Origin of the sequence: Paenibacillus sp. cl130, assembly GCF_900116035.1 — a bacterium.
GTDB lineage: Bacteria > Bacillota > Bacilli > Paenibacillales > Paenibacillaceae > Paenibacillus > Paenibacillus polymyxa_B.
The window spans coordinates 288,358-346,028 of the sequence record NZ_FOYG01000007.1; the positions used below are offsets into that span (position 1 = coordinate 288,358).

48 protein-coding genes (2 of these 48 only partly in view) are annotated in these 57,671 nt (G+C 47.1%); 9 read left to right on the forward strand and 39 right to left on the reverse strand.

Going from position 1 to position 57,671, the window contains the following annotated elements; translation table 11 throughout:
- A protein-coding gene (gene gcvPB / locus BM358_RS19810) for an aminomethyl-transferring glycine dehydrogenase subunit GcvPB (protein WP_028542453.1) crosses the window boundary here: on the forward strand, positions 1 to 1,446 show its 3' portion. The gene continues 51 nt to the left of window position 1, outside the view; the window shows 1,446 of its 1,497 coding nt (coding positions 52-1,497); the start codon falls outside the window, past its left edge; its stop codon occupies positions 1,444 to 1,446.
- A gap of 119 nt (positions 1,447 to 1,565) precedes the next feature.
- Here gcvPB and ptsP read toward each other — a convergent pair whose 3' ends face one another.
- From ptsP to BM358_RS19860, 10 genes are all read right to left on the reverse strand, one after another.
- Positions 1,566 to 3,278, reverse strand: a complete 1,713-nt coding sequence (gene ptsP / locus BM358_RS19815) for a phosphoenolpyruvate--protein phosphotransferase (RefSeq protein ID WP_023989880.1) — start codon at positions 3,276 to 3,278, stop codon at positions 1,566 to 1,568.
- Entirely contained in the window at positions 3,271 to 3,546 is a 276-nt protein-coding gene (locus BM358_RS19820; protein WP_013372579.1) for an HPr family phosphocarrier protein, read from the reverse strand. The genes ptsP and BM358_RS19820 overlap by 8 nt, the downstream gene beginning before the upstream one ends.
- Positions 3,547 to 3,656: 110 nt before the next feature.
- Entirely contained in the window at positions 3,657 to 5,702 is a 2,046-nt protein-coding gene (gene ptsG / locus BM358_RS19825) for a glucose-specific PTS transporter subunit IIBC (protein WP_023989881.1), read from the reverse strand.
- Positions 5,703 to 5,954: 252 nt separating this feature from the next.
- Positions 5,955 to 6,815, reverse strand: coding sequence for a glucose PTS transporter transcription antiterminator GlcT (gene glcT, locus BM358_RS19830; protein WP_023989882.1), 861 nt, complete (start codon positions 6,813 to 6,815; stop codon positions 5,955 to 5,957).
- A 190-nt stretch (positions 6,816 to 7,005) separates the two neighbouring features.
- Positions 7,006 to 8,541 carry a flotillin family protein gene (locus tag BM358_RS19835; protein WP_028542452.1) on the reverse strand — a complete coding sequence of 512 codons (1,536 nt, stop codon included), beginning with the start codon at positions 8,539 to 8,541 and terminating at the stop codon, positions 7,006 to 7,008.
- Positions 8,542 to 8,589: 48 nt separating this feature from the next.
- On the reverse strand, positions 8,590 to 9,108 hold the full coding sequence (locus BM358_RS19840) for an NfeD family membrane protein (RefSeq protein WP_023989884.1): 519 nt from the start codon (positions 9,106 to 9,108) through the stop codon (positions 8,590 to 8,592).
- 174 nt (positions 9,109 to 9,282) lie between these two features.
- Positions 9,283 to 10,446: an iron-containing alcohol dehydrogenase gene (locus BM358_RS19845; protein WP_028542451.1), complete on the reverse strand. Its 1,164-nt coding sequence runs from the start codon at positions 10,444 to 10,446 to the stop codon at positions 9,283 to 9,285.
- Between the two features lie 184 nt (positions 10,447 to 10,630).
- Positions 10,631 to 12,274, reverse strand: coding sequence for a UDP-glucose--hexose-1-phosphate uridylyltransferase (locus tag BM358_RS19850; RefSeq protein WP_028542450.1), 1,644 nt, complete (start codon positions 12,272 to 12,274; stop codon positions 10,631 to 10,633).
- 17 nt (positions 12,275 to 12,291) lie between these two features.
- Positions 12,292 to 13,281 carry a UDP-glucose 4-epimerase GalE gene (gene galE / locus BM358_RS19855; RefSeq protein ID WP_028542449.1) on the reverse strand — a complete coding sequence of 330 codons (990 nt, stop codon included), beginning with the start codon at positions 13,279 to 13,281 and terminating at the stop codon, positions 12,292 to 12,294.
- A 1-nt stretch (position 13,282) separates the two neighbouring features.
- Positions 13,283 to 14,461, reverse strand: a complete 1,179-nt coding sequence (locus BM358_RS19860) for a galactokinase (protein ID WP_028542448.1) — start codon at positions 14,459 to 14,461, stop codon at positions 13,283 to 13,285.
- A gap of 220 nt (positions 14,462 to 14,681) precedes the next feature.
- On the opposite strand from BM358_RS19860, the gene BM358_RS19865 reads away from it, so the two are divergent.
- Positions 14,682 to 15,548 carry an AraC family transcriptional regulator gene (locus BM358_RS19865; protein ID WP_028542447.1) on the forward strand — a complete coding sequence of 289 codons (867 nt, stop codon included), beginning with the start codon at positions 14,682 to 14,684 and terminating at the stop codon, positions 15,546 to 15,548.
- Between the two features lie 127 nt (positions 15,549 to 15,675).
- Here BM358_RS19865 and mgrA read toward each other — a convergent pair whose 3' ends face one another.
- The 4 genes from mgrA to BM358_RS19885 all read right to left on the reverse strand — a co-directional run bounded on the left by mgrA (position 15,676) and on the right by BM358_RS19885 (position 19,087).
- A complete protein-coding gene (mgrA, locus tag BM358_RS19870) occupies positions 15,676 to 16,674 on the reverse strand; it encodes an L-glyceraldehyde 3-phosphate reductase (RefSeq protein WP_028542446.1) in 999 nt (332 codons plus the stop codon).
- Between the two features lie 84 nt (positions 16,675 to 16,758).
- Positions 16,759 to 17,499 (reverse strand): NAD-dependent protein deacylase, encoded by a 741-nt coding sequence (locus BM358_RS19875; protein WP_028542445.1) that lies wholly within the window; start codon positions 17,497 to 17,499, stop codon positions 16,759 to 16,761.
- The gene (locus BM358_RS19880) at positions 17,496 to 18,266 is read right to left on the reverse strand and encodes an HAD family hydrolase (RefSeq protein WP_028542444.1); all 771 of its coding nucleotides are present in this window, start codon (positions 18,264 to 18,266) and stop codon (positions 17,496 to 17,498) included. Before BM358_RS19880 ends, BM358_RS19875 begins: the two co-directional genes overlap by 4 nt.
- Positions 18,267 to 18,280: 14 nt before the next feature.
- Positions 18,281 to 19,087 carry an alpha/beta fold hydrolase gene (locus BM358_RS19885; RefSeq protein ID WP_028542443.1) on the reverse strand — a complete coding sequence of 269 codons (807 nt, stop codon included), beginning with the start codon at positions 19,085 to 19,087 and terminating at the stop codon, positions 18,281 to 18,283.
- 312 nt (positions 19,088 to 19,399) lie between these two features.
- Here BM358_RS19885 and BM358_RS19890 point away from each other — a divergent pair, with 312 nt between their 5' ends.
- The 3 genes from BM358_RS19890 (at position 19,400) to ilvD (ending at position 22,891) form a co-directional block, all read left to right on the forward strand.
- Positions 19,400 to 20,434: an acyltransferase family protein gene (locus BM358_RS19890; RefSeq protein ID WP_023989893.1), complete on the forward strand. Its 1,035-nt coding sequence runs from the start codon at positions 19,400 to 19,402 to the stop codon at positions 20,432 to 20,434.
- 176 nt (positions 20,435 to 20,610) lie between these two features.
- On the forward strand, positions 20,611 to 20,859 hold the full coding sequence (locus BM358_RS19895) for a KGG domain-containing protein (RefSeq protein ID WP_023989894.1): 249 nt from the start codon (positions 20,611 to 20,613) through the stop codon (positions 20,857 to 20,859).
- Between the two features lie 343 nt (positions 20,860 to 21,202).
- Complete coding sequence (gene ilvD / locus BM358_RS19900) at positions 21,203 to 22,891, forward strand: dihydroxy-acid dehydratase (protein ID WP_023989895.1); 1,689 nt, start codon at positions 21,203 to 21,205, stop codon at positions 22,889 to 22,891.
- 99 nt (positions 22,892 to 22,990) lie between these two features.
- Here the strand turns inward: ilvD and BM358_RS19905 are convergent, their stop codons facing one another.
- Positions 22,991 to 24,376, reverse strand: coding sequence for a polysaccharide deacetylase family protein (locus BM358_RS19905; RefSeq protein WP_028542442.1), 1,386 nt, complete (start codon positions 24,374 to 24,376; stop codon positions 22,991 to 22,993).
- A gap of 179 nt (positions 24,377 to 24,555) precedes the next feature.
- On the opposite strand from BM358_RS19905, the gene BM358_RS19910 reads away from it, so the two are divergent.
- Positions 24,556 to 25,710 (forward strand): AI-2E family transporter, encoded by a 1,155-nt coding sequence (locus tag BM358_RS19910; protein WP_023989897.1) that lies wholly within the window; start codon positions 24,556 to 24,558, stop codon positions 25,708 to 25,710.
- Here the strand turns inward: BM358_RS19910 and BM358_RS19915 are convergent.
- The 12 genes from BM358_RS19915 to BM358_RS19965 form a co-directional block, all read right to left on the reverse strand.
- Positions 25,698 to 27,473: a peptidoglycan D,D-transpeptidase FtsI family protein gene (locus BM358_RS19915; protein WP_076265322.1), complete on the reverse strand. Its 1,776-nt coding sequence runs from the start codon at positions 27,471 to 27,473 to the stop codon at positions 25,698 to 25,700. The genes BM358_RS19910 and BM358_RS19915 overlap by 13 nt on opposite strands.
- An 85-nt stretch (positions 27,474 to 27,558) precedes the next feature.
- Positions 27,559 to 27,681 (reverse strand): hypothetical protein, encoded by a 123-nt coding sequence (locus BM358_RS26980; protein ID WP_023989899.1) that lies wholly within the window; start codon positions 27,679 to 27,681, stop codon positions 27,559 to 27,561.
- A gap of 102 nt (positions 27,682 to 27,783) precedes the next feature.
- A complete protein-coding gene (locus BM358_RS19920) occupies positions 27,784 to 30,033 on the reverse strand; it encodes a methyl-accepting chemotaxis protein (RefSeq protein ID WP_023989900.1) in 2,250 nt (749 codons plus the stop codon).
- Positions 30,034 to 30,257: 224 nt separating this feature from the next.
- Complete coding sequence (locus BM358_RS19925; protein WP_013311519.1) at positions 30,258 to 31,589, reverse strand: peptidase U32 family protein; 1,332 nt, start codon at positions 31,587 to 31,589, stop codon at positions 30,258 to 30,260.
- A 32-nt stretch (positions 31,590 to 31,621) separates the two neighbouring features.
- On the reverse strand, positions 31,622 to 32,551 hold the full coding sequence (locus BM358_RS19930) for a peptidase U32 family protein (protein ID WP_023989901.1): 930 nt from the start codon (positions 32,549 to 32,551) through the stop codon (positions 31,622 to 31,624).
- Positions 32,552 to 32,562: 11 nt separating this feature from the next.
- A complete protein-coding gene (mltG, locus tag BM358_RS19935) occupies positions 32,563 to 33,591 on the reverse strand; it encodes an endolytic transglycosylase MltG (protein WP_028542440.1) in 1,029 nt (342 codons plus the stop codon).
- A 94-nt stretch (positions 33,592 to 33,685) separates the two neighbouring features.
- Positions 33,686 to 33,991 (reverse strand): DUF1292 domain-containing protein, encoded by a 306-nt coding sequence (locus tag BM358_RS19940; RefSeq protein WP_028542439.1) that lies wholly within the window; start codon positions 33,989 to 33,991, stop codon positions 33,686 to 33,688.
- Entirely contained in the window at positions 33,988 to 34,290 is a 303-nt protein-coding gene (locus BM358_RS19945) for a DUF1292 domain-containing protein (RefSeq protein WP_023989904.1), read from the reverse strand. The genes BM358_RS19940 and BM358_RS19945 overlap by 4 nt, the downstream gene beginning before the upstream one ends.
- A 13-nt stretch (positions 34,291 to 34,303) precedes the next feature.
- On the reverse strand, positions 34,304 to 34,720 hold the full coding sequence (gene ruvX / locus BM358_RS19950) for a Holliday junction resolvase RuvX (RefSeq protein WP_014282932.1): 417 nt from the start codon (positions 34,718 to 34,720) through the stop codon (positions 34,304 to 34,306).
- A gap of 9 nt (positions 34,721 to 34,729) precedes the next feature.
- Positions 34,730 to 34,990 (reverse strand): IreB family regulatory phosphoprotein, encoded by a 261-nt coding sequence (locus BM358_RS19955; protein ID WP_007431624.1) that lies wholly within the window; start codon positions 34,988 to 34,990, stop codon positions 34,730 to 34,732.
- Between the two features lie 136 nt (positions 34,991 to 35,126).
- Positions 35,127 to 37,760, reverse strand: coding sequence for an alanine--tRNA ligase (gene alaS, locus BM358_RS19960; RefSeq protein ID WP_028542438.1), 2,634 nt, complete (start codon positions 37,758 to 37,760; stop codon positions 35,127 to 35,129).
- A 351-nt stretch (positions 37,761 to 38,111) separates the two neighbouring features.
- Positions 38,112 to 39,179, reverse strand: a complete 1,068-nt coding sequence (locus BM358_RS19965) for an AI-2E family transporter (RefSeq protein WP_028542437.1) — start codon at positions 39,177 to 39,179, stop codon at positions 38,112 to 38,114.
- Positions 39,180 to 39,390: 211 nt separating this feature from the next.
- Here BM358_RS19965 and BM358_RS19970 point away from each other — a divergent pair, with 211 nt between their 5' ends.
- Entirely contained in the window at positions 39,391 to 41,364 is a 1,974-nt protein-coding gene (locus BM358_RS19970; protein ID WP_023989908.1) for a methyl-accepting chemotaxis protein, read from the forward strand.
- 162 nt (positions 41,365 to 41,526) lie between these two features.
- Here the strand turns inward: BM358_RS19970 and BM358_RS19975 are convergent, their stop codons facing one another.
- The 4 genes from BM358_RS19975 to cymR form a co-directional block, all read right to left on the reverse strand.
- Positions 41,527 to 41,739 carry a hypothetical protein gene (locus BM358_RS19975; RefSeq protein WP_013311529.1) on the reverse strand — a complete coding sequence of 71 codons (213 nt, stop codon included), beginning with the start codon at positions 41,737 to 41,739 and terminating at the stop codon, positions 41,527 to 41,529.
- A 10-nt stretch (positions 41,740 to 41,749) separates the two neighbouring features.
- Complete coding sequence (locus BM358_RS19980; protein ID WP_013311530.1) at positions 41,750 to 42,271, reverse strand: PRC-barrel domain-containing protein; 522 nt, start codon at positions 42,269 to 42,271, stop codon at positions 41,750 to 41,752.
- Positions 42,272 to 42,406: 135 nt separating this feature from the next.
- Positions 42,407 to 43,558, reverse strand: coding sequence for a cysteine desulfurase family protein (locus BM358_RS19985; protein WP_028542436.1), 1,152 nt, complete (start codon positions 43,556 to 43,558; stop codon positions 42,407 to 42,409).
- 11 nt (positions 43,559 to 43,569) lie between these two features.
- A complete protein-coding gene (cymR, locus tag BM358_RS19990) occupies positions 43,570 to 43,989 on the reverse strand; it encodes a cysteine metabolism transcriptional regulator CymR (protein ID WP_013311532.1) in 420 nt (139 codons plus the stop codon).
- Between the two features lie 304 nt (positions 43,990 to 44,293).
- Between cymR and mnmA the strand changes: the two genes are divergently transcribed.
- Positions 44,294 to 45,415: a tRNA 2-thiouridine(34) synthase MnmA gene (gene mnmA / locus BM358_RS19995; protein ID WP_023989910.1), complete on the forward strand. Its 1,122-nt coding sequence runs from the start codon at positions 44,294 to 44,296 to the stop codon at positions 45,413 to 45,415.
- A gap of 402 nt (positions 45,416 to 45,817) precedes the next feature.
- Positions 45,818 to 46,648: a PPK2 family polyphosphate kinase gene (locus BM358_RS20000; protein WP_028542435.1), complete on the forward strand. Its 831-nt coding sequence runs from the start codon at positions 45,818 to 45,820 to the stop codon at positions 46,646 to 46,648.
- A 115-nt stretch (positions 46,649 to 46,763) separates the two neighbouring features.
- Here the strand turns inward: BM358_RS20000 and crcB (BM358_RS20005) are convergent, their stop codons facing one another.
- From crcB (BM358_RS20005) to aspS, 8 genes are all read right to left on the reverse strand, one after another.
- A complete protein-coding gene (gene crcB, locus BM358_RS20005; protein ID WP_028542434.1) occupies positions 46,764 to 47,120 on the reverse strand; it encodes a fluoride efflux transporter CrcB in 357 nt (118 codons plus the stop codon).
- The gene (crcB, locus tag BM358_RS20010; protein ID WP_023989914.1) at positions 47,117 to 47,518 is read right to left on the reverse strand and encodes a fluoride efflux transporter CrcB; all 402 of its coding nucleotides are present in this window, start codon (positions 47,516 to 47,518) and stop codon (positions 47,117 to 47,119) included. The genes crcB (BM358_RS20005) and crcB (BM358_RS20010) overlap by 4 nt, the downstream gene beginning before the upstream one ends.
- Positions 47,519 to 47,603: 85 nt before the next feature.
- The gene (locus BM358_RS20015; RefSeq protein ID WP_023989915.1) at positions 47,604 to 48,914 is read right to left on the reverse strand and encodes a replication-associated recombination protein A; all 1,311 of its coding nucleotides are present in this window, start codon (positions 48,912 to 48,914) and stop codon (positions 47,604 to 47,606) included.
- Positions 48,915 to 49,274: 360 nt separating this feature from the next.
- Positions 49,275 to 51,419 carry a HelD family protein gene (locus BM358_RS20020; protein ID WP_028542433.1) on the reverse strand — a complete coding sequence of 715 codons (2,145 nt, stop codon included), beginning with the start codon at positions 51,417 to 51,419 and terminating at the stop codon, positions 49,275 to 49,277.
- 238 nt (positions 51,420 to 51,657) lie between these two features.
- Positions 51,658 to 53,475, reverse strand: a complete 1,818-nt coding sequence (locus BM358_RS20025; RefSeq protein WP_028542432.1) for an ABC transporter ATP-binding protein — start codon at positions 53,473 to 53,475, stop codon at positions 51,658 to 51,660.
- A 97-nt stretch (positions 53,476 to 53,572) separates the two neighbouring features.
- Positions 53,573 to 54,871: an NCS2 family permease gene (locus BM358_RS20030; RefSeq protein WP_028542431.1), complete on the reverse strand. Its 1,299-nt coding sequence runs from the start codon at positions 54,869 to 54,871 to the stop codon at positions 53,573 to 53,575.
- A 174-nt stretch (positions 54,872 to 55,045) separates the two neighbouring features.
- On the reverse strand, positions 55,046 to 55,795 hold the full coding sequence (locus BM358_RS20035) for a tRNA threonylcarbamoyladenosine dehydratase (RefSeq protein ID WP_013311554.1): 750 nt from the start codon (positions 55,793 to 55,795) through the stop codon (positions 55,046 to 55,048).
- A 142-nt stretch (positions 55,796 to 55,937) separates the two neighbouring features.
- Positions 55,938 to 57,671 carry the 3' portion of an aspartate--tRNA ligase gene (gene aspS, locus BM358_RS20040; protein WP_023989919.1) on the reverse strand. The gene runs 45 nt beyond the window's last position, so 1,734 of the gene's 1,779 nt are visible here — the last part of the coding sequence; the start codon falls outside the window, past its right edge; the stop codon is at positions 55,938 to 55,940.

The following is a 57,671-nucleotide window of genomic DNA, read 5'->3' on the forward strand; positions in this document are numbered from 1 at the left end:
CAAGCGCTCATCTTTGAATTGAGCCGTCCGGGTCGCATCGCCTATTCCCTTCCCGAGTGCGACGTTCCCCGTCGCCCGGTGGCAGAGCTTTTGCCAGATTATGCGCTGCGCAGCGAACCTGCGGCATTACCCGAGGTATACGAAGTAGACGTTATTCGGCATTATACTTCCTTGTCCCGGCGCAATTTCGGCGTGGACAACGGATTTTATCCGCTCGGCTCCTGTACGATGAAATACAATCCAAAAGTGAATGAGGATGTCGCCCGATATACAGGCTTCGCCAAAATCCATCCATATCAGCCCGAGGAGAGCATCCAGGGTGCCATGGAGCTGCTGCATACGCTCCAAAATGATTTGGCTGCGTTAACTGGCATGGATGCCGTCACGCTTCAGCCCGCCGCGGGCGCCCATGGCGAATGGACCGGGCTGATGATGATTCGCTCATACCACGAAGCACGTGGTGAGCGACGTACCAAGGTGCTCGTGCCGGATTCCTCGCACGGAACGAACCCCGCCAGCGCAACCGTCGCGGGCTTCGAAACAGTCACCCTTCCCTCCACCCCTGAGGGGCTGGTGGATCTGGATGCGTTACGTCAAGCCGTAGGCAACGACACCGCGGCGCTCATGCTGACCAATCCGAACACGCTTGGGCTGTTCGAGAAGCAAATCACTGACATTGCTGCCATCGTGCATGAAGCGGGTGGTCTGGTTTACTATGACGGGGCAAACTCCAACGCCATCATGGGGATTACCCGTCCCGGAGATATGGGCTTCGATGTAGTGCATCTCAATTTGCACAAAACGATGAGTACCCCGCACGGCGGCGGTGGCCCCGGCGCTGGGCCTGTCGGCGTAAAGCAACGGCTCATCCCTTATTTGCCCAAGCCGCTTGTCGTACGGGATCCGCAGGGGGTGTACCACTGGGACCGGGAACAGGGAGATTCTATTGGACGGGTTAAAGCCTTTTACGGCAACTTCGGTATTCTCGTTCGTGCCTATGCCTATATCCGTAGCTACGGTCCTGACGGCTTAAAGCGTGTATCGGAATGCGCTGTGCTCAATGCCAATTACATGATGCATCGGCTCGCTCCACATTTTGACCTGCCCTACCCTGGACATTGCAAACACGAATTTGTCATGTCAGGGCGAGGCTTGAAAAAATTTGGAGTGCGTACGCTTGATGTAGCCAAACGGCTGCTTGATTTCGGCTACCATCCGCCTACAATTTACTTCCCTCTGAATGTAGAGGAGTGCATCATGATCGAGCCCACGGAGACGGAAAGTAAGGAGACACTTGATGCTTTTGTTGACACTATGATTCATATTGCGCGGGAAGCAGAAGAGAACCCTGAGCTGGTGCTCAATGCACCATATACTACTCCAGTCACACGATTGGACGAAACTACCGCAGCTCGCAAACCTGTACTGAATTGCTCATGCAGTTAAAAACAAATTCTACTTAAAGCATGCAAATAAGCCGGTATCTATTAGATACCGGCTGCTGTATGTACACAGCAATTTTTTTGTTGGAAAAAGATATAACCTTTGAAATGTAATACCCTTCCTTAACCTTCGATGCTTTGAACCAATTCAACAACCTGTTCTGCTGTTTGCATGTCCAGAGCTTTTGTAGCCAGTTTTTCCATGTCCGCACGGGACAACTTGGAGATTTGACTACGTGCTGGCAGAATGGAAGTTGCACTCATACTGAACTCATCAAGTCCCAGACCCAGCAGCAACGGAATTGCTGTTGTATCTCCTGCCATTTCGCCACACATACCAACCCAACGCCCTTCACGGTGAGCGGCATCAATAACCATTTTCACCAGACGCAGAATGGATGGATTGTATGGTTGATACAGGTAAGAAACCCGCTCGTTCATGCGATCCGCTGCCATTGTGTATTGAATCAGATCATTTGTACCGATACTGAAGAAATCCACTTCTTTTGCGAATTGGTCAGCCAATACCGCTGTAGAAGGAATTTCTACCATGATGCCCAGCTGAATTTCTTCAGATACGGATACACCCTCGGTTACCAACTTTTCCTTTTCTTCCAACAAAACAGCTTTAGCTTCACGGAATTCGTTCAGCGTAGCAATCATTGGGAACATGATGCGCAGGTTACCATGCACACTCGCACGCAACAAAGCACGCAATTGAGTGCGGAAAATATCCTGGCGATCCAGACACAGACGAATAGCACGGAATCCAAGGAACGGATTCATTTCTTTTGGCAGGTCCAGATAAGGAAGTTCTTTGTCGCCACCGATATCCAAAGTACGGACTACAACCGGTTTACCTTCCATTCTTTCCAGAACGGTTTTGTACGCCGTATACTGTACTTCTTCGGATGGAAGCTTATCGCGTCCCATGTACAAGAACTCCGTACGGTACAAGCCAACGCCTTCACCACCGTTGTCCAGAACACCAGCTACATCATTAGGCGTACCAATATTGGCTGCCAGTTCGACATGGACACCATCGACAGAAACCGTAGCTTCGCCGCGCAGCTTGCGCCACTCTTCGCGTTGCTTGTCGTATGCCACCTGTTTAGCACGGTATTCCGCAACAATCTCTTCGGTAGGGTTCACGAATACGTGACCATCCAAACCATCAACGATAATCAAATCACCGCTTTTAGCTTGAGACAATATATTTTTCGTTCCCACAACTGCAGGAATTTCAAGTGAGCGAGCCATAATAGCCGAATGCGAAGTACGTCCGCCGATGTTCGTTGCAAAACCTTTAACAAATTCACGATTCAGCTGAGCTGTGTCGGAAGGTGTCAAATCTTCTGCAAGCACAATCGTTTCTTCGGCAATTTCTGCAGGACTAACAAAATGAACACCAAGCAGGTGATTCAGGATCCGCTTGGTTACATCACGCATGTCCGATGCGCGTTCTTGCAAATAGGCACTTTTCATGTTTTCAAACATGGAAATGAACTGTGTAGCTACTTCATTCAAAGCATAGTCAGCATTAAGCTGCTCGTCTCTGATTTTAGCTTTAACCGGATCGATCAATTCAGGATCATTCAGGATGAGCAGGTGAGATGCAAAAATTTCTGCTTTTTTCTCTCCCAGCTCCTGAAGCGTTTTCTCCTTAATCGATTCCAATTCGGTTTGAGATTGTGCCAAAGCCGCATCCAATCTCGCGATTTCAGCTTCAACATCACCAACCGCGCGTCTCTCTACAGCGTAATTCGGATGCTCCAAGATAAACGCCCGGGCAATGGCTATGCCTGCCGAAGCGGCAATCCCGGAAATTTTAAGCATGAACTTCGCCCAGCCCTTCGTTAACGATTACATTTTCAAGAGCTTTCAGTGCTTCGGCAGCTTCAGCGCCTTCGCAGATAATGTTAATAGTATCGCCTTGTTCCAGACCCAGGGACAATACACCCAGAATGGATTTCAAAGTTACTTTTTTACCGTTAGCTTCGGCAAAAGATTCAGCACCGCTGAATTTGTTAGCTGTATTTACCAGCGCAGTTGCAGGACGTGCATGGATACCGTCTTCATCCGTAATTCTAAAAGTTGTTTGCATAATTTGTTCCTCCCACTTTCCTAAAGATAATATTTGTTTACACGCAGTATACCAGATCATTGATCAGACGGCCTAAGCCGCCTAATCAACTAATCCGAAACACATAGAGTTTATTTTATCGTAATTATACCATCTTCGCCAGCCTTCAATACTCCAGTTTTGTTTAAAGTTACCGAAGAACCTTCTGGAAGGTTAGTAAAAATGACAGGTGAGATGATGGATTTAGCGTTTGCCTTCACGTATTCCAGGTCTACTTTCATAATAGGCTGGCCAGCTGACACAAGATCGCCTTCGTTCACCAAAACGTCAAATCCTTGGCCTTTAAGCTTCACAGTATTCACCCCGATATGAACAAGCACTTCTTTACCGCCATCGGATTGAATACCAATCGCATGCTTGCTTGGGAATACATTGAATACTTTACCATAAACAGGGGACACAATCGTTCCATCATTTGGCACGACCGCAAAACCGTCACCTGTCATACGTTCTGCAAATACCGGATCGGGAACCGTCGAGATATCAACCAATTCGCCGTTAACAGGCATTACAATATCTTCTACAATAATGGTTTGTTGTTCTTCTCCAGCTTCCTTCTCCTCTTGTGGAGCAGGTTGCGCCGGAGCTGGTGCAGGTGTACGTCCAGCCATGATATCAGCCATTTGAGATTTAATGGTGTCGGAACGTGTACCGAAAATTGCCTGTACGTTGTTACCGACTTCAAGGACACCCGATGCGCCAAGTTGTTTCAGACGAGCTTTGTCAACGTTCGATTTCTCATTAACCTCGATCCGAAGACGTGTGATACAAGCATCCAGATGCTTGATATTCGATGAACCACCGAAAGCTGCCAAAATGTTGTGCGGGAGCTCATCACTACTACCGACTGCTGCGCCATCCACATTATCTGTAGCTTCTTCACGTCCTGGTGTTTTCAAGTTGAACTTCCGTATGATGAACCGGAATCCGAAGTAGTAAATAACTGCCAAAATCAGACCGACGATAATTACATACCACCAAGGCGTACGGGTTGGAATAATCCCGAAAATCAGGAAGTCAATAAATCCGCCTGAGAAGGTCATACCGATTTTGACATGTAAAATTTGCATGGTCATAAATGACAGACCTGCGAATATACAGTGTACTGCAAACAGCAGTGGAGCTACGAACAGGAAGGAAAATTCCAGTGGCTCCGTAATACCTGTCAAGAACGAAGTCAATGCTGCTGAACCCATAATACCTGCTACATATTTTTTGTGTTCTGGTCTTGCTTCATGGTACATTGCAAGCGCTGCTGCCGGCAAACCGAACATCATGAATGGGAATTTACCCACTTGGAACGTACTTGCTGTCAACGCCACTCCGTCGCGAAGCTGGCTGAAGAAGATCTGCTGGTCACCGTGAACGGTTTGACCTGCCTTGTTAACATATTCACCAAACTCAAACCAGAACGGTGAATACCAGATGTGATGCAAACCAAATGGAATCAGCGCGCGTTCGATAACACCGAACAGGAACGCCGACAAAGTCGGGTTGGAATACACCATAAAGTGAGATACTGCATTAAGTCCTTGTTGAACTGGAGGCCAGATCAGAACCAGCGCAAGTCCGACAATCAGTGAGGATACCGCCGTTGCAATCGGAACGAAACGCTTACCCGCGAAAAAGCCCAGATACGAAGGAAGTTCAATTTTGAAAAAGCGGTTGTACATGGCCGCGGCCAGTATACCGATGATTATCCCGCCGAACACCCCGGTTTGAAGCGTTGGAATCCCTAACACGTTTGCATAACCCGGTATTTTTTGAGCAATCAGACCAGGTGTGACACCCACGGCTGTACCCAGAGTAATGTTCATAACGAGGTAACCGATGATGGCAGCCAAACCTGCTACACCCTCACCGCCCGCCAGACCGACGGCTACGCCGACTGCGAACAACAGTGCCAGATTATCAAAAACGATTTGTCCGGCATTCATCATGATCGTCGCTACCGATTGAACCCAGCCCGCATTTAATGCCGGAATGTACTGGAGAAAATCAGGATTGACCAGCATGTTACCGATACCCAATAAAAGCCCCGCAGCTGGCAAAATCGCTACAGGAAGCATTAATGCTTTACCGACACGCTGTAAAACGCCGAAAAGCTTTTTAAACATACCTTCCACATCCTTCTCTGAAATTTAGAACAGAGGCAAAACAACAAAAAAGGCATGAGCCGATTTAAGTATGTTTGAAAACAACCTTGGGATATAGCTTGCCCCAGTAGGCTGTAAACAATCATAACTTAAAACAACTCATGCCTGATCGAATCAGTAACACGTTTAATGTTCAGTTGTTGTCTTCCTCATTGCAAAATTGATTATAGCACCCCTCTAAATGCGAGGCAATACTTTTTTATTCCGGTTTTATCACTTTTGTTGCTCCCCCTGCTCTTTGCGTTGGGACAACCGCTGCAGATGCATTGTCAAATAACTAACCTCAGCTGGATACACAGATTTACGGAGTCTTTTCTCCATAATTTTCGTGAGCTTCCAGGCCAGCATATACATTTCCGGGTACTCCTCATTCAAAAGCTTGTCCAATCGATAAATCTCCTGCACAATTTCTCCCCGGCGCACACGTTCAATCGCAAACCTCAGATGAGTCAGCAGTCGAGAATAATCAAGAGATTGGAGAGGAATACGATAATCCAGTGTGGTCTCGACAACCTGAACCATATCAGCAATCAGACGAGAATCCTTCCTCACCTCGGAGATATGCTGGTTTGTCATGGCGCTATAAATATGCAGGGCCACGAATCCGATTTCATCTTCTCCCAGATCTACATCCATCTTATCCCTGATTAGAGCAACAGCCTGCTCAGCCATCTTGTATTCCTGAGGATATATTTCCCTAGTCTCATACAAAAACGGATTATGAATCGTAATTCCCTGTTTATGACGGTTGATGGAAAAAGCGATATGGTCAGTTAAAGCAATCAGTATGTGCTCATTTAGAGGCTTCTTAGCTTGAAGCTGAACAAGATGAAGCACCTCACCGATGACCTCAATGAGCTTTTCATCCAGCTCAGGAAGCAACCGTTTGTATTGCTCCTGTTCTTCATGGCTTTTTAATATAAATAATTTTTCAACTGAATCCAACGGCATAAGATCACCGGGTCTGCGATTGAAACCGATTCCTTTTCCAATCACAACAACCTCATCATGCTCGGGATGCATCCCTATAATCACATTGTTATTCAGCGCTTTGGCCACTTTTAGGCTGCTCACATCCGCACCTCTTTTATCAGAACCTTGATCCTAAGAATTATAGCATGAAGCTCAGAGGAATCCACGTTAAAGTACCAAATATTCGGCTAAAGGTCAATAAAAAGAAAACGCTTTTCATCACATTGCCGGGAAATGCTGTGATGGAAAGCGGTCTTTTGGTTAGGGGTAGATGCTCCCCAAAGACTTACCGTTATTCTTTATCTGTTAGTGCTGCCTCCACCGAGGCTGGAAGATGCTGCTTATTCCCTTCACCGGAGGACGGCACGGAATGAAGGCCTTTTTTCCCAGTCGTCAGCCCCTTGATTAACTGCTCCACATCAATGCCTGATACACTCTTCAGCATCTCAGGTGCCGTAGCCATCAGTTCGGTGACATAATTGCTGACACGCGCTGCTCCTTCTCCTTTTCCCGTATCAACTACGGTGAGTTTATCAATGGACGCAATCGGTTCGGCAATACGTCCAGCCAGATCAGGCAACATTTTTACGATAATATCGAGCACGGCGGCCTCTCCAAACTTCTGGAACGCCTCCGCCAGTTTTTCCTTGGCCTCCGCTTCTGCAAGTCCACGCAAACGGATGACATCTGCGTCTGCCGTACCTTTGGCGCGTTCGGCATCCGCTTCTGCTTGCCCGTTGAGACGTTTTTGTTCAGCTGACGCTTTAGCCTGTGTCTCAATCGAGTATTGCAGCGATTCAGCCTCACGCATTTTACGCGATTTATCTGCTTCCGCCGCTTGCTCGACCGCATACCGATCGGCTTCTGCCTTCTTTTTCACTTCCGCATCATATTGCTTTTCACGTACCTGTATTTCCTTGGATTGAAGATCAATTTCCCGTTCTTTGCGCACCAGCTCGACCTTCATCTGCTCCTCGACAGCAGTCTGCTTGGCACGGGCCTCCTGGATGTGATAAGCCTGATCGGCTTCTGCCTTCGCTGTATCCTGTTCTTTCTTAAACGAAGCCACTTTCAGTTCCTTCTCCTTGGCTGCCTCCGCAATGTTGGTATCCCGCAGCAGTTCGGCCTTCTGGCCTTCCTGTTCCGCACGCGCCTTCTGAATCCGGGCATCCCGCACAGCCTCGGCTTCTGCAATCTCAGCATCCCGTTTCACAGCGGCAATTCTCGGCTTACCAAGCGCATCCAGATATCCGTGCTTATCACGCACATCTTTGATGGTGAATGAAACGATTTGCAAGCCCATCTTTTTCAGATCACGAGCAGCCACGCCCTGCACTTCCTGCGCAAACCGATCCCGATTACGATAAACTTCTTCCACTGTCATCGAACCGAGGATTGCGCGCAAATGTCCCTCCAGCACTTCCTGAGCCTCTCCCCTAAGAGCCTCCAGTGGCTTCCCGATGAACTGCTCGGCTGCTGTAGCCACATCCTCAATAGAACTGCCGACCTTGATGATCGCCACACCATCCGCAATCACGGGAACTCCTTGCTCCGTATACACTTCCGGTGTGGTTACGTCCAGTTTATGGGACAACAGAGAGATGAATTCGGACTGCTGGAAAATTGGCCAAATGAAGGCCCCCCCGCCGCGTACAATTTTAATTTTGCGTCCAGAGTCATCCTCGGAAATATTTTTATTTCCCAGAAAAGAGCCCGTCACGATCATCCCTTCATCCGGTCCTACCGTTTTGTAACGGGCCCAAAAAGCGATCCCTAATATAACGATAACGATGACAACAATCCCAGGGACCAACACAATATCTTGCAAATTTGACACTCCCGATCACGCTCCCTTCAAGTTAAGCGAATGCGCCGTCTATGTGTCCAGGTACGCTACGCGGACGACGCCCTCTGCGACCTCAACCACGACGATACGGGTTCCCGCAGCAAGCGGTTTGTGATCGAAGCTAGATGCTGTATGTATGGTGTTGCCTGCACCCAAGCGGATCATAACCTCCCCGTAACCAACCTCAGGTACAGGAATGGTGACCTCACCGATCCGGCCAGTCAGCTCACGCATGGAGAAGCCGCTGGATACCTCCGAATTCGCCATGGGTTTGATAAACGCAAAGAACACGAGTATTCCGATGACAAACGCAATCCCTAAAGCAAGCACGACGACCCACCCCATGCTCAGCCCGGTATACTTTGTCAGCAGTACTCCAGCCCCGCCAAAAGCGGTCATGGCTCCAAGTAAAACGACAGGTCTGAACCAATCGAGGCCCGGTAGCTCCAATGCACCATCCAGCCAACCACCGAGTACATCTCCAATCAGCACACTGACTACGGTAAAGATAGCGCCCCCTGCCAATAACCACCAAAATATGGTTTCCATGCGACTCCTCCTTCCATGTACCTTTTCAGTCTGGTTTCCAGTCTATAACTATGTTTACGTATTCAACCTTAAAAAGTTTCAAAATTTTCCTCCAAAATCCCAAATCAAACCCAAAAAAGCACGTTCGTACGTCTAATGACGCACAAACGTGCTTAAAATGATACAAATGTCGGTTTACAGAGATGCTTTGTAAATTTCGACTACATCTTCGCGATTGAGCTTATTAAAGCCACCAAAAGATCCAAATTTCACAGCTTTATCAGCCATAACATCGATTTGGGACGCATCAATATCGTAATCAGCCAGACGGCTTGGTGCACCAATCGAGTTCCAGAAATCACGCAGCGCCTGAATACCCTCCAGCGCCACTTCTTCATCGCTCTTGCCTTCTGGGTTTACATGGAACACATTGACGGCCAGTTGCTTGAAGCGTTCAGGCTTCACATGCAGATTGTGTTTCATCCAGTTCGGGAACAGAATAGCCAGTCCTCCACCATGTGGAATATCATAAACAGCAGACACAGCATGTTCGATATTGTGAGTAGCCCAGTCACCTGTCAGCCCCATGTTTAGGAAGCCGTTCAGCGCCATCGTACCACAATACATAATCGTTTCACGCAGCTCGTAGTTTTCCAGATCGTTGACCAGACCTGGAGCCGCATCCATGACCGTACGCAAAATCGTTTCGCACCAGCCAAGTTGGACCGGAGTATTGGATTCCAAATGGAAATAATGCTCCAGCGTATGTGACATCATATCTACGATTCCGTAAACGGTTTGATTTTGCGGCAGAGAGTATGTGTTCACAGGATCAAGAATAGAAAACGCAGGGAACGCAAATACGCTGCCCCAGCCCAATTTTTCCTGTGTTTTTTCATTTGTAATAACAGAACCCGCATTCATTTCAGAACCGGTAGCTGCCATGGTCAAAACCGTACCTAGTGGCAATGCTGCCTGTGGTGCCGCTTTACGCTCTGCAAAATCCCACATGTCGCCATCATATTTTGCACCAACAGCAATGGCTTTGGAGCAATCCAGCACACTACCACCGCCTACAGCCAGAACGAGGTCGATTTGATGTGTTTTACACAATTCAACGCCTTTATGTACTGTAGATAAGCGAGGATTCGGTTCTACACCAGCCAGTTCCGTTACCTCTGCACCGATTTCACCAAGCAAACTTATTACATTATCGTACAAACCGCTGCGCTTAATGCTGCCGCCGCCATATACAAGCAGTACACGTTTACCATATTTAGGAACTTCACGCTTGAGAGCCTCCAATTGTCCTTTACCGAAGATCAATTGTGTAGGATTATAAAATTCGAATGCTTTCATCGCAAACGCTCGCCTCCAATAGTTCTAAAGTTTAATGTTAAGAAACTACTCTATTATAACCTTTTCGGTTACAGGAAACAAATCTGCTTTATTTTCAGAAAAAAACCACACTCCTTGAGGAGCATGGTTCCATGTCATATCTTGGGAGGGTTCTCGTAGAGTATTATGTGCTGCGCAAGCAATTTTATTCTCCCAAAGTATATCCCAATTGTTTCATAAAACGACCAAAGGCCTGTTGACCGGACGGATTTCGTTTATACACTCCTGCATGCTCTAAAATTTCACTGAATTTCAGTCCAACCTCATTTTGTACGGTACGAACAGCCGTCTCCTTGTCAGGCAAACGACCGAACCGGGTGTTTAACTGATAAATCCAGTCTGCATGCTTAAACAGTGGATGTCCTTCCTGCTGCATAGCCACAGCCAGCTTGTCATCCCCACACAAAATATCTGCAATTCCATCCAGTTCATCCTTGAGCCGCCCCGGTAATATGGCAAGTCCCATAACTTCGATCAGACCGATATTTTCCTTCTTGATGTGATGCATCTCGCGGTGAGGATGGAAAATACCTTCCGGATACTCTTCACTCGTTCGGTTGTTACGCAGTACGAGATCCATCTGGTACCTGCCTTCGGCATCACGGCGCACAATCGGCGTCACGGTATTATGCGGAATCGTTTCCCCTTCCTGCTCTGTATGAGAGAGGACATCAGCTACAGGATCACTATAAACTTTCCAGGCTTCAAAAGCAGCATTTCCCGCTTCCAACAACGCCTCGGCATCTGTTGACGTAAAACGGATGACCGACATCGGCCAGTTTACAATCCCCGCTGTAACCTGCGGGAACGCTTCATTATGGTATATGCCGTCCACACCCGCTTTTTCAATTGGGAATGTATGACGACCACCCTGAAAATGATCATGGGTCAGGATCGATCCGCCGACAATCGGCAGATCCGCATTGGAGCCAATAAAATAATGCGGAAACGCTTTCGTAAAGGCCAGCAATCGGCGCAGTGTATCCTTCGTAAGCTTCATCGGTACATGATCATGATGGAACACAATGCAGTGCTCGTTGTAATACACATAGGGTGAATATTGAAAAAACCACGGTTCCCCATTCAATTCCACCGGAATGATGCGCAAATTTTGACGGGACGGATGATTTACCCTTCCTGCATATCCGACGTTTTCACGGCATAATTGACACTTGGGATAAACAGGCGGCGGCAAAAGCTTCGCCATCGCAATTTCTTTAGGACTTTTTTCTGGCTTGGACAAATTAATCGTGATTTCCATATCTCCGTAAGATGTCGACTGATTCCAGTACACATTGCTGGCAACCCGATCCATTCGAATGTAGTTCGAAACGATGGATAATTGATAAAAAGCATCTGTCGCCGCCTCTATGCCACGTTCAGCCTCCGTTTGATGAAAGTCACGGATGACTTCAGACGGTCTCGCCATCAGCAGTCCCATGATTTTGGAATCAAGCAAATCGCGATACGTATCTGTGTTTTCAGGGATAAGTCCTATGGCAAAACCATAATCTATCAATACATTAAGCACAGGCTGGAGAGCTTCGGGGGCCATAACGCCCCCTGCTTCCCCACCTGAATAAGGCTCCGAAAACCCAAACTGCTCCAACAGCAGATTACGGCTGTAATCTGTATCTTGCGGACCGATCAAGCCCTTGTTTTGTGCGAATGCAACCAGTTGCTCCACCGCATATAGAGCCGATTGCTGCACAGTTTCGTCGATGTCATGGGCCAGATGCCGGGAATGTTCCCGGCCTTGGCCTTTATCTGCAGATTGGCGCTCGCTCATATGTCATCGTCTCCCGTCTATTCGTCGCCGTAGCCGTGAGGGTGCGATTGATGCCATCCCCATGCTCCGCTAATAATGTCCTCTAGTTGGGTACGTGCTGGACTCCAGCCCAACACCGAACGAGCCTTGTCAGAAGATGCAACCAATATCGCTGGATCGCCTGCGCGGCGTGGCTCTGTCACAACTGGAATGTCGAGCCCAGTGACCTTGCGTGCCGTCTCAATAACTTCTTTCACAGAGAAGCCCTGCCCGTTGCCCAGGTTGAATACGTTGCTGTCATTGCCTTCGCGCAAGTAATTTACTGCACGCACATGAGCATCCGCCAGGTCACTCACGTGAATGTAATCCCGAACACACGTGCCGTCAGGAGTCGCATAATCCTCACCAAACACAGCGATGTGTGGACGCTGTTTCAAGGCTGTCTGGAGCACCAACGGGATCAGATGGCTTTCTGGTCGGTGATCTTCACCGATCTTGCCGCTCTCATGCGCACCAGCCGCATTAAAATACCGTAAAGACACATATTTGATGCCTAAAACTTTGTCAAACCACGACATCATGCGCTCCATCATCAGCTTTGTTTCACCATACACGTTGGTTGGCTCTGTACGGTCTCCCTCTTCAATCGGTACCTTTTCCGGTTCGCCGTAGGTAGCCGCAGTAGAGGAAAACACGATTCGGCGCACTCCAGCATCCTTCATTGCCTCCAGCAAGCTCAGCGTGCCAAATACATTGTTGTCATAATATTTACCAGGATTTTGCATACTTTCTCCAACCAGCGAGTTGGCTGCAAAATGGATAACTGCGTCGATACTATTTTCAGAGAACAGTTTGGACAGTAGTTCTTTATTCCTCAAATCCCCTTCATACAACTTGCCTCCAAGCAATGCTGCTTTGTGCCCGGTTTGCAAATTATCCAGCACCACAACTTCTTCTCCCAGATCCAACAATTCTGCTACGGTATGTGAACCGATATATCCAGCTCCACCTGTGACTAAAATGGCCATGTTATTCGTCCTCCTTCAGTTCTTTAACTCCGTCTCCTGCCTTGCATACATAAAAGCTGGCTTCCAGCCCTGTGCGGGTCTGATAAGCTTCGCCGACTTCCTTCACAAAACGTTCCACATCGTTCTCATGAACCAATGAAACCGTACAACCTCCAAATCCGGCTCCTGTCATACGAGCACCCAGCGTGCCAGGAATGCGCCGTGCTTCTTCAACCATGACGTCCAGCTCCGTGCAGCTGACCTCATACAAATCGCGTAATGAATCATGAGAAGCATTCATTAACTGACCAAAAGCTGCAAGTTCATTCGCCGCGAGAGCATCAACAGAGGCCAACACACGAGCGTTTTCCTCCACCACATGCTGTGCCCGCCGACGCACTGTTTGGTCCGCGATGTGATGCTGAAGCTCTCCGAAACGCGCCTCATCCAGCTGAGCGAGGTATTCCAGTGACGGCTCCTGCTGCTGTAAAATGGACAGTGCTTCGGCACACTGGCTGCGACGCTCGTTATAGGCTGAGTCCACCAAACCGCGACGCTTGTTTGTATTGCCGATCACGAGCTTATAAGCCCCCGTGCGGAATGGCACTTTACGGTAATCCAGCGTATCGCACATCAGTAGAATTGCATGATCAGCTGCTCCGTTCGCTACAGCGAACTGGTCCATAATGCCGCAATTGACACCAACATAATTGTTTTCTGCCCGCTGGGACAACAAAGCGATTTCGACCGTATCTGTTTCCTGTTTTTCGATCGTGAGAAACGCGTATCCTGTAACAACCTCAATGGAGGCTGAGGAGGATAATCCAGCACCATTCGGTATTTCTCCATGATAGAGCAGGTCATATCCGTTAGACGGATAAACTCCCTTTTCAGCCAACTCCACCAGCACACCCACCGGATAGTCCACCCACTCATCCGTTTTGTTTTTACCTATTTCTCCACGGGGGATAGACACTTCATACGACAGGTTTGTTGAAGCAAAATGAATTTCATCATCATTGCGCGCACGAAGGATTAGCGTCGTTCCGAATTCCAGCGCAGCCGGGAGTACATAACCACCGTTATAGTCGATATGCTCTCCAATCAGATTGACACGTCCAGGTGCATGAAATACCCGCAGTTCATTGCTGCTTTCACCATATTTTTCAATAAAATGTTTCTTTAATTCAGTAGAGTTCATATCCGCATCCACCTCATATACCGTTAGTAAAGGTCCCCCTGATTTCCCTGTAATATCTTAATCAGGTTGACATCTCTTATGATTTCAGTATAAATGAAAGCGTCACACGATGTAATGCATCCATGTGTTTAAGCTATGGATAAATGTGACTTGGATATGTACAATGTAAGTATACCGCATCCGCTAAACCATTCACAAATGCAGGAAGGATGACCCTATTTTGCAAGCGCATTCATATAGTTATGCCGTCGCCTCTAATCCGGTGTTTTATGAAAATAGCCCGCTGCATGTGCTTTTTGCAGGAGAGAGCCAAACCAAATCCGGTCATGCCGTAGGGCCGAAAATCTATGATTACTATCTGCTACACTTTGTAGAATCGGGCAGAGGTATCTTCCGAACGGAACAGCACACATATCAGCTTGAAGAAAACGATTTTTTCCTTATTCATCCCGGTCAGCTGGTGAGCTATACCTCTGATGAAGAGAAACCGTGGCGTTATCGTTGGTCTGCGTTTACCGGGCACCATACTGAGCAGGTGGTGCAGGAGGCCGGGCTACGTGTTCACCAGCCTGTCTTTCATGCTTCCGATCAGAGTCCCATCCCCGGTTATTTGGAGCAAATGCAATTGGCCTTTTACAGCAGAAAATCTAGTTCTCATCTTTCAGCCCTGGGCTATTTGTATCTGATTATGGGGGAAGCAGGCAATTACCTGAGTGACTGGGCTGATCCGTCCGGGGCGGATTCGCAAATTCAACGTACAGTCAAGCAGATGGTGCAATATATGTCCACTCAGTACGCACACCCCGTTTCCATTGAGCAAATGTCTGAAGGACTTGGTTATAATCGTGCATATTTGTCACGGATATTCAAAAAGGAAACGGGCATCTCCCCCGTCACCTATCTGCTTAAGCTAAGAATCGACAAATCACGTCAACTGCTGCGTGAGCGTCCTGAATTATCGGTAGAGCAAGTGGCCGCTTCGGTCGGACTAACCGATGCCTTATATTTCTCACGTCAATTCAAGCGCTTCTGTGGTCAGTCTCCAACCGAGTACCGAAGCAAGGTTAAGCAATACCCACAGTCGTAAAGCAGGCTTAAACAGCCCGCATCCTTCAAACGGATGCGGGCTGTTGGTTATATATTGTATAAAAGGATGCGAAATTAGGCCGATGACTACAGATTAACTTTCACCATTAGGCTGTGCCGCCGTCCTGTCAGTTCCCGGCATTCAGAATCGAATCAATTCGATCCAGTTCCTCCTGAGAAAAGTCCAGATTGGATAAGGTAGCAACATTTTCTTCAATTTGGCTTACACGGCTTGCCCCAATCAAGACAGAGGTCAGACGTTCGCCGCGCAGAGCCCAGGCCAGCGAGAATTGAGCCAAACTTTGTCCGCGTGCAGCAGCCATCTGATTCAGGGCGCGTACCTTGCGAAGTGTCTCTGGCGTTACATGGTTCTCATTCAGGAAAACCGATGTACTCGCTGCACGTGAATCCTCGGGGATTCCGTTCAAATATTTATTGGTCAGCAATCCCTGAGCCAGCGGACAAAAGGCAATGCTGCCTACCCCGTTTTCGTCCAGTACATCTTGTAATCCGTTTTCAATCCAGCGGTCGAGCAAGGAGTATTTCGGCTGATGAATCAGAAGCGGTGTTCCCAGCTCCTTCAGAATGCGAGCTGCTTCTGCTGTTTGCTCCGCACTATAATTGGACACACCCACATACAGCGCTTTGCCTGAACGTACGATATGATCCAGTGCTCCCATCGTTTCTTCCAGCGGCGTATTAGGATCAAATCGGTGAGAGTAGAATATATCGACATAGTCCAGCCCCATCCGCTTCAGGCTCTGATCCAGACTAGATATCATATACTTGCGAGATCCCCAGTCACCATAAGGCCCTGCCCACATATTGTAGCCCGCTTTGGTGGAGATGACCAACTCATCCCGGTACGGTTTCATATCACTGGCTAGGACTTGTCCAAAAAATTCCTCAGCTGATCCCGCAGGAGGGCCATAGTTATTAGCTAAATCAAAATGCGTAATTCCTAGATCAAAGGAGCGAGTAATCATGCTACGGCCATTCTCCGCGTTGTTAATCCCGCCAAAATTATGCCACAAGCCCAGCGAAATAGCGGGCAGTTTTAGACCTGATCTCCCTGTACGGTTATATTTCATACTTTCATAACGATCTTCGCCAGCTAAATAAACCATGCTATCCCAGCCTCTCTCGAAACATTGTAATGTCCATCACAACATCATCATAGCGCTTTTATCCAGGCGTTGACAAGAAAACGATTACAGACCTAATTGATGAGCAAGTTTTTCCATAACTTTACCGATTGGATCGGTGATCAAAAGATCCGCCTTATGATCATACGAGGTGGGATCTGTATTCAGCAGCACCGTATGTTTACCACGAAAATAAGTAATCAAGCCCGCAGCAGGATGTACTGTCAGCGACGTTCCTCCAATTAACAGCAAATCAGCCTGCGAAATAGCCTGAACGGATTGAATAATGGTATCCTGATTCAGCTCCTCCTCATATAAAACGACATCCGGTTTGATAATTCCTCCATCTATCGGACATTTGGGTACAACCTCAGAGCTGTTAATCACTTCATCTAGACTGTAAAAGCGTCCGCATTCCATACAGTGGTTGCGATGCACCGAGCCATGAAGTTCCAGTACATTCACACTACCGGCAACCTGATGTAGACCGTCAATATTTTGGGTCACAACCGCTTTAAGAACGCCTTGCTTTTCCAATAACGCGAGGAAATGATGGCAACCGTTCGGCTCCGCATCGGGATGCAGCATTTTGCTGCGATAGAAGTCGAAGAACACCTCAGGATGCTTCACAAAAAATGAACGGCTAAGCATAACCTCAGGGGAATAAGGCAATTTCTCCTCACTTTGATACAGGCCTGCTGCCGAACGAAAATCCGGAATACCGCTTTCCGTCGATGTCCCTGCTCCGCCGAAAAAAACAATATTCTGCGATTGCTGTATCCATTCCGCCAACGTATTAACTTTCATACCCTACGCACCTCCAGCTCTTCATATCCACGAACAACCTTATCCGCATCCAGCAAATGACCAGAACGTTCTGCTTCTGGCGCAAATCCAATAGTGAGCCGTACTCCGGCACGCTTGCCCATCTGCATATCCCCATTGCTGTCTCCGATGACCACCACGTCCGCCGGCGACAATCCTAGTAACGCGCAGGCTTTTTCAGCCATTTCCGGGTCAGGCTTGCCGTATGTAACCCTATCATGTCCGATAATCTCGTCAAAATAGGATGTCAGCCCCATCCACTCCAAATGCTCCTGTGCAGCCTCTGTACTGTCAGAGGTCACAACCGCCAGCTTCAGCCCGGCATGGCGGCTTTGCTCAAGCAACGTCCGCAACCCTGGAAACACCTTCGCTGCCCGATGTCGCCGAATATCAGCCATCGCCGTTTTATTAAAGTCGCGGACAAGCCGCACAGCTTCATTCCACGGTACACCAGCATTATAAAGCTGCCAAGCCAGTACCCCCGTACTTTCGTCCACCGTCCCCATGGCCAGCGGGCCAGAAGGGTCGTAACCGATCACACGTCCCTCTTGATCGTGAACAGTACCTAGAACGGTACCTTTTTCCACCGTAAAACCGGCACCCGCCACGGTAAGATGCTGCTCCATCATATCCAGTATAGAACGAGCCCAGGGGCCCCACAACTGAATAAAATCCAGCAACGTTCCATCTTTATCCAATAAAATACCACGGCATGGGTACCGCTCCCCCTGCACGATCAGCTCAGACATGCAGCACACCTCCTTTACTGATTCTTAGAAGCCACATCCACACTCTCTTTCATCCAGTCCTGTAAAGCCGTTACCGTCTGATTCCATTGCTCGGCAGCGCTAATTTTTGCAGGATTATCCCCTTTTTGGACACCATAACTGCCGAATTGGGCATGATTTCCCCCTTCGACTGTAAAATACAGCGTGTTGGCTGGTAAATAAGTTCTTCCACTTTGGACATTTTCCATCTGGACGACTCCATCATCACTTCCCAGTAGAGAAATAACGGGCAGATTTTTATCCTTTAAATTACCCTTGTTATCCGGGTAGGAGGCGAGGAAAAATACACCTTTGACCTGATCAGGATGTGCAGCTGCATATCGGGCCGCCATCACACCGCCTAACGAATGGCCTCCAATAACAAACGCTTCTTTCGGATATGCCTTTAGCACTTCATTCGCTAAATCCGGGGAGATCAATGCAAGGTTCAGTGGCATTTTTGCAATGATCACATGATGACCCTTTTCCGCCAGACGGCGTGCCAAGGGCGCATAACTTTCGGGCTTCACCAACGCCCCTGGATACAAAATGACTCCGGCTCCGCTTCTTTTTACAGGCTCAAAACCAACCCAATGTTCTTGTTCATTTACTTTCACAGCATCCGCTACTTCAGCTAATGCAGCAGCAGCCGTCTCGTCAGGCTGATAAGGCGTAAATACCTTCCATGCTCCCCACCCTGCGATCAGTACAATGACAATCAGGATGCCTAAGAGAATTTTCCATATTTTCCGAGGACCACGTGTCCCATATGAATTGTATGATCTTCTTGTTCTTCTTCTCATTGTAAAAGTTCCTTTCGCCTTTCGTACCTCGTAATTCGTAATTTGAATATAAAATGTACCGCTGTATTCATCAGCGTAACTAGCCTTGTTAGGGTAACATCGTTGCACATACAGGGTCAAATCAGCATACATTTCCACGTCTTAGCCCATCTTTGTCCGGTGTTCAAGCTTTCGCCACACAATAAGGTTATGATAACGCTTACTATTGTGAATAAAATCACAATGATAAAGTCCAGAGTATCGTACCTTGTTCCTTGTAAAGAATTATTTTTTAAATAGTTTAGTCGGCAGAAGCCGTTCGGAGGGAAACACATGACGACAAGCCATGATGTACAAGGGGAAAGCTTCTTTCTCAATTTGCGATTTCTGTTGATCATATGCGTATTTGCAGGGAATGCTCTGGAGCCTCTAGTCGGTTCACTTCATATTGCCCAACAATGGTTCAGCTGGATATTCATGTTTCATATGCCGTTGTTTGTACTCGTTACAGGCTACTTTGCCCAAACTTCTTTGACCGGATCAGCAGGCCGAAAAGTTCTGCTTCAGATCGGTATGCAATATCTTATTTTTCAATCGCTCTATTCGATCTTGGATGTTGCACTCTTCCACGTTCCCCATATCCATCATTCGTTCTTTGCTCCTTATCTGCTACTCTGGTTCCTTGCCAGCCATATCTGTTGGAGACTGCTGATGCTGTCTTTTCAGAAAATACCACCTGTCCTCCAATTGGGTATATCCGTGCTGCTGGGTATCCTCGTCGGGTATCTCCCTGTGGATGGTATATGGCTGAGCGTATGCAGAACCTTTGTTTATTTGCCTTACTTTGTAGCAGGTTATCATTTGAATTATGCAGACGTTCGACGGTTCTTCACAGCTCCAGTCCGCATAATCGCTGGCGTTGTATCTCTTCTGCTTATGGTACTGGCGGGAACGTCGTATTTCGGCATCCCAGCAGGCTGGCTGTATGGCAACATGACTTACGGTGAATTGGGCCATACCGAATGGTACGCAGGAATTTACCGCATCGGCATTTATGGAGTTCAATGGATAGCATCCATGGCGTTCCTAAGCTTTGTTCCAGCTGTCACAGGACGAATAACCGAGATGGGAAGACGGACACTATATGTCTTTTTACTCCATGGCTTGATCGTCCGTACCGTCGTTGCAAAGGGAGTCTACGAATATATAGATACTCCAGTGGAAGTCATGTTGATTGTAGTGTGTGCTGCAGGTCTGTGCTGTATGTTGACCATGCCTTGGGTTCGAACTGCAACACGACCTCTGATTGAGCCACAGGTAGAGTGGATGCTAAAGCCAGCTCCTTATCCTTTTAGACGGTCCGCGTAATCTTTTTATCCATTTTTTATTTAACATTGAACACGCGACAACCCACTCACAGACGAACATGTAAGCGAGTCTACCCCCTCTTTACTCCACTTGGAGCCTGTTTCATACAGGCGTGATGTGGTAAGTAAAGGATGCGCGCAACAAAAAACAACTTTTTTATTAAGGAGTGATTTGTAATGGCACGTAATCAAAATCAGGGGAAAATGAGTCGCGAAGAAGCAGGTCGTATGGGTGGAGAAGCTACTTCCAAGAAGCACAATAAGGAATTTTATCAGGAGATTGGTAAAAAGGGCGGGGAAGCAACCGCAAACTCTCACGATAAAGAATTTTATCAGGAAATCGGCAAAAAAGGCGGCGATGCTACAGCTGAGTCGCATGACAAAAATTTCTACAGAGACATCGGTCGTAAAGGCGGCAGAAATTAAGGTGTAATATCATATTCCGCCCTCCTTTAACATAAAACAAGCTTGAGCCCATTCGCTTTATTGCGGAATGGGCTCTTTCATATTTTACCTGATACGCAAACATGTCAGTATACATATTTCTAATATAATCAAATTCTAACTCTTCTAAATGCAATATATAGACAAATAAAACTGCTCATGTCTATATATTGTTGATTACAGAACCCTACTATTACTTTTTCAAAATCTTCATATATGTAGAAAAAAGCTCACATCTATGATAGACTCTTTAGAAAACATCTGCGCTATTACGGCGTCCATTGAACGCCATACTATTTTTATACTTTGGGGGGAAACCAGCATCATGACAGCTAAGACGAAAATGCGTTCCGATATGATTAAAAAAGGCTTTGACCGCGCTCCTCACCGCAGCTTGCTGCGCGCAGCGGGTGTCAAGGAAGAAGATTTTGACAAACCGTTTATTGCGGTATGCAACTCGTATATTGATATCGTACCGGGCCACGTCCATTTGCAGGAATTTGGAAAAATTGTCAAGCAAGCCATTCGTGAGGCAGGCGGTGTACCTTTCGAGTTTAACACCATCGGTGTAGATGACGGCATTGCCATGGGTCACATCGGTATGCGTTATTCTCTGCCAAGCCGTGAAATTATAGCTGACTCTCTGGAAACTGTCGTTTCCGCTCACTGGTTTGATGGCATGGTTTGTATTCCTAACTGTGATAAAATTACCCCTGGCATGATGATGGGCGCATTGCGCGTTAACATTCCAACTATTTTCGTCAGCGGCGGTCCTATGAAAGCTGGTAAAGACAAGAACGGACGCTCTATTTCCCTGACCTCCGTCTTCGAAGGCGTAGGTGCATATCAGGCTGGTAAAATCGACGATCAAAGCTTGCTTGAATTAGAACAATACGGCTGCCCGACATGTGGCTCCTGTTCAGGGATGTTCACAGCGAATTCCATGAACTGTCTCGCAGAAGCGATGGGTCTGGCTATGCCGGGTAACGGCACCATTCTCGCAGTAGCAGAAGAACGTAAAGAATTCGTTAAACAATCTGCACGCCAATTAATGGAATTGATTAAGCTTGATCTTAAACCACGTGATATCGTGACTAAAGAGGCTATTGATAATGCATTTGCATTGGATATGGCAATGGGCGGTTCCACGAATACAGTATTGCATACATTGGCACTTGCCCATGAAGCAGAAGTTGACTACCCTATCGAACGTATTAATGAAGTCGCAAACCGCGTACCTCATTTGTCCAAATTGGCACCTGCTTCCGACTATCATATTGAGGATGTCCATAATGCAGGCGGCGTAAGCGCAGTGCTGAATGAATTGTTGAAGAAACCGGGCGCACTGCATGGAGACTGTATTACTGTGACCGGAAAAACCATTCGTGAAAACGTAGAAGGTCAGGAAATTCTGGATACTAACGTCATCCATAAACTGGACAACCCTTATTCTGAACGTGGCGGCCTAGCTGTATTATTCGGTAATCTGGCACCGCAAGGCTCCATCATTAAAGTCGGTGCAGTTGATCCTTCGGTTGGTGGTTATCACAAAGGTCCTGCTATCTGCTTTGATTCACAGGAAGATGCACTGGCAGGTATCGCCAACGGTAAAATTAATGAAGGACACGTTGTTGTTATCCGTTATGAAGGTCCAAAGGGCGGACCTGGTATGCCTGAAATGCTCGCTCCAACTTCACAAATCGTGGGCATGGGGCTTGGTGCCAAGGTGGGTCTGATTACAGACGGACGATTCTCAGGTGCTTCCCGCGGTATCTCCATCGGTCATATTTCCCCTGAAGCCGCAGAAGGCGGACCTATCGCTTTTGTTGAGGACGGCGATATCATCGAGCTGGACTTAAACAATCGTAAGATTGAGCTCCACATTACGGACGAAGAATTTGAACGTCGTCGCGCCAACTGGAAAGGCTTTGAGCCGAAGGTAAAAACGGGTTACCTGGCACGTTATTCCAAGCTGGTAACGAACGCAAGTAACGGCGGAATTATGAAAATCTAAATGCGTTGCCAAGATAGGATTACTTTATAAACAGCTAAAAGTCCTCTCGACCCTAACAAAGGATCGAGAGGATTTTTTTATTAGGTCATTAGGTTTAGCCTATTCAGTCATTTCGCTGTTGAGTGTATGGACATCATCTCGCTGTGCTGTTTGCTCAAGAGCTTCGTCTGAGCGGTGTAAGCCTCCCTGATGAAAACGGTCAAACAAGGTATCCATTGGCATCACAATCAGTTTCGGTACCATTACATCTTTTTTTTCACTCAATTGCTCTGAACCCAAAGGATGGATAACACGAAATAACAGCTTTAGATATACAGTGGACACATGCTTAAACAGTCCTTTGGGAAGCTCCCGAACTTGAAATCCCAACTTCTCTGGTCCCCGATGAATCATACTTACTGCGTATATCGCCTTTACACCCTTCATTTCAGAATCATGTACAATGCGTTGGGCCAGATCAGGAAGTTGTTTTTTTACAATCCGAATTAATTGAATAGCTAGATGTACCATCGACTTTGCCGTCGAACCCAATTGAAATAACTTTTTATTATCAAAATGAAGCTCAATTATCGGGTCCCCTTTTTCTAACCACCTGCTGTTCTCCATATTTACATTTGGCCCATGATAGATACGGCGACGATAATAAAAGATCGTATCCTCCTTGCTTACGGGACGAAGACGAAACAAAACATGGAATAGCCGCTCATACTGGAGCCATCCAAATACCAGCGTTCTTTTTAACCAGCCCGTACTGGACATCTCGGAGGCAGTAGGTTTATTGACAGACTGACGGCAAAACAATGTATCCACCCGTACGCTGCGTAATTGTCGTTCTTGGGCGACCCTCAGCAACTTCTCCAGTGCGATTAGCATATTCTGGGGCGCTTCCACGTCTGCCCCCAATGTCGTACCACAGTCATGGAGCAGCATCACCTCGCCACCCCTCAGCTTTTTGAGCATTCTCTCCGCTAATTGTTTCGCTCCGATGCTGGCCTTCCAGTCCCCGAACATGGAGGACCATAATACGATTCGACGACCATGGGTGTTGGAAATATCAAAAAAGTTCACTATCCCCCAAGGTGGGCGATAAAAGGTCGTTCCCTCGCCAGTTACTCGACGAATGACTGACTCTGTCTGAGCAATTTGTCTTCTGACGGTAACAGGCCTCATAAGCCAATTCGATTTGTGCACATAATTATGAATACCGATTAGATGACCTTCATCATGCATGCGTTTCAGAAGCTCAGGGTGTTTTTCTGCATTCATCCCAACAACAAAAAAAGTAGCCTTGGCATCAAAACGCTTCAGTAAATCAAGCAGCTGTGATGTATACACTGGATCAGGGCCATCATCAAAGGTGAGTGCATATTCTTGCTCACTTTTGCCGCGCCTGAACACCCGGAAACCAAATATACGACTAACCAGCGCCGGAATAAAAGCATAAAAAGTTGAAATGTAAAACATCCATAACAGCAAAGTCTGCACGTTTTATCCCCACTTTTCTATTCTGAACTCCCCAAGCAGGCTTCCTGAGGAAAACTCACTTACTTATATATTATCACAATGAAGCAAACATGCCGAGATTTCGCTATTGCATATGGTCAGCATTGAGGTCCAATTTAGTGTACAATAAATAAAAATCTAAAAGGAGTCGTTGTATACATATGCTTCCATTGTACAAAAAATATTGGCGTACCGTTTTTGATATCGGTTTGATCGTATTAACCGTGTATTTAATTATGTTCGTATCCAGCAAACTGTATCAACTTGCCGCACCTGTGTTCCTTTCGTTCGTCGTGTTCTGGTGCATTGAACCTGCTGCCCGTTATTTTCATCGGAAAGGAATGAAAAAGCCTTTTGCCTCCGCACTCTCCGTATTGCTATTTATCATCCTCTTACTTGCTATTTTTTTCGGATTGGGCCTGATTCTGGTTACGCAATTTACGAAAGTCGCGCAAAACCTCCCACAATATACTCAGATTATCCAAGCGGAATTCACGCGATATCTTCATCTTTCTCAAGATAAAATCGCTGCTTTACCTCCGAGTGTTACTGAACGTGTGAATGATTATTTTGCGACTGCCACCACCATTGCTACGAAGTGGGCACAGCTAGGATTATCCTTTTTCATACAGTTCCTCAGTTCTTTCACTGTTTTTATGGGCAACTTTGCCATTGCCATCATTTTAGCGTTCTTTTTAAGTATGGAAATTAATCTTTGGAAGGGCATTGCTCGTAGTAAAACACCCAAGACACTAAAAACTGCTTACCTTTTTCTAAAAAATCACGTACTTAAAGCTATCTCCGCTTTTCTCAAGGCTCAAGCTCTACTGGTAGGGATTACCTTTGTTCTCGTATTTATAGGTTTACTCATTTTGCAAGTGGATAATGCCCTCTCATTGGCGCTCGTGGCAGCTTTGTTTGATATTCTGCCCTTGCTGGGTGTGCCTGTTATTTTTATTCCGTGGGCCGTGTATCTGTTCATCACAGGCAATACCGGCCTGGCTGTAGGCCTGCTTATTGTCATGGCTGTGACGGTGATCGTCCGCCAGCTGGCAGAGCCTAAAATCACTGGTAATTCCATCGGTGTTTCATCTGCCTATCTGATGCTTTCCTTTGCCATTATATCGTTGTCCATCTTTGGACTGGCCGGATTAATCCTGTCTCCCATTCTGATCATTTTGCTCAAGGAATTGTGGCAGCAAGGCTATCTGCAGAAATGGATTCGGTTTCCGACAGAGGAATTTGACGAGCCCCCGTTTATCGTAAAAATCCAGGAGGAAGATCGTGAAGCTACTCGTGGTACTCAGGAGGATTGAGCTAACAGATCCATTACTTGTCCGAACAATGCTGTAGCTTGGTTTGCAGAATGCGTTGAAGCATTTTGCACAAGGACGGCGACCGCATAACGAGGCCGCTCTATCGGACCATAGCCTATAAACCACTGATGATTGATAGGGTGACCGTTCTTTAAAGCTTGGGCCGTACCCGATTTGCCGGCCAGATTCCATGATTTATTACGCAAGGAGGCACCAGTTCCCTGTGTCACAACCTTTTCCATTGCTTCACGAAGCGTGCGAGCCGTCGATGTGTGAATCGAGCGGCTGCCCTCGGGTGAAGATGCAGCATGAGCAGGTAGTTCCAGTAAGGTGCTACCGTCTGCGTAGCTAATGCGTTTGACAATGCGTGGTGCATGTACTTGACCATCGTGCAGCAAGGTGACGATGAGATTGGCAGCTTGGAGAGGCGTTACCAGCACATCGCGCTGACCGATAGCTGTCTGTACACGTACGCCCGGATCAGACGCGTTCGTATGGGAGCCGAATACGGCTCCCTTTTCTTCGTGATCCAGCGGTCTGAATTGAGGTAGTCCCGCAAGATTCCGCTCCTGCCAGCCCACAGTTCGGCTCAATCCCAGTGCAGAGGCTGTGGCCTGAATTTGCTTAGGATTAAGCCGTTCGCCGAGATGAGCGAACACACTATTACAGGATACGGCAAGCCCTTCCTCCAGGTTCAGGGTACCGTGTCCTTCTTTTTTCCAGCAAGCCAAACCGTACTTGCCATAAGTTCCATGACAATGGAATTGTTCCTGCGGTTGGACAACACCTGATTCAAGTGCAGCAGCAGCCGTGACCAACTTAAAAATGGATCCAGGCGTTATCGCCTTGAGGGCACGATTAGACCAGTCTGTTTTTTTCTTAGGATCAACATGACTGGGATTATAAAAAGGGCGAGACACCATCGCCAGTACATCCGCGTTGCCTGCATCGAGCACTACCACCGCCCCTTCTGCCAAATGACTAGATTCCGTCAGCTTTTCAATTTGTTCCTGTATAGGCAGATCAATTGTAGTCTGCACCTGTAAAGGATAGTGACCATTGGATGGAGCACTGACACGCAACGGTATATGAGTCAATGGACGACGCTGCGCATCTACAAATCGGGAGACGAACGTTTCACCGACGCCGCTCAGCAGCGGCTCCAGCGTTCTTTCCAGCCCGGCTGCCCCCATCGGCAGTTCACTCGCTCGGTCGGCACGTTCATACAGAAAGCCAAGCCATTGCCTGCCATTGGGCAAATCCCTGTAACGTTTCGCATAAGGTACAAGCTCAATAAGCGAAGGAGCTAGCTTCAGCAGCTTGCCTGCTTCATTCGGATTGATTTGTACGGGCTCTCCGCGCCCATCTCGCCATATGAGCGGGGATTGCAGTCCTTTCCATCGTGTCAGTAGTTGCTTTTTATTCGTACGCAGTAGCTTGGCCAGTTCTTCGCCATGTAAAGCCGCTTTGCCATCTACATCGGGAAAAAGCACTGGCGCCCATACGACTCCGCCAGTCAAGGGTTGCCCATGCCGGTCCGTAAACTGTCCACGTCCAGAGTCGATAGAAATGCCCTCCTGTCGCTGACGTGCTGACATTTCCTTAAGCGAATGCCCCCCATAGACGGACATATAAATGCCCGCTGTCCCCTGAATCCAAGCCAGTCGGAATAATAAAATCAGCAGTAGCGCCATCACCCCCAAGCCCATATATGCAATTCGACGTTTTCGTATGAAACTGCTACCACGCCTCGGCACACCCATCCTTCTTTCATCTTTTTTCCAGTAGTATGTCCTGTAGTTGAAAAAGAAAACCCACTCAACTTTTAACGTGAATGGGTTTCCGAATTTATTTGTATCTTGTGATGTCTGCTTCTGGGCTCCAATTTAAAAACTCGTCTAACGAATAAAAAACCGTAATAAAAATGGTAATGGCCAGTACAACCCACGCTACCTTTGTGTTTGTATTCATCTTTTGCTTTCCTTCTTGAGGGATTTTTAAGCACATCTACTAATAAAAAGTACAAAACCACGGAGATCAGTGACAATCCTGATTTCCATGGTTTTGTTATATCTACACCGTAAACCGCGAAAGCTGTTCCTTCAAGTTCACTGATACTCCTTCCAGCTTATCCGACAAACCTACCAGTTGATTACCAATATTAGCCTGTTCAGTGCTGAGCGAAGCGACTTCCTGCGAAGTAGCTGAGGATTGCTCGGCTACCGCACTTACATTGGTCATTGCCTCGGACAAAGTGGTCTGCGATTCACTCAGATGATGAATGGAGGCAGTGACCGTTCCCAATCGTAGCGCGAACTCTCCCATTTGCTGCTGAACCGATTGGAAAATGTCCGTTGTTTCCTGCACGGCTCCCATCTGTTCCCGGAACAGCGGGTACACCTCAGATAATGCCTGTACCGTTTCATTCATTTCATTGACGATGTTGTTAGTAATGCCTGTAGCCGTACGAATAGCTTGACGTGATTGTTCAGCCAACTGCCGAACCTCATTAGCTACCACCATAAAACCACGCCCAGCCGTCCCCGCTCGTGCTGCTTCAATCGTCGCATTCAGTGATAGAATGTTCGTTTGTTTAGCAATATCCTGTAATACGTCCAGCACCTTAAAGACATCGGAAGTTGTCTTCTTCAGTTCATCTACTTTGCCCACCAGAGCATGCGTAGTTTCTTCCGTAACCTTAGTCTTGCTCAATAGATTTTTCAGCTGAATGGTCCCTTGTTCACTGGATTGTTCAACTTCTTGTGCGACCAGACTCATTTCATGATTGGAAGCCATAACCGTATCCATTTGCTGAGATATATTCCCGGTAAGTCCGCTGCCACGTTCAGCCTCTGTTGCCAAACTGGCGGCGCCATGAGCAATCTCTTCCGTTGCTGCTGCAATTTCTTTGGCTGAAATGGCTGTCTTCTTCGAGGCATCGCCTAGTTCCGTCGCTGTATTCAGAACCTCCTGAGCTGAGGCATTCGTCTGTTCTACCAGCAATGTAATTTGCTCCATCATCGTATCAAAGCTTTCTGACAATTGCCCAATTTCATCCTGAGCCTTATAGTTCGTTCGGATTTGCAAGTTGCCTTTGGCACCTTCGACCATTAAATCCTTCAGATGTGTCAATGGCCGAGCCACGAGGCGCACGATCCACAGGCCAATGAACAATGCAATGAGTGCAGCCACTGCGGCAAATATCCATGTTGTAGTTAGTATCCCCTTAGCGTCTTTCACCAGCTCAGATACAGGTACTACACCCACGAGAATCCACTTGGAAGTTCCCAGTGTATTATGAACCGCAAGCACACTTTGCTTTTTGCCGTCTGCTTCCTGCTCCATAATTTGATTTCCTTCGATCCCTTCAAGCTTGGACACGTAATCCAGCTTTGTCTTTCCTCCTGCCAAGCCCTCATTGTTAGAACCTACAAACTCACCCTTGTCTGTCACAAGACTAATCATACTGCCTGAACCCAAATTAATACCTTTTAACTCGTCCTCTACCGCACTGGACTTTAAATCCATAACCAGAACATAAGTCCCTCCCAACCCGGACATGCTGTTCATGGAGCGTGCCAGACGAAAGGTCTTGCTACCATTGTCATTCACCTGCGTAGGTAGCCAAACAATTCCTTTGTTTTTCAAAATATCCTTAAACCACGCTTCCTGCCGTACATCCTTTTGTGTTCCGGTGCCCATAGCAGCTAAATTGGTTTCTTCCGGGTACAAGTACATTGAATCAATCGCTTTATTCGTAAAAGCAAGATTCGTTAGCTTCTTATTCACTTCGCCCATAGCAACAAAAGATGCAAAGGGATTTTTATCTTGCTTTACAGCCTTTTGCAACTGATCACTTAATTCAGTATCGAAAAATACCTGTGTCGACGTGTCTTGAAAGCGCTCTAGAATAATATCAAGCTTTTCTGAAGTTTGCTGGACGGTCTGCTGATAAGCCGTAGCTGCATTTTGCTCAATCGTACTTTTAGCCTTGTAGTATGAGAGCATCCCCAAGCTGACCACAAATAACATAATTGCCGCAAAAAAGATCAGAAACAACTTCATTCCAACCGAACGTATCGGATTATAGTTTTTGACCAAATGCATGAAATCTTTACTGTACCTTTCTGGCTTAAGTAAACGCTTTAAATTGTGTGTACCTTTACGAGTCGCCTTAGCTACCCAGGGGGCAACCTTCGAAGACACCGCAACCTTTTGTTCCTCTTTATCCGTTGTCACTTTACTGCCTTTCAAACCCTGCATTTGATCCGTTTTCTTGGGTTGCCTTTTTGCTGTATTCCCCTCTTTTTTCCGTAAACCCATTTCTCTCACCTACCACCATATAATTAGTTTCTAATTCCACGTCATCCATTATGTATCTATTATCTATATAACTTCTATCGGAACTATTCGACAAGGAATGTAGCTTTCCTTTGAGTATCAACTAAATTTTGTGAAACTTTTTTCCTAGAAAACTATTCAAAAAAAAGCCTCTCCAACCGATAGGAGAGGCTTTTGAATCTTTTCACCTGTGACTTAAGGCTTATTTACTTCTTTTTACGCATCATATCAAAATACGATACGGGCTGATCTACCTTCATTCTAATTCGTTGAAGCGGGTGACGAGCAGCATCCAATTCGTTGCCTTCCTCATCCCAGATCGTTCCGACCGTTTGTTTAAAGAATGTTCCGTTCGGACCGAAAAATTCGATTTCATGCCCTGGTTTAAAATGGTTCCGTTGTTGAATGGTTGCAATGCCACTCGCGGCATCGTAGTCCATGACCAGTCCGGCAAAATCATAAGGGACTGCCTTTTCTTCCGGCTCATAAATATGGTCTTCATGATCCGGTGTATCGTAGAAAAACCCTGTATTCAACGGACGATTGGCTGCCTTATTAATTTCTTCAATCCATTCTGGTTTGAGCACATAATTTTCAGGATCAGCCATATAGGAATCAATCGCTTGACGATAGACATTCACGACGGTAGCCACATAGTGAATGGACTTCATACGTCCCTCCACTTTAAAGCTGTCTACACCTACATCAATCAGATCAGGGACATTTTCAATCATACACAGATCCTTGGAACCCATAGAAAAGGCATTATCGCTCTCTTCGAACAGTGGAAGCTGGTTAACACCGAGCTGGAACTGTTTCAGTGCATTGCTCTCCTGTGCCTCTTCCTCAGATATCCAAACCTCACCTGGGCGGGCATCCTCAAACAAATCGTATTTCCAGCGGCAAGACTGACAACATCCCCCACGATTGGAATCACGGTCTGTAAAGTGATTGGACAACACGCAGCGGCCGGAAAATGAAGAGCACATCGCGCCATGGACGAATGCTTCGATTTCGATGTCCACATGCTTTTTAATTTCTTCGATTTCCTCCAGACTGGTCTCACGTCCCAGTACCACACGCGGTAGTCCCTCGTTTTTCCAAAACTTTACCGCTTGCCAGTTCAGTGTGGACTGCTGTGTACTCAAATGCACTTCCAATCCAGGAACAGCACGCAATGCCACGGATACAATAGCCGGATCAGCGACGATAACGGCATGAATTCCTGCCTCGTACAGATTGCGCAAGTATTCTTCGATTCCGGCAATATCCTCATTATGGGCATAGATATTGGTGGCTACAAGCACCTTAGCACCGTACTTGTTAGCAAATTCTACACCTTCGCGCATTTCTTCAAAACTGAAATTATCGGCGTTAGAACGCAGACCATATTTTTGTCCACCAATATATACAGCATCCGCGCCATAGTGAACGGCAAACTTCAGCTTTTCCAGATTTCCGGCAGGAGCTAATAGCTCCGGCTTATCCAGACGATTCCGTTTACCTATATATTTTCTCGTTTTGGTTATCGTCCCCATGACGTTCCCCCCTCTGTGAATTCATTTTAAAATTAATAAACCTGCTCTTTATAGAAAAATCCGAAGGAAAGTTCCCGTTCCGGATCTTGAAGACGGCGAACTTCATCCAGCCAGCTTTCATCATAAGCATAAGCATCCGGGTCAGCTGTATAATTATCTATGGCTTTACGATAAGCACGAACAACCGCCTCATTGTAAGCCGTAGGTTTCAATAAGCCCTCGATCTTAAAACTATGCACGCCCGCCTCCATCAGAATATGCAGGTCCTCCATGATACAAAAATCATCTGAACTCATAATATGTGTCCCATTAATATCCTCGTAGATGGGGAACTTCTCTTCCTTTCGCTCTGCTTCAATCAGAAACAAGCCGCGCCCTCTACCCAAATCGCCTTCTACATTACGTCCCTGGTGCAGCATGTAACTTTGAACAAGCTTACGCTTGGAGTGATAAATATTGGTCATGCCATGTACCTGAACCTGTGCTTCTATGTTCAACTTTGGTATCATTTCGGTAATTTCATCCATACTGAGCTCACGAGCCAAAATGACCCGGGAAGCTCCTTTTTCACCCCAATAGTTGGCGGTTGCGAAGTTGGTGGAGATCATCTCACCGTTCCAGAACAGCTTAAGATGCGGGGCGTACTCCTTCACGGCCATGAGCACTGCGGGATCATTAAACTCAATGGCGTCTATGCCGCATCCAGCTAGGGTCTGCACATATTCGGGAAGGAGCGGCAATAGCTCGTTCGTCATCAAATTCGTCATGGATACGTATACCTGCGCCGTATGCTTCCGTGCCTCTTCCACCACTTCACGGATTTGGTCCGGTGTAAAATGTCCCGGCAGCCGCATTCCAAAGCGGTCATCTCCAATAAGTAATGCAGTAGCTCCAGCCTCCAGCATATGGCGGGCATCCTCCGGAGAGCTGGCAGTTGCCAGTAGTTCGGGTTTGTAAGCCATAGGCTCACCTCCTAATTTGTCTTACGGTTACTTACCTGAATGTTATGCAAATGTTCTTTATACGTTTTGGCAAACAAATGTTCATGTGTCCCATCTTTTTTGGTCACGTAAAACAAATAATCTGTAGCTTTCGGCTGTAAAGCCGCTATCACTGATTTCAGACTGGGACTTGCAATCGGCCCTGGTGGAAGTCCCTGATGCATATACGTATTATAAGGGCTTTCCACAGCCAAATCCTTGTAATACAGCCGTTCCTTTTGCTTATCCAGCATATATTGAACTGTAGCATCAATTTCCAGCTTCTTATCCTGTTTGAGTCGGTTATAAATGACGCCAGCTACTACAGACCGCTCATCTTCCACAACCACTTCGCGCTCTACGAGAGAAGCAACTGTCAGCAGTTGATGCAGCGTTTCACCCCGCTGTTTCAGCTTCGCATCCAAATCGGAAACAGTTTCCAACCGCTTTTGTGTCTGTTCTAGCATCACCTGTATAATATCTTTGGCCGTACTACCCTTTTTCAGCTCATAGGTTTCCGGGAAAAGATAGCCCTCCAGCGCATAGCGAAGCCCCGCCTGCTTTGGAATGTCCCGCACCAGCGCGACGTCAAAAGCGGACGGATCGTTGGCCAGCTGCAGAAATTGCTGCCGGTCTGCCAGTCCTTCCTTTTGCAGCTTATCAGCCATCTGTCTAATCGTAAAACCTTCCGGGATTGTAAAACGAATCATTTCCTCTTTGACAACATCTCCAGCCGATAACTTAGTAATCAACTGATCAAAGGTTGCGCCAGGCTTCGCCTCATATTTTCCGGCCTGAAATCCGCTTCCTTGCTGTTTGAATTTTACATAAGCCTTAAACACGAGCGCATTACGTATAAGTCCCTTTTGCTCCAGCGTATCTGCAATAGCAGATGTTCCTGTTCCCTGCACCACCGTAAAAGCAACGGGTTGTGTTTGGGGCTGAACAGGCTGCATGGCATTCCAAATATAGAGGGTTGCCCCTGCTACTATAATGATAAGCAGTAGAAGCAACGTAAACATCCTCGTCCTTCGCTTCACATCCACCCAACTCCTTCACAGCCAAAAAGGGCGGACTGGTCCGCCCTTTCAGGTTTGATCTCATCGTTATCCAGACTTACAGTTCTTCCGGCAACGTACATTCGTCGTACAGCTCGGAAATATCTTCCCACTCATCATCATCTTCAATGGTGGTGATGGAGATTTCGCCGTCTGTGGATGAGCTTACATGATATAGCTCATGTTCGCCAACAGCAGCCCCGGGTCTACGCAATACGGCGTACCGTTGCTCACCTACCTTGAACTCTGCTTCCAATTCCATGCGCATCGCATGGCCCTGTTCATCCTGCAGCTCTACATCGCCGTCGAACGTTTCCTTCAAATCAGAGGTCCAACTCAGGTCTTCACGTGAATAGCTCGTCATTTCCCGTCTTCCTCTTCATCTTCTTCTACAAATGTATTAAAGGTCTCTTCGACGATTTCCCATTCGGCATCGTCTTGGATCACAAACAATTTAATATCATCGCCTTCTTCCTCGTAACGGAAGGCGTACACATCGGACTCATCAGCTTCAGGGTCCACTGGCGCAACCATCATGTACTTCGCTTCGGAACCATCTACCTCAAACTTCATAATGACCTCGAACTCTTCCTCGTTGCCCTCGTCATCGGCAATATAAATAATTTCCGGCTCTTCTTCCATACCCACTTGATTTTCAGCCATTACGAAATCCCCCTCACCTTGTACTGTGTGCGTCCAAATAGTTTTGCAAGATCAGGCTTGCGGCCAGTTTATCTACCACCTGCTTGCGTTTTTTTCGGCTGACGTCGGCCTCCAGAAGCGTACGCTCCGCCGAACGCGTCGTCAGCCGTTCATCCCAAAGGTGAACGGGTAAACCCAGTAACTCCTTGAGTCGGTTCGCAAACTCGATGCAAATCTCACCGCGTGGACCCACGGTTCCGTTCATGTTTTTTGGCAAACCTACAACAACCTCGCCCACCTCATTGTCACGAACTAAATTTGCAATTTTACCGAACTCACTGTCGTCACCGCGTCGTTCTATGACTTCCAATCCTTGGGCGGTCCAGCCGAAGGCATCACTTACGGCGACCCCAATTCGGCGATCCCCGTAATCCAATCCCATTACTTTCATGCCTGTCTCCTAACGGTGCTTGGCGAGATAGAAACGAACCAACTCTTCAATCAACTCATCGCGCTCTTTTTTACGTACCAGGCTTCTGGCATTATTATGCCGTGGCACATAAGCCGGATCACCGGATAGCAAATAGCCGACGATTTGATTGATCGGATTGTATTCTTTTTCCACCAGCGCATCATATACGGTCAACAAAATCTCCTGAGCAGAAGCTTCCTTCTCATCTGCCTTGACATTAAATTTGACCGTTTTGTCCATGGAATCCATTGTTGACACCTCGCTTCCACAAAACATGTGTACATGTTTATGCCAGCTTATTCTTTTACATCATACCATAAGCAAAGCCCTACAAGGAAATATCTAAGCCCGTTTTTTCCCAAAAATCCGCAAAAATTATCGAACTTTATCCTTGTGAAGCTGCCGACACCAGTTCATGCGCACGTTGAAGTGCTTCGTCCAGCTTGCTGGCATCCTTACCACCTGCTTGCGCCATGTCAGGTCGTCCGCCACCACCGCCACCGCATACGGCAGCAATTTCTTTCACGAGCTTGCCTGCATGAAGTCCAGCCTTGGTATGCTCTGCCGGAACTGCTACGACAAAATTAACTTTGTCGTCCATTGCAGCGCCGAGCACCAGCACAGCAGCCGGAAGTTTCCCTTTCAGTTCATCAGCAATCGCACGCAACGCATCCATGCTGGAAGCCTGCACGCGTGCAGCCAACAGCTGCACCCCGCCTACTTGCACGACCTGATCGGTCAGCTGGCCCGCCTCAATAACGCTCAGCTTGCTTTGCAGCGATTCATTTTCACGACTGAGGTCTTTAATTTGTTGCTGCAAAGATTCGATACGCTTTGGCACCTCAGACAGCTTGGATTTTACAAGCCCAGCCGAAACCTTCAACAGCTCTAATTGACCTTCCATATATTCAAAGCCAAAACGTCCAGTCACCGCTTCGATACGACGTACACCTGATCCAATGCCGCTCTCGCTGACAAGCTTGAACAAGCCAATTTGCGAAGTATTGCTGACATGACAGCCACCGCATAGTTCAATGCTGTAATCGCCTACCTTAACGACCCGTACGATATCTCCATACTTTTCACCGAACAGCGCCATTGCTCCGAGAGCCTTGGCTTCATCAATCGGTTTCAGTTCAATACTAACATCCAGTTGGCTCCAGATGGCACGGTTTACACGCAGTTCAATATCCGCCAGCTCTTCTGGTGTAATGCTTCCAAAATGGGAGAAGTCAAAACGCAGACGCCCAGGCTCTACCAAAGAACCCGCTTGATTGACATGGTCACCCAGCACTTCTTTAAGCGCTTTGTGAAGCAAATGTGTAGCCGTATGGTTTTTCTCAATTTCTCCACGTGAAGCTTGATCTACTTCTGCTTTCACCGTATCGCCAACGTTCAGCTCACCGGCTTCTACAACAACCTGATGCACATGCTGACCTTGTGGCGCCTTAAACAGCCCTTCGACCTTCGCAGTTACCGTACCTCCACGCAGCAAGCCTTGGTCACTGACTTGTCCTCCGCTTTCGGCATAGAAAGGAGTCACATCCAGCACGACCTGACAAGACTGCCCTTCACTAACACTGTCCACCAGTACATCTTCATATACAATCGCCACTATTTTAGACTCAGTTACGAGGTCATTATATCCAACAAATTCACTTTTAACCGCCAGATCGGACAAAGCTCCGCCCTGAATCTTCATGCTCGCGCTGTCCTGATGAGCATCACGGGCACGTTTGCGTTGCTCCTGCATCGCTTCATCAAAACCTTCACGGTCTACTTTAAAGCCCTGCTCGTCCGCATAATCCTCTGTGAGATCGAATGGGAACCCGTACGTATCATACAGTTTGAAAGCATCTGCTCCGCTAATGACATTGCGACCTTCGGCCTTCGCCTGAGCACTGATATCGGACAAAATTGCCAATCCATCTGTCAGTGTTTCATGGAAGCGTTCCTCTTCCGTTTTGATCACTTTGATGATGAAATCACGCTTGTCCACTACCTCAGGGTAATACACACCCATGACATCCCCAACGGTTTCCACCAGCTCAAACATAAATGGACGGTTCATGCCCAGCATTTTTCCATAGCGCACAGCCCGGCGCAGCAAACGGCGAATCACGTAACCCCGTCCTTCATTAGAAGGCAGCACACCGTCACCAATTGCAAAAGCTACGGTGCGGACATGGTCAGCAATAACCTTAAGAGCCACGTCACTGTCCACATTTTCGTTATATTTTACTCCCGCCATCGCCGCTGTTTTTTGGATTAGTGGCTGGAAGATATCCGTATCAAAGTTGGAATCCACATTTTGCAAAATGGATGCAAAACGCTCCAATCCAGCCCCTGTATCAATATTTTTGTTCGGAAGCGGCGTATAGCTGCCGTCTTTGTTATGGTTGAATTGTGAGAATACGAGGTTCCAAACTTCCAGATAACGCTCATTTTCTCCCCCCGGATACATTTCAGGGTCCGTCATGTCGCTTCCGTAGGCTTCGCCACGATCATAAAAGATTTCCGTACAAGGTCCACAAGGGCCTTCACCGATATCCCAGAAGTTATCTTCCAATTTGATGATACGCTCGGCAGGAAGTCCAACTTTTTCGTTCCACAGCTTGTACGCTTCCTCATCCTCAGGATACACAGTTACAGCCAGACGTTCCGGATCAAAACCAATCCATTTTGGATCCGTCAGAAACTCCCATGCCCATGTAATGACTTCTTCCTTAAAATAGTCACCAATGGAAAAGTTGCCGAGCATTTCGAAAAAGGTGTGATGACGGCGCGTTTTGCCGACATTCTCAATGTCGTTCGTCCGGATACATTTTTGCGAATTGGCAATACGTGGATTTTCTGGCTTCACACGTCCGTCAAAATAAGGCTTAAGCGGTGCCATACCCGCATTAATCCACAGCAGGGAAGGATCTTTATGTGGAACAAGCGGCGCGCTTGGTTCAATCACATGTCCCTTGCTTTCAAAAAACTCCAGCCATTTGGAGCGGATTTCACTAGCTTTCATATAAGTAGCCTCCTAATTATGGTGTCACTGGTTCCTGGCACAGGCCATAAAAAAACAGAAAAACGCCCCTGAACGGATCAGGGACGATTGTATCGCGGTACCACCCTGGTTAACGCCGTCCCCTCTGTACGAAATGCCCATGCGCAAGCTGCACACCAACATTTGCTTAACGGACGATCGATCGCCTTGTTTTCACTGGTAACGGGAGCATCCCGGCGGGTTCAGCCCGCACTTCGAAATGAGCTTTCCCTACTGGATAAACACATTTAAACATACTCAACTCAGTATATCCGTGTCATTTAGCCGTGTCAACGCGATTTCAGACAAGATACATACGGTGTATGGACAAAATCAGATTGTTTTCCGCTTCACGTAATAAGCAAAAAAATGCTGAAGTCCTACCTTTAAGACTGCCATCACGGGAACCGCTAAAATCAAGCCGGTAATTCCCGCAATTTCCCCACCCACTAGCAGAGCGAAAATAATGGCTATCGGATGCAGATGCAACGTTCGTCCCACCACCTGGGGAGAAATGACATTGCTCTCCAACACTTGAATACAGGTGTTAACGACCACGACCAAAAGCACCATTTTTAAGGAGACCGTAGAAGCCATGACTACTGCCGGAGCGGCTCCCAAAAAGGGGCCCAAATACGGAACGATGTTAAAAATCGCAACCACTCCTGCCAGCAACAGCGCATAAGGCATGCCAATGAGCATATATCCGAGATAAGCCATCACTCCAATAATGACGCATACCAGTAATTGTCCCCTGACATAGTTGCCAAGCGCCTGATCAATTTCCTTAAGTACCGTTACAATCGCCTTGCGACGAGAACGCGGGAGGTAAGACACAATCGTCCGCTCGAACACATCAAAATCCTTCAAAATATAAAAAATGAGAAACGGTACAATGAACACATTGAACAGCATATTGATCATCCCGCCGATGTTATCCATAAAGTTAGAAATCCCTGTTGCCATCCGATTCTCTAGTTGGAAAAACCATTGATTCATACCCGTTCGCACCCCTTGGGGCAAAATGCCGCTATCCATATTCGTCATTAATCCTTGTGCATGCATGGTCAGCTCAGGCAGATGCTCATTCAGCTCATCCAGTTGTTCAATGAACATCGGAATCAGGTTCATCAGAATCACAATGAGACTGGCTAAAAACACAGCATAGATGAGCAGCACAGCTACGCTTCGAGGCACCTTGCGACCGCCCAGCATACTGACAACCGGATTAAGTACATAGGAGATGATCATCGCTACCGCAAACGGAGCAATGATTGTTTTCAGAAATTCATACAAATGCAAAAACAAAGGTCGCAGCAGCCAGATAAAATATAGAATGACAAGTCCCAGCAGCGTCCATATTCCGTACCGGAACAGTCTACTTTTCGTTAATTGCTCCATTTCGTGCCCCCTTACTGGACTAGCCTCCTTTAAGTATATGCCTGTACCTCTACTTTAATCCTTCCCGCGAGTCTGGAATGCCCCATAGATTACCATTGTAAAAAAATGATGAAAACGGATGAAAACAATTAACAAAGTCATTCCATCTGACGATATAAGTACAAAGCACTACTTTAAGTTTTCACATTTCTGAAACATCGGGGGTCGTTACATGAACTTAAAAATCAAGCTTATTCTCCTTTTCACTTGCATTGTTATCGTTGCAGCTGGGCCATTGTCGATCATTAGCATGACAAGCGTTAAAAATCAGGCCAATCATGATATCCAAGAGCTTATGAACAGCAAAACCTCCGAAACCGTCAATCAGCTCGACGGATGGATAGGTGGTAATGCCAAAATTATTGAAACATTGGCTGCAGGTCTGGAATCCAGCGATATTTCATCAGATGCCAAAGCCGTATCTCTGAAGGCAGCTTTTCAAAACTATAAAGATCAAAATATTTCCAATATTTACGCAGGCTTTGAAGATGGAGCCTACTGGGATGGATCTGGCTGGTTTGAAGCAGGTTATGATCCTCGCGCTCGACCGTGGTACAAGGATGCCAAAACCAAGGGAGAAATGTATTACTCGTCCCCATACATTGATGCAAATAGTACGAATTTCACCATTTCTATTGCGAAGCCTCTCAAAAATTCGAATGGCTCCGTCACTGGTGTGGTCAGCGAGGATATAATGCTCAACGATATGACAAAAATAATTAAAAGCATAGACTTGAACGGATTGGGCTACGCATTTTTGATTGACCAAAATGGAGCCGTGATCGCGCACCCAGACAACAAGCTGGCTGGCAAAAACCTCAAGGACAATCCCGAGTTGGGTTCATCAACCGCGGCCCTGCTGAGCGCAGCTTCGGGAGAAACAGACTATAGCTATAATGGTAGTGACCGTCAGCTTTATTTTAAAAAGATGCCTAGCACAGGCTGGATTGTAGGGTTGTCCATTTCCAAAGATATTGCTTTTCAGGAGTATTACTCCACTCGTAATATGTTGATTATAACGGTTGCTATCATCTTGGTTGTCGCTATGCTGCTGGCGATCTGGGCGGCAAACAACTTTATTAAGCCGATTCGCAGACTCCAAGCGAATGTCAAACGTATAGCTGAAGGCGATATGACCGCTCGTGTGGATGTTAAAGGTAAAGATGAAATTGCCAGCCTGGGGACAGATTTTAATATCATGTCTGATAATCTCTCTCACCTGTTGCGCAAGGTATCAGATACGGCGGGCGATGTCAGCTCAGCTTCCCATGATATGCATCAGCACGCTAAGGATACTGGAACCATCGCGTCACAAATCTCCAGTGCAGTTCAGGAGCTTGCCCAAGGAGCGAGCGATCAGGCTGAAGCTGTATATTCCGGCTCTGAGAAGCTGACTCACATGACAGGCTCCATCGACCAGATTGGCGAAAGTGTTAAACGGACCCAAACTGCCGTTTTCGAAACAGATTCTGCCGTGCTTGCAGGGTATGAAACAGCAGAACGTCAAGCGAAACTGGCCGCCGAGTCCAGACAAACGACGACTGCGGCAGGAGAAGCCGTAGATTCGCTCGCGCTGAAAACTCAGGATATTGAGCGGCTGGCCGGGGCCATCCACGATATCGCCGCACAAACAAACCTGCTGGCCCTCAATGCATCCATCGAAGCGGCACGGGCCGGAGAACACGGACGAGGTTTTGCCGTCGTCGCGGGAGAAGTGAGAAAGCTGGCTGAACAAGCGGGCAGTTCCAGTGACAGTATCATGAGTAAGCTGGAAGAAATTAAAATTGCAGGAGTACAAAGCGCGGAGGAAATGAAGAAGGCTCTTGCTGTAACTGTAGAACAGGAGCATGCTGCCATTGCAACGAGACAGGCGTTTGAATCCATTCGTGGGGCTTCTCAGCATATGCTTGCCCAAATTGAGGACGTTACCGCCGCTACAGATCATCTCCGTGTGAATGCTGGACATATTTCCGATGTCATTTCCAGCGTTGTCGCTGTTTCTGAACAAAGTGCAGCATCTACAGAGGAAGTGGCTTCCTCTGTGCAAGAACAAGGTCATGCCATGAACAATATTGCCGACCTTTCTGCCAAACTCGATTCTCATGCAGATCTTTTATTGGAAGAGGTCAAACGCTTTAAATTGTAGAACTAACCATCTTCACAAAAACGGTATACAAAAGAGGGTGCCCCAGCCAATATGGCCGTTCGGGGCACCCTCTTCGTTGTTTTTATCAAGCATTATCCAACCTACTAAGCGTATGTAGATCACACCTCTTAGCAAGCAGCCTGTCCACTTTCGGTGTCAAGCTTAGGAAGAAGCATGAATTTGCGGCAAGTCCTGTTGTGCCATCTCATCTCCAAAGAATAGGTCGTCCAGCGAACTGAGCGTTCCATCCTCTTCCACTTGGTAGACAGACATTTTTTCACCATTCACCTGAAGTTCGATAAAGCATCCCCAGCAATAAAATTGATGGGAGCCGATTTTGCCGATATCTTTGGAATTACAATTCGGACATCTCAATAAACTCACCCTATCCATTAACAGAATATATGGCTTTTTCCAGACGCTGCTCGCTTAACGGGGGAACCATAACAGCATTTTCCCCGATGGACATATCTTCGGTGCAGGGCAGCCATTTCCGCCCCTCTATAATATCCGATACAAAACCATCGCTGATTTCCAAGCCTATTATGTTATTGCCCATTTCCTGGTCAAAATAAACATCCGAGATGTGCCCGAGCATAAGCCCTTCCTCTGTTAGCACGGATAGATCCTTCAGTTTACCGGGTCCAAGCAAGTACGTATGTTGTATATCATGGGCCTCCGTTTTACGGACAGCCTGCTGATTGCGAATCATGATCGCATCCTCACCGTAAGCAACGATGTCATCCCAAGCAACCATTTTCACGTGAGAAGAAAAAAGCCCTTTTCCTTCCAACTCGATCCCTGTGATTCGCCAATCAGCTGTCACCATAAAGTCATGTATTTTACCAATCTGCTTCCCGTCCTCCACATCGAAAACGGCAAGTCCGATCATATCTTGAAGCTTCATATATAGGGTACCTCCTCATTCTGCAATCCGAACGAAGGTGCGGTCCTTTTCCTACATGCCTGTCAGACCTTGCTTCCGTTCATGCAATGAAATGGAAAACCGCCCCTCCCTTCTTATTAAAATGCGGAGAAATCCCTAGTACCTAGTACGCAGCCGCTTCCATATGGTTTCAATTTTCTTGGCCGTGTATTCCATTTCTTCCGTAGTATTACCCAAACCGAAGCTAAACCGAATCGCTGAATGTAAAACATCTTCAGGAAGATCCATCGCCTGCAATACATGCGATAGCTCTAGAGATCCGGAAGTACAGGCTGATCCGCTTGCTGCTGCGATTCCTTCCATGTCAAGGTTCATCAGCATGGTCTCTGTACCAATGGCCGGAAAGCTAACATTAAGGACATTAGGTAAAGAATGATCAGGATCACCGTTAATTACAAAATTTTGGCTACCCAGAGTGTCTTCCAACCCTTTAAGCAGTGTCTGGCGAAGAACCGTATCGTGCACCCCACGCTCCTCAATGGAAGCATTAGCTAGAGTTGCGGCTTTAGCCAGACCCGCAATACCGGCGATGTTTTCTGTCCCGGCACGGCGTTTCTTTTCCTGAAGTCCCCCATGCATTAGCGGCTGAATGCGTGTACCTTGGCGGATATATAATGCACCCACCCCTTGTGGTCCGTTAATCTTATGACCCGACACACTCAGTAAGTCAATTGGGAGATTCCGGCAGTCGATGGATATATGACCGTAAGCTTGAACCGCATCTACATGGAATACAATGCCATGTTCTCTCGCAATCTGCCCTACTTCTGAGATCGGCTGAATGACGCCCACCTCATTGTTGGCATACATCATGCTGATCAAAAAAGTGTCCGGACGAATGGCAGCCTCGATATCCGCAGGGTTCACGCGTCCAAAACCGTTGACCGGGACATAAGTCACCTCATACCCCGCTTTTTCCAGTTCATCACAAGCATGAAGCACTGCGTGATGTTCAACCGCGGTTGTAATCATATGCCCGGAAGTACGGCCGTCTGCCGTAGCCGTCCCAAACAGGGCCAGATTATCGCTTTCTGTCCCTCCGCTCGTAAATATAATTTCTTCAGGCTTGCAGCCCAAAGAGGCCGCAACGGCATCCCGAGCAGCGCTGACGGTGCGCTTGGCATCGCGGCCAAAGGCATGAACGCTCGAAGCGTTGCCATATTGGCCGGTCATGATGTCCATCATAGTCTGCGCAACCTCAGGATGCATAGGAGTCGATGCGGCATGATCCAGATAAATTCTGTTCATGTTAATCCACCTCAAATATAGAACATGTAATTGTCCAATTCATCATGTTCTTGGTATGTGATCAAGTCCTTAAGTGTAGTAGAATCCAACACTTCAGCGATGCTGTCACGAATCCGCAGCCACAGCTGACGTTTTGCCGGATCGTCTTCTTCCGTGAAATCTACCGGAGATATCGGACCTTCCAGTACACGAATGATGTCTCCCGCTGTTACTCCTGCCGGTTCATTCGCCAAAATATAACCGCCGTAAGCACCACGGATACTTTTTACCAAACCTGCATTACGCAAAGGCGCGATGAGCTGTTCCAGATAATGCTCTGACAACTGATTTTTTTCGGCAATACTTTTCAAAGAAGTTGGACCTTCGCCAAACCTGGCTGCAAGTTCCATCATAATGGTCAGGCCATAACGGCCCTTCGTTGATATTTTCAATTGTGCCACCTCACTTATAGTAACAATTCCGTTAAACACGCGGAATAACTGGTGTTGTAAACCTCTCTATTCCGATCCTAACCCTCAGCTTATGTTAACATATTAGGGCAGGTAAAGGGAAACATTACGGTAACAATCTTAAAAAAAGTTGCTTTCGAGCGATTTGGAACAGCTTTAGCCCATTTTATATAGCTTTCTTCCATCGTTCGCCGTGTCGTTTGATCGTCCAAACATCGTATCTTATTATCGTTTATGTTACAATAGGTGGGTTCTACAACAATATTGAAAGAATTGGGTGATGACCATGGCTAAAGCCAATCATGAAACCCGTGTCGTCGTCGGGATGTCCGGTGGCGTCGACTCATCCGTTACCGCGCTGCTGCTGAAGGAGCAGGGCTATGACGTAATCGGCATCTTCATGAAAAACTGGGATGACACGGATGAATTTGGCCGTTGTACGGCTGAGGAGGATGCGGAGGATGTGCGCCGCGTCTGTGAACAGATCGACATTCCTTACTATACCGTCAATTTTGAGAAAGAATACTTCGATAAAGTATTCTCCTATTTTCTTGATGAATATAAAGCTGGACGCACACCCAACCCGGATGTCATGTGTAACCGTGAAATTAAATTCGGCGAGTTTCTAAATAAAGCGCTGGATTTGGGAGCAGATTATGTTGCTACTGGACATTATGCACGGGTTGTGGAAGAAGACGGCCACTTTACTTTGCTGCGAGGTGTGGATAGCAACAAGGATCAGACTTATTTCCTAAATGCATTAAGCCAAACACAGTTGTCCCGAGCGATGTTTCCCATCGGTCATCTGCCGAAACCAGAAGTACGTAAAATTGCGGAAGCTGCGGGACTGTATACGGCCAAGAAGAAAGACAGCACAGGCGTATGCTTTATCGGCGAGCGTAATTTCAAGGAGTTTCTGAGTGGATATCTGCCTGCAAAAGGTGGAGACATGGTGGATATCGCTACTGGTGAAGTCAAAGGACGTCACGATGGTCTGATGTACTATACACTGGGTCAACGACAAGGCTTGGGCATTGGCGGATCGGGTTCAGGCGAACCGTGGTTTGTAGCGGATAAGGATCTGGAGAAGAATATTCTGTATGTGGTACAAGGTGATCGTCACCACAGTCTGTATTCTACCAGCCTGATTGCAACGGACGTGAACTGGATTGAAGGCGCAGATACTCGTCCGACCAGCGAATTCCGTTGCACAGCCAAGTTCCGTTATCGCCAACCTGATCAGCAAGTAACTTTACAATGGCTTGCGGATGGAACCGTGCATGTCATATTCGATGTACATCAAAAGGCCATTACACCTGGACAAGCTGTTGTATTTTACGACGGGGAACGCTGTCTGGGTGGCGGAACCATTGATAAGGTTGAAAAACTTCAGCCTGAAACAGTTTAAATAAAATGACCATTTTGCATTGATATAGCAGGGAATTAAAAAAGTCGTCTCTCCAGATTTGGGAGGCGACTTTTTTAATGAAAGATGTTTTTAGTAATGGCTTGTAAAGAATTGATAATCTGCTCTTTATGATGTCTGTCATGCTGGACAAACATTCCTTGCAAAAAATTTTCCATGGTGTATGCACGTCCCTTTTTTAATCCATTGGTATGCTTCCCATTTAAAATAGGAACCGTCATATTTAAATAAGATCGCTACAATGGACTTCTAACTTCTTCCCTATGTAATCCTTTTCGAATTAACTTGAAAGACCATTAATACATAAGGAACTTTTGATAACATCCTCATTTGGGTATATGATGTAGACAAGATCATACTTCAATTGAAAAGGAGCGTGCCTTTATGTCTGATTCATTAGGAATGCTGACACCGGGTAAAAAAGTTTCTTTGAAAGAATGGGACCCCAAGGATACGAAGAATATCAAAAATAAAGAAGAAATCCGACAGGAAATAGATCAATTGAAGGAACGCTTCACGGAATTACAAAGCAAATTATTTACAGAGAAAAAACAATCCGTTTTGTTTGTATTTCAGGGTATGGATTGCAGCGGCAAAGATGGCGTCATCAAACAGGTATTTTCCAACCTTAACCCTGCGGGGGTGACTGTCCACAGCTTTAAATCACCTACGGCTGAGGAATTAAGTCATGATTTCTTGTGGCGTGCTCATAGCGTTACCCCAGGACGTGGATATATTGCAGCATTTAACCGTTCTTATTACGAGGATGTGCTGATTACACGTGTTCACGGACAGATATCCGATAAGCAGGCCAAACGGAATATTAAGCATATCAAGCATTTTGAACAGTTGTTGCTGGATAATGGTGTAAAGGTGGTTAAAATCTTTTTACATATTTCAAAGCAATTTCAGTTAGAAAAGCTGATCGACCGAATTGAAAAGCCTCACAAAAACTGGAAACTCGATCCAAGTGACTTGCAGGAACGAAAATTTTGGAAGCAATATACCCAGTATTATGAGGATGTATTAGAGCTAAGCGCAACCAAACAAGCTCCTTGGTATGTCGTTCCTTCAGACAACCGTTGGTATAGGGATTATACTGTGCTACGGATTGCCGTCCAAACGCTGGAGGAAATGAAGTTGTCTGATCCTGATCCAAGACCTGAACTTGAATCCCTTTTACCTGAATTGTACAAAGAACGAGATAAAAAATAGCTGTATAGGTACAGCACTAAGCTTCCGAAACCTTATCACGGCTGAGAATGCCTTGAGTACGGGATTGGAAGCTTTTTATTGCATTTTTACGTGTTATTTCGAAAATGTATAAAGCTTAACTGACTCTGTACCCGATAGCCGCAGCTACAACTCCTACCACGACAGAGGACAGTACATACGTAGCCATGCGTCGGTATTCTTTACGCTCCATCAGTTGAAGAGATTCATAGCCAAATGTGGAAAAGGTGGTGTAGCCGCCACAAAAACCTGTTCCTAGCAGCATCCAGAGTGCAGGAGACAAATGGTTTTGCGTAAACTCGCCATAGAGCCAGCCTAGCAGCAATGAACCGCTGACGTTAATGATCCACGTCCCCCACGGAAATGCGATACCAAACCTCTTTCCGGCCCACATGCCAAGCCCGTATCTCGCCAGTGTACCCACGATACCGCCTGCCGCTGCCCACCAGATCATAAGCGTTCCTCCTTGGGAGCAGCCTGCGTCATTTTTGTACCTAGGCGGATACCTGTCCATGTCAAAAACAGCCCTCCGCCTACGCTAAGCAGCAGGTACAACACAGCCGTCAGCATACGATCATGAACCGTGAGGCGGACAGCATCCACTGCAAAGGTGGAAAAGGTGGTAAAGCCCCCTGTAAAGCCTGTTCCGATGGCAAGTCGCAATCGCGGCTTGATCCGCCATGATCGCAAGGTTACCGTAAAGAACCAACCCAGAAACAGGCAGCCGATCCAATTGATTAGCAGCACACCAAGTGGAAAATCCGCACCCGCCGCAGGCAACAGCGATTGCAGGCCATAACGGGTAGAGGTTCCAAGCGCTCCGCCCGCGGCAACGAATAGCACGTCTTTCATCTTCTTATCCCCTTCTTCGCTCTTGCACGATCATGGTGTAACGTGACGATTTCGTACACACTCTGTATATTAAGTCGCACATATATTAAGACTGTGAATCCCGCCAGCGCTGGTTTTGCCTGATTTTTGACTCATTCCCCTGCTCAGTAGCCTGGTAGAAGGTTTGGTCTGCTATCGAATCGGGCAAATATTGCTGCTTCACATAGTGATTCGGATAATTATGTGGATATTGATAGCCAACATGTCCGAGCTTTTCCGAGCCTTTGTAGTGTGCGTCACGCAAATGCAGTGGCACCTCGGCCGATTTGATATCGTCCATAGCCGACATGGCCCGTGAAATCGCTGTATATACGGCATTCGATTTAGGGCTTTCCACGGCAAACAAAATGGCCTGTGCAATGTTCAGTTTGGCCTCGGGCCAGCCGTTATTGCGATAAGCTTCAAGCGCACTCACCGCTTGCACCATTGCCTGCGGGTTCGCCAGGCCAATGTCCTCACTGCTCGCCGCGATGAGGCGGCGGATAAAGGTCATCGGGTCCATGCCGAGCTTTTCTACGGCGTACAGGAACCAGAACAGCGCGGCGTCGCTAGAGCCGCGAATGCTTTTGTGAAAGGCCGACAGCACGTCATACTGCGTGGATTCATCTGCTTTGACAATCGGGCGGCGAATGGATTCCTCTGCGACTTCCAGTGTCACGTGAATCGTGCCGTCTGCCAGCGGAGGCGTCGTGAGCGCCGCCAGTTCCAGCGCGTTCAAAGCGCGGCGGATATCGCCGTTCGCCATGGACGCAATGTGAGCCAGTGCAGCTTCATCGACCTGAAGCTGCATGTAGCCGAGCCCTTTGTCCGCATCGCTCAAGGCGCGGCGCATAGCAGCCAGCGAATGCTCCTGCGTTAGCGCTTCAAGCTGGAACAGCGTAGAACGGCTCATTAAAGCGCCGTTGACGTAGTGAAAGGGATTTTCAGTCGTGGCGCCAATAAACACGATCGTGCCCTTTTCCACCGCAGGCAACAGTGCATCCTGACGTGAACTGTTAAAACGATGTACTTCGTCGAGAAACAAAATGGTTTTTTTGCCATACATCGATTTATTCGTCTGTGCACGGTCAATGACTTCTCTTACGTCTTTCACAGATGCTTCTACAGCATTCAGACGTACAAAATCGCCTTGCGTGTGTTGCGAGATGATATGTGCCAGCGTTGTTTTGCCGCACCCCGGTGGTCCGTACAACAAAATAGAAGAGACCTGATCTGCCTCTATAGCTCTTCGCAGCAGCTTACCCGGACCCACAACATGCTCCTGTCCAATATATTCATCCAGCGAAGTCGGACGCAAGCGATCCGCAAGCAACCGATTGCTTGGCGTTGACTCTTGGGAATATGAAAATAAGTCCATTTCATTCACTTCCTTATGGTTTATGAACGAACACTTTCTCTTTTTCTTCGAAAACCTACTATATTATGTTCGCTCATACGGTTAAAAATCATGAAAATTCAAGTCATCTATAATCCTGATACAGTGTAAACCGCCTCTTATTCTACCATATCCGTTAACAAGTTGCAGATAGCATGGTCACGGCACAGCTGTAGATCTCCAAGTCAGTCGCCCACAAAAAAAGAAAGAACAGCCTTAGACGAAAGATGAATTTCGTGGCTGTTCTTCGACTGACATGACTTCCTAATTTCCATCACTAAGATAAACAGTAAACAAAAAGGAATACAACAACTCAGGCGATGCTTTACAACGCTTTTCTGTTTACTCCGTCTGTGCCTGTACGTAACTAGGAAGTGAGCCATCATGCAATAGCCACAGCTCATGCAGCGCACGGGTACATCCTACATACAGCAGCTTGGCATCCCATGCCCGTTCTCCATAATGCTCATGGTCGGCATCCGCCACAATAACTGCATCGAACTCCAGACCTTTGGATAGGTACACAGGCAGTACCGACAATCCGCCTTCATATTGCTTTTTACCACCGTCAATCAAATTCACATCCAACCCCGCACTTGTGAAAACCTCATGTAGCTCCACAGCCTCTTTTAAGGTACGGGTCAGCACAGAAACAGTACGATACTCCTTGGAGGACAGCTCTTTTAGAGCGGTGAGCAAACTCTGCTCACGCACCGATGAGTCGTAAGACATCGTACGCACCGGATCGCCACTACGAAATACCGGAACTGCCGTAATACCGCCGCGAACTCCCTGCTCCAAAATCGTGTTTGCAAATTCTATAATTTCCAAGGTTGATCTATAGCTCCGCGTAAGTGCAAAATACCCTGTATGTTCGGGCGCAAAAAGAGAACTCATTTCCTCCCACGCATGTACGCCACGATATTCATGAATGCCCTGCGATAAATCGCCCAGTATAGTGAAGGAATGCCCTTTCACGAACAAATCCAGCAATGCGATATGAAAAGGTGAAAAATCCTGCGCTTCATCAATGACCACATGGTCAAAACGTTGAGATGACTCTACCTCATGAATCAGCACGTGAAGATACACTAACGCAGTCAGATCTTCTTCACGGATAATCTGTTTTCGCAGGTCCGACTGTGTGGTCTTAAAAATAGCAGTCGGCAGAGAAGCCTTCATCTCCGCAGCCGTATCTGCGGGTAACCCTTTAGCTGCCTGAAAAAGCTGCTTATAGAGCGTCAGTGCGTCATATTGTGGCCATTTTTTAGCATATGCCTTTTCCCGTGTCCCTGCCTTTTTCTTGCGTTCCTTGAGCGCTGCCGCCGAAGGCGACTTTTTCAGTTCCATTTCAATCCAGCGGTGCACTCTTGCCAGCACACGCTCCTTCCGCTTCGCGAGCGGATAAGGCTTATATTCCTCATTAAACCAATTCAAAATCTCAGCTTGTGGCAGCACCGCTCCATCCCATGGTGAAAAATCCCCCTCGGGCACGGAGATGGGCTCCAGTCGTTCAACAAAAGCTTGAAGCAACTCCATAAAGTGAACCGAGCCCTTGAATCTTCCCGGCGCCTCCTCCATGGATTCCTTTCTCAGACTGCCACCACTCTCAAACCAATAAGATAATGTTTCGGCAGGATCAGCCAAAGGTAAATCCAAACCCAATAAGTCCAGTGCCCAGTCTGCAAATGTACTTTGCTGAATATTCCCGACCCCCAGCTCTGGAAGTACATCTGAAATATAGTCAAGGAACATATGGTTTGGTGCGAAAATTACCATTTTGTCCGCTGATACCTGATCCTTGTATTGATACAGCAAAAATGCGAGACGATGCAGCGCTACCGTCGTCTTGCCACTACCCGCTACCCCCTGAATAACGAGGGCTGTATTTTTGGCCGCGCGGATGATCTGATCCTGCTCCGCCTGAATGGTAGACACGATATCCCGTAAACGGTTATCCTTGTTTTCTCCCAAACGATAAACGAGAAACTCATCAGAAACGGCAGGCTCGTCGCTTTCACGATTATATGTATCGGCTACCCGTTCCAGGATTTTTTTCCGAATGACAACATTACGCTTCAGATAGACCAAACCCTCAATGGTTCCCTCAGGAGCTTCGTAAGACGCGGTTTCTTCACCACCTGTAAACGAATAAAACAAGCTGGCAATCGGTGCACGCCAATCAATCACCAGCGGATACGCTGACGTTTCTTCACGCTCCACTCCAATTTTACCGATATAAAGTGGCTTCCGCTGCCCTCTGCCACGCTCGTCAAAATCCATACGACCAAAATAAGGCTCCTGTGAGCTTTTGGCCAAAGCCTGACGTTTTTCCTCCCGTGCCGATTCCAGCACTTGCTCCGTAAAATCATGCCCGGTGTACACCGGCGTATTGCGAAGCCGTTCCAATCTCCGATCAATTTCCTCCATAGCAAGCGACAGCCTATGCTGTTCTTCTTGATAGGCACTTTGAAACTCATTCTCCATTTCAGTTACCTCCTAAGAATATCAAGTCTCGATTTCTGCATCGCATTCACTTGCTCCGACACAAAAAAAGGAAAGTAAGCGTAACACATTTAACCATAAAAATCCAACCTTATTTCCTAATACGCCTTTTTCCCTATTCTTTTACAAAAGTATGAAGCTTTGCGGCACCAGTGGAGCGTGTGATTTGAATCCGAAGAAGCGGAGCGATCGGAGGATCAAATCACACGCGAAGCGGCCTCTAATACTCCATACTTCTTTCCCCCATCTCCACAAACTGCTTTTGAGCCAGCTCACGGTACACCTGATGAGACTCTAATAACTCAGTATGAGTTCCTGCACCGGTCACCTTGCCCTTGTCCAACACGATAATCTGATCGGAGTGAACCACTGTAGACAAACGATGAGCAATGACAATCGTCGTGCGTCCTTCCATCAAGTTCGCTAGGGCCTTCTGTACCTCATGCTCAGATGAGCTGTCCAGACTAGATGTAGCCTCATCCAGCATGAGAATGTCAGGGCTACGAAGAAGCGCACGCGCAATAGCGATCCGTTGACGCTGCCCTCCAGACAGCTTCATTCCCCGTTCTCCCACCTCAGTGTTGTAGCCTTGAGGTAGATCCATAATAAATGTATCCGCATACGCCATCGTGGCTGCTCGTCTCACTTCTTCCAAGTCAGCTTCGCGCCCCAAGCCATATGTAATGTTATCTCTGACCGTTCCGGTCATCATTGAGCTTTCCTGCGATACATAACCAATTTTGGAGCGCCAGGAGGAAAGTGTATATGACGATATCGGTTCGTCTCCATAACGAATTTCCCCTGTATCCGGCACATAAAAGCGTTCCAACAATGAAAACAAGGTGGACTTCCCACTTCCACTCGGTCCCACGAATGCTGTCGTCCGGTTAGCCGGGATGACCAAGTTCGCATTATGAAGGACCTCTTCACCTTCAGTATAGGAAAAGGCAACATCACGAAGTATAATATCTCTGCTCTCTTTTGCCGCTTCCTGCTTCAACTCGAGCGGTTCCTCTTCATGATCTAAAATCGTCTGAATCCGTTCAGTAGCCCCAACCACCTTTTGTAGTCGTGAATACAGGGTCGTGAATTGTGCCATCGGTGTGATCACCTGAAACAGCAGCAAAATAAAAGCCACCAAATCCCCAGCGGTCAGCACACCCGATGCGACACGAACACCACCAACACCCAATATAATGACCAGCACTGCAGTCAACAAGAAGGTAGAAATGGGACCTACAAGGGCTAGGATGCGTGACTCTTGCAAACCGAAGCGGAACATCCGGTAAATACGATCCTCACCGGCCTGAGCCTCTCTGCTTTCGGTTCCGTAGGCCTTCACCAGTCTGATTTCGCCGATAACCTGACTCAACACTGAGGTCAGATCCGCCATCTCATCCTGCTGTTTTTTGGAGATACGGTACATTTTTCTGCCTACAGGAAATAAAATTAGGGCTGTTAGCGGAACAATAGCCATAATAATGAGCGTCATCACCCAATCCAGATAAAATAACAATGCAATACCACCAATAATTGCAATCACATTAGAAATCAGATTGACTAGATACTCCGTAATTAAGTTCATAATCAGGCTTGTATCATTGGTGACACGACTCATCGTATCTCCTGACCGATTTCGATCAAAGTAAGGGATAGGTAGAGATAAGATTTTATGCCATAAGCGTTTGCGCAAATTAGCCACAATCCTATGCCCAGCATAGTTCAACATATAGATAGAAACCGCCGAAGCCACCGCTTGAAGCACAAAAGCGCCAAGCAGACCAACAATGACCATACGGTTTAATGAAGAAAAGGTCAAGCCATCAATCAACCCTTTGGTCATCATGGGTACGATTAAACCAGCAGTGGTCTGAATCAGCGTCAGAATCAGGGCGATGATCAGAATGGCCTTGGGCGGATGCGCACTCGCAATCAATTTGATAAACCGCCCCATGCCAGCCTTATCGGGTCTTTTACCCGGCTTTTCCTTCATCCGGTCCTCCTGCTCATCTCGGTGTATATGATGTTCTTTTTCCATATACCATCAACCTCGCTTCCTGTCTGACCATTCTTGTTCAAACAACAACACCCGCGCTCTGCGCGGGTATGAACAGTACAATCTATCTTCGAGTTTACTACACCAGAGAATGAAGCACAAAGTTAGCCACAAACAGTACAGAAATGATATATAATGCGACAGGCACTTCCTTGCCCCGTCCTGCTGCCAGCTTGGCTACGGGGTATGCAATAAAACCAAATGCCATCCCGTCTACAATACTGTAAGTAAAGGGCATCATTACCATGATCAGAAATGCAGGAAACGCTTCAGTAAAATCACTGAAATCCATCTCTCGCACATTTTGCACCATTAGACCCCCAATGATGATCAACACGGGCGCAATGGCACTGTCAGGAATATAAGCCAACAGTGGAATAAAGAAAAACGTCGCCCCGAATAAAATAGCAGTTACCAGCGGTGTCATTCCCGAGCGTCCCCCCGCTGCAATACCAGCCGTCGATTCCGCAGCGGCTACCGCCGGACTGCTGCCCAAAATACCGGCAAAGATATTGGTTACAGCCAACACACGCAAGCTGTTTTTAAATAAATCCGGTCTTCCGATCATGTTGGTTTGTGCAGTAATCATACCAATATTCTCGAATAGTACAATGAGTAGGAGCAAAAAGACAGCGATCCAAAAAGCTACCGAGACAATGCCTGAAAAGGAAAGCTCTCCAAACAATTGCCCATACTGTCGCACCGTTTCAGAGGTTCGTACCGTGCTTGTAGGCTCTACAGCTCCCAGTATATAAGCAAGCCCAGTTCCCGCCAAAATGCTAATTAGTAAACCTCCCTGAACGTTACGCACAAACAATACAATAGCGAGCAGCAACGTTACAAAAGCCGTAATTACCTTGGGATCATTAAAATGGCCAATAGCCACAAAAGTCGTCTGATGAGCAATCACGATGCCGCTTTTTTGCAATCCGATAAAGGTTAAAAACAAACCAATGCCCACCGTAATTCCGTGCTGCAAATTATGGGGAATCGCTTGGCTAATCAGCTTGTACAATGATGTAAAGGCCACAATGGCGAATAAGATCCCTGTGATGGCAACCACCATCAACGCTTCCTGCCAACTCAGCTTCATAGAATGCACGAGCGTATAAGTGAAAAAGGCATTAATCCCCATACCTGGTACAACGACCATTGGAGATTTCCCACCAAAAGCCATAAGCAGGCAGCCAATCATTGATGTCAGCAGTGTCCCGAGCATTGCCCCTTGGAGGGGAATCCCGGCATCTGCCAAAATAGTTGCATTAACCATAACAATGTATACAACGGAAAAATAAGAAATGGCCCCAGCGGCTAATTCCTTTTTCCAATGATGCTCGGGCTTGAAACCGAGACTTCTGGACCACAGTCCATCCTTCATACCAAAACCCTCCAGCAAGTTGTTCAATCTGTTTGCAGTAAGCTACGCTTTTTCAAAACAAAAAAGAGCTGTAGCAACTGTGACACAAAGGATGTGATGCACAGAACTACAGGTCTTAAAGTGAATACATACTGATGTAAATCTACGAATGCACTGCCATGCTATTTTTGCAACTTACACACCAGCATGTTCTAACAAATCCTTCACGGCTACACTAACCATGATCAGTCCTGCTACCGGAGGTACAAATGCATTGCTTGCAGGCGGCTGCTTCGCCTTCCGGATTTCAGGTGCGTTTGCAGGTACAATTTTTTTTGTAATTTCTTCACGTGGCTTCATTGGTTCTTCATCGGAGAATACAACCTTGACGCCTTTGGTAATACCTTCCTTGCGCAACTTGGTGCGGATGACACGGGCAATCGGGTCCATTCTCGTCTGGGAAATATCTGCAACTTGAAAACGACTCGGATCCATTTTGTTCGCAGCCCCCATACTGGAGATCATCGGAATCCCCCGTTTCAGGCATTCCTTAATCAAATGAATTTTGTAAATAATCGTATCCGAAGCATCCAGCACATAATCCAGTTCGTACTTGAACAGCTCCTCATATGTTTCTTCCGTATAAAACATGTTCAGTGCAATCGCTTCACATTCAGGATTAATCAGCTTCACACGCTCTACCATCAGATCAGCCTTTTTTTGGCCTACCGTCGTTGTCAACGCATGTATCTGGCGATTAATATTGGTGATATCTACAACATCTTTATCAATCAAAATGATACGTCCAACACCCGTGCGCGCCAGCGCTTCCACTGCAATCGAACCGACACCGCCGATACCCAGCACGGCCACCGTGCTATTTTTCATAACCTCTAGACCTTCAGTTCCGATGGCCAATTCCGTTCGTGAAAATTGATGCAACAATATGGTATATCCTCCCTCACTGATTTAAACTCTATGCCTGAACTCCAGCATACAAACCACGAACCCATTATCCATATGAGGGTAACGGGTTCATGGCATTCTATAAGCTATCTCATGCCAATGGATGGCACTTGCAAACGTCTTAAGCTTTAGGAGCAACAGGCTTCGGAGCAATACGGATATGAAGCTGTTCCAATTGAGCTTGATCTACTTCGGCTGGTGCATCCATAAGCAGGTCTGTCGCACTAGCTGTTTTCGGGAATGCAATCGTTTCACGCAGGTTTGTACGACCTGCAAGCAACATCACGAGGCGGTCAAAACCGAAGGCAATACCACCATGTGGAGGCGTACCATATTCGAACGCATCCAACAGATAGCCGAATTTATCAGTAACTTCTTCCGGCGCCAGGTTGAGAGCTTTGAACATTTTCTCCTGAACATCACGTTTGTAAATCCGCATCGAGCCGCCGCCCACTTCGTAGCCGTTCAGTACGATATCATAGGCTTGAGCACGAACTTGACCTGGATCGGTATCCAAGAGGCCAAGGTCTTCGTCCTTCGGACGGGTGAACGGATGGTGTTCCGCCACATAACGTTTTTGTTCTTCGTCATAGCCGAGAAGCGGGAAGTCTACAACCCAGGCAAATTTGAATTTGTTATCGTCGATCAGTCCCAAATGACGGCCAATTTTCAGACGAAGTGCGCCCAATACATCAGCAACTACCTTTTTATTATCCGCAGAGAAGAGTAACAGATCGCCTTCTTCGGCTCCTGTGCGCTCCTTCAATGCTTCGATTTCTTCCGGTGTGAAGAATTTAACGATAGGCCCCTTGAATTCGCCTTCCTTCACTTGAATCCAAGCCAAGCCTTTAGCTCCATAGCGTGCAGCGTAAGGACCCAGGTCATCAATCTCCTTACGACTCCAAGTGCCACATCCTTTGGCATTGAGGACTTTTACTTCGCCACCCTTTTCAATTACGGAAGCGAATACTTTTACACCACTAGTTGCCACGATATCATTGACTTTAATCAACTCAAGGCCAAAACGCAGGTCCGGCTTGTCCGAGCCGTATTTGTCCATCGCATCAGCATGTGTAATCCGTTGGAACGGTGTTTCCAGTTCTACCCCAACGGTTTCTTTGAACAATTTCACCATAAGACGCTCCATCATTGGCAGCAAGTCATCCTGTTGCATGAAGGAGGTCTCGATGTCGACCTGCGTAAATTCAGGCTGACGGTCAGCACGCAAATCTTCATCACGGAAACAACGTGCAATTTGGTAGTAGCGCTCCAGGCCACCCACCATCAGCAATTGCTTGTACAGTTGTGGCGATTGCGGCAAGGCGAAAAACTCACCTTCATGCACCCGGCTAGGTACCAGATAATCACGTGCGCCCTCTGGGGAGCTTTTCGTCAAAATTGGTGTTTCCACCTCGACGAACTCTTCTCCGTCCAGGAAGTCACGGAATATTTTTGCTGCTTTGGAGCGCAGTTTCAACGTCTGGTACATTTCCGGACGACGCAGGTCCAAATAACGGTATTTCAAACGCAGAGACTCGTCCACTTCTACACCATTTTCAATGAAGAACGGAGGTGTTTTGGACGCATTCAATACTTCAATTTCAGTGACACGCACTTCAATTTCACCTGTAGGCAGGTTCGGGTTAATCGTTTCTGCATCACGCTTAACAATAGTACCGGTAACCTCAAGCACGTATTCACTACGAACACGATCCGCAATTTGCAGTGCGTCACCGGAATATGCCGGATTAAACACAATTTGTACAATTCCGCTACGGTCGCGCAGGTCAATAAAAAGTACGCCCCCCAAATCACGACGGGTTTGTACCCAACCGTTCAATGTAACTGTTTCTCC

Coding starts and splice junctions, on each gene's coding strand:
- ptsP (WP_023989880.1), bottom strand. CDS start 3,278: ATGCTTAAAATTTCCGGGATTGCCGCTTCGGCAGGCATAGCCATTGCC.
- BM358_RS19820 (WP_013372579.1), bottom strand. CDS start 3,546: ATGCAAACAACTTTTAGAATTACGGATGAAGACGGTATCCATGCACGT.
- ptsG (WP_023989881.1), bottom strand. CDS start 5,702: ATGTTTAAAAAGCTTTTCGGCGTTTTACAGCGTGTCGGTAAAGCATTA.
- BM358_RS19840 (WP_023989884.1), bottom strand. CDS start 9,108: ATGGAAACCATATTTTGGTGGTTATTGGCAGGGGGCGCTATCTTTACC.
- BM358_RS19845 (WP_028542451.1), bottom strand. CDS start 10,446: ATGAAAGCATTCGAATTTTATAATCCTACACAATTGATCTTCGGTAAA.
- BM358_RS19850 (WP_028542450.1), bottom strand. CDS start 12,274: ATGAGCGAGCGCCAATCTGCAGATAAAGGCCAAGGCCGGGAACATTCC.
- galE (WP_028542449.1), bottom strand. CDS start 13,281: ATGGCCATTTTAGTCACAGGTGGAGCTGGATATATCGGTTCACATACC.
- BM358_RS19860 (WP_028542448.1), bottom strand. CDS start 14,461: ATGAACTCTACTGAATTAAAGAAACATTTTATTGAAAAATATGGTGAA.
- mgrA (WP_028542446.1), bottom strand. CDS start 16,674: ATGGTTTATTTAGCTGGCGAAGATCGTTATGAAAGTATGAAATATAAC.
- BM358_RS19875 (WP_028542445.1), bottom strand. CDS start 17,499: ATGAAAGTTAATACGTTGGCGGAATGGATACAGCAATCGCAGAATATT.
- BM358_RS19880 (WP_028542444.1), bottom strand. CDS start 18,266: ATGTCTGAGCTGATCGTGCAGGGGGAGCGGTACCCATGCCGTGGTATT.
- BM358_RS19885 (WP_028542443.1), bottom strand. CDS start 19,087: ATGAGAAGAAGAACAAGAAGATCATACAATTCATATGGGACACGTGGT.
- BM358_RS19890 (WP_023989893.1), top strand. CDS start 19,400: ATGACGACAAGCCATGATGTACAAGGGGAAAGCTTCTTTCTCAATTTG.
- BM358_RS19895 (WP_023989894.1), top strand. CDS start 20,611: ATGGCACGTAATCAAAATCAGGGGAAAATGAGTCGCGAAGAAGCAGGT.
- ilvD (WP_023989895.1), top strand. CDS start 21,203: ATGACAGCTAAGACGAAAATGCGTTCCGATATGATTAAAAAAGGCTTT.
- BM358_RS19910 (WP_023989897.1), top strand. CDS start 24,556: ATGCTTCCATTGTACAAAAAATATTGGCGTACCGTTTTTGATATCGGT.
- BM358_RS19915 (WP_076265322.1), bottom strand. CDS start 27,473: ATGGGTGTGCCGAGGCGTGGTAGCAGTTTCATACGAAAACGTCGAATT.
- BM358_RS26980 (WP_023989899.1), bottom strand. CDS start 27,681: ATGAATACAAACACAAAGGTAGCGTGGGTTGTACTGGCCATTACCATT.
- BM358_RS19920 (WP_023989900.1), bottom strand. CDS start 30,033: ATGGGTTTACGGAAAAAAGAGGGGAATACAGCAAAAAGGCAACCCAAG.
- BM358_RS19925 (WP_013311519.1), bottom strand. CDS start 31,589: ATGGGGACGATAACCAAAACGAGAAAATATATAGGTAAACGGAATCGT.
- BM358_RS19930 (WP_023989901.1), bottom strand. CDS start 32,551: ATGGCTTACAAACCCGAACTACTGGCAACTGCCAGCTCTCCGGAGGAT.
- mltG (WP_028542440.1), bottom strand. CDS start 33,591: ATGTTTACGTTGCTTCTACTGCTTATCATTATAGTAGCAGGGGCAACC.
- BM358_RS19940 (WP_028542439.1), bottom strand. CDS start 33,991: ATGACGAGCTATTCACGTGAAGACCTGAGTTGGACCTCTGATTTGAAG.
- BM358_RS19945 (WP_023989904.1), bottom strand. CDS start 34,290: ATGGCTGAAAATCAAGTGGGTATGGAAGAAGAGCCGGAAATTATTTAT.
- ruvX (WP_014282932.1), bottom strand. CDS start 34,720: ATGAAAGTAATGGGATTGGATTACGGGGATCGCCGAATTGGGGTCGCC.
- BM358_RS19955 (WP_007431624.1), bottom strand. CDS start 34,990: ATGGATTCCATGGACAAAACGGTCAAATTTAATGTCAAGGCAGATGAG.
- alaS (WP_028542438.1), bottom strand. CDS start 37,760: ATGAAAGCTAGTGAAATCCGCTCCAAATGGCTGGAGTTTTTTGAAAGC.
- BM358_RS19965 (WP_028542437.1), bottom strand. CDS start 39,179: ATGGAGCAATTAACGAAAAGTAGACTGTTCCGGTACGGAATATGGACG.
- BM358_RS19970 (WP_023989908.1), top strand. CDS start 39,391: ATGAACTTAAAAATCAAGCTTATTCTCCTTTTCACTTGCATTGTTATC.
- BM358_RS19980 (WP_013311530.1), bottom strand. CDS start 42,271: ATGAAGCTTCAAGATATGATCGGACTTGCCGTTTTCGATGTGGAGGAC.
- BM358_RS19985 (WP_028542436.1), bottom strand. CDS start 43,558: ATGAACAGAATTTATCTGGATCATGCCGCATCGACTCCTATGCATCCT.
- mnmA (WP_023989910.1), top strand. CDS start 44,294: ATGGCTAAAGCCAATCATGAAACCCGTGTCGTCGTCGGGATGTCCGGT.
- BM358_RS20000 (WP_028542435.1), top strand. CDS start 45,818: ATGTCTGATTCATTAGGAATGCTGACACCGGGTAAAAAAGTTTCTTTG.
- crcB (WP_028542434.1), bottom strand. CDS start 47,120: ATGATCTGGTGGGCAGCGGCAGGCGGTATCGTGGGTACACTGGCGAGA.
- crcB (WP_023989914.1), bottom strand. CDS start 47,518: ATGAAAGACGTGCTATTCGTTGCCGCGGGCGGAGCGCTTGGAACCTCT.
- BM358_RS20015 (WP_023989915.1), bottom strand. CDS start 48,914: ATGGACTTATTTTCATATTCCCAAGAGTCAACGCCAAGCAATCGGTTG.
- BM358_RS20020 (WP_028542433.1), bottom strand. CDS start 51,419: ATGGAGAATGAGTTTCAAAGTGCCTATCAAGAAGAACAGCATAGGCTG.
- BM358_RS20025 (WP_028542432.1), bottom strand. CDS start 53,475: ATGGAAAAAGAACATCATATACACCGAGATGAGCAGGAGGACCGGATG.
- BM358_RS20030 (WP_028542431.1), bottom strand. CDS start 54,871: ATGAAGGATGGACTGTGGTCCAGAAGTCTCGGTTTCAAGCCCGAGCAT.